Source organism: Hyphomonas chukchiensis (assembly GCF_000682695.1).
Taxonomy (GTDB): domain Bacteria; phylum Pseudomonadota; class Alphaproteobacteria; order Caulobacterales; family Hyphomonadaceae; genus Hyphomonas; species Hyphomonas chukchiensis.
Window position 1 is genome coordinate 1 of the sequence record NZ_AWFG01000001.1, and the last position, 56,180, is coordinate 56,180.

Sequence of the window (56,180 nt, forward strand, 5' to 3'; positions counted from 1 at the left end):
CCCCAAGCGCCCTCACAGGCGTCATACGTGCAGCCCCTTATTCAAATTCCCGCCGCGATCTGCCATAAGCGGCAACCATGACCTTCAAAGTTGCCGCCTTCTACAAATTCTTCGCGCTGCCGGACTTCGAGTCCCGCCGCGCGCCGCTGGCCGAAACGCTGGAAATGGCGGGCGTCAAAGGCACGGTCCTTCTCGCAACCGAAGGCGTCAACGGCACCATCGCCGGCACGCCGGAAGCCATAGACACAGCCCTTGCGGCCCTGCGCGCCTTGCCCGGTTGCGAGACGCTGCAGGCCAAGTTTGCCGAGGCCGACGAGATGCCCTTCCTGCGCCTCAAGGTCCGCCTGAAGCGCGAAATCGTGTCCATGGGCGTGCCCGGCACAGACCCCAATTCCATCGTCGGCACCTATGTCGCGCCCGAGGCCTGGAACGCGCTGATCTCCGATCCGGACACCGTCCTCATCGACACGCGCAATGACTACGAAGTTTCCATCGGCACATTCGAAGGTGCCATCGACCCGAACACCAAGACCTTCCGCGAATTCCCGGACTGGTTCCGCGAATTCCGCGCCAAGCTCGAATCCGAGGGCCGCAAACCCAGGGTCGCCATGTTCTGCACCGGCGGCATCCGCTGCGAAAAGGCCACCAGCTTCGTCAAGGCCGAGGGCATCGACGATGTCTTCCACCTCGAAGGCGGCATCCTCAAATATCTCGAAACCGTGCCCGAGCAGGACAGCAAATGGCAGGGCGAATGTTTCGTCTTCGACGAGCGCGTCTCCGTCCGCCACGATCTCACGCCCGGCTCCTATGACATGTGCCATGCCTGCAAGCGCCCGATCACCGAGGCCGACAAGCAGCATGCTGCCTTTGAAGCCGGGGTCTCCTGCCCGCACTGCATCAGCGAAATGAGCGACGACCAGCGCGCCCGCTTTGCCGAGCGCCAGAAGCAGATCGACCTCGCAAAGGCACGGGGCGAAAAACACATGGGCCCGGAGGCACGCCGGAGCGAGGACGCATGAGCCTGCCCGTCCTCTATTCCTTCCGCCGCTGCCCCTATGCCATGCGCGCCCGCCTCGCCCTCGCGATCAGCGGCATGGACATCCGCATCCGCGAAGTCGTGCTGCGCGACAAACCCGCCGCCATGCTCGCCGCCAGTCCCAAGGGCACCGTCCCGGTCCTCGTCCTGCCGGATGGTACCGTCATCGACGAAAGCCTCGATGTGATGAAATGGGCGCTCGCCCGGAACGACCCCGAAAACTGGCTAGGCGCCGACAGCGCCGAAACCCAAGCCCTCATCACCCAGAGCGACGGCCCTTTCAAACACGCGCTCGACCGCTACAAATATCCCACCCGCTATGACGGCTTGAACCCGGAGGCCCAGCGCGCAGACGGCTTGGCCATCCTCACCGAATGGAACGCACGCATTGCCGCATCAGGCGGTCAGCTCCTTGGCCCGCAGCGCACCCTCGCCGACATGGCCCTCTTTCCGTTCGTGCGCCAGTTCGCCGCCACGGACCGCGAATGGTTCGCCGCCCAACCGCTGCCTGCACTGCAGGAGTGGCTCGCCGGCCACCTTGCCAGCCCCCTCTTCAAATCCATCATGACCAAGCATGCCCAGTGGCAACCGGGCGCTGAAGAACCCTTGCTCGCAGTGGCCAGCTGACCCCCTTGAAAATTTTTGCGGCGGGCGTAAATACGCCGATCTTCGGTTCGGAGTGTGGCTCAGCCTGGTAGAGCACCGCCTTCGGGAGGCGGGGGTCGGAGGTTCAAATCCTCTCACTCCGACCATTTCATTGCGGTCAGGCTCCGCCAGAATTTTTGATCCGGTGGATCAAAAATAGCAATGAAATGCCCAAGCGTCAGCACCGGGCCATTCAAGCCGAAATACCTAGCCCGCCAGCGCCGCCTTGACGGCGGCGATCGCCTCGTCCGCCTTGCTGGCATCCGGCCCGCCGGCCTGCGCCATGTCCGGTCGGCCACCGCCGCCCTGACCACCGAGGGCAGCCGCGGCGACCTTCACCAGATCAACGGCCGAGAATTTCGACGTCAGATCTGCCGTCACGCCAATCGCGACGCCGGCCTTTCCATCGGCCACGCCGACAAAGGCCACGACGCCCGAGCCGATCTTGGCCTTGGCCTCATCGACCAACGCACGTAAGTCCTTGCCACCAACGCCTTCAGCGACACGCGCGATAAGGTTGACGCCATTGACCACTTCCGGTCCGGTCGGGGCACTGCCACCGCCGCCCATGGCGAGCTTGCGCTTGGCCTCGGCCAGATCCTTCTCCAGTGCGCGGCGTTCGTCGGCCAGCGCGCTGACCTTACGCGGCACATCCTTGAGCGGCACTTTCAGGCTCTCGGCGAGATCCTCGGCGATGCGCGCGCGGCCCTTCAGATAGGCCAGCGCCTCGGCGCCCGTTGCGGCCTCAATGCGGCGTACGCCAGCGGAAACACCGCCTTCTGACGTGATCACGAACACGGCGATATCGCCTGTGCGCTCGACATGGATGCCGCCACAAAGCTCGACCGAATAGGCCTTGCCCTCGCCCTTGCCCATGGAGAGGACGCGAACCTCGTCGCCATATTTCTCGCCGAACAGGGCAAGTGCCCCGGCCTCGATCGCCTTCTCCGGTGTCGTGACCTTGATTTCGGCGGCCGCATTCTGGCGGATTACGGCATTCACCTGGTCCTCGATGGCTTCCAACTGCGCCGCCGTCACCGGCGCGCCGTGCGAGAAGTCGAACCGCAGGCGATCAGCTTCAACAAGCGAGCCCTTCTGCGTCACATGTTCGCCGAGCACATTGCGCAGCGCGGCATGCAGCAGGTGCGTTGCGGAGTGATTGGCCATCACGGCCTTGCGTCGCACGGCGTCAACATGAAGCTTCGCCACGGCGCCAAGCTTGGCCGAGCCGCTGACGAGTTCGCCGACGTGGACATGCACATCGCCGGCACGCTTCTGCACGTCGCGCACGATGAAGCGCGCGCCGCCCTCGAAGGCGATCTCGCCATGGTCGCCGGCCTGGCCACCGCTTTCGGCATAGAAAGGTGTTGCGTCGAACACGAGCTCGGCAGCGCCGGGTTCCAGCGTATCGACTAGCGCGCCACCGGCCGCGATGGCAACAAGCTTGCCCTGGCCTTCGGTCGCGCCATAGCCACCGAATTTTGTGGCGCCGGACTTCTCGCGAACGGCAAACCAGATGTCATCCGTCGCCGCATCGCCCGATGTGAAGCCCGCGCTGCGCGAGCCCTCGCGCTGAACATCCATGGCCGCGTCGAACGCATCGGTATCAACCGACATGCCGCGCGCGCGCAGGATATCCTGCGTCAGGTCGAGCGGGAAGCCGAACGTGTCGTAAAGGCGAAAGGCCGTTTCGCCGGGAAGCGCGTCGCCCGCACCGAGACCGGTTGTGGCCTCTTCAAGCAGCGAGAGGCCGCGGCCCAGCGTGCGCTGGAAACGACCCTCTTCCTGTTCAAGGGCGGACTCAATCGCAGCCTTGGCGCGCCCGAGTTCGGGATAGGCCTTGCCCATCTCGCCGATCAAAGCGGGCGTCAGGCGGTGCATCATCGGCGCGCGCGCACCGAGCAGGTGTCCGTGGCGCATGGCGCGGCGCATGATGCGGCGCAGGACATAGCCGCGTCCCTCGTTCGACGGCAGCACACCGTCAGCGATCAGGAAGGCGGATGTGCGCAAATGGTCTGCAATGACGCGGAACGAGGCGAGATGATCGCCTTCAGCTTTGGCGCCATAGAGGTCTTCCTCGGCCTTGATCAGGTTGGCGAAGAGGTCGATCTCGTAATTGTTGTGGACGCCCTGCAGGACAGCCGCGATGCGCTCAAGCCCCATGCCCGTATCGATGGACGGTTTTGGCAGCGAGATGCGCGAGCCGTCTGCCGACTGGTCAAACTGCATGAAGACCAGGTTCCAGATCTCGATGAAACGGTCACCATCCTCGTCCGGGCTGCCGGGAGGGCCGCCCGGAATCTTGTCGCCGTGATCGTAGAAGATTTCCGAGCACGGGCCGCACGGACCGGTATCGCCCATGGACCAGAAATTGTCGGACGTGGCGATGCGGATGATCCTGTCATCGGGCAGACCGGCAATTTTTTTCCAGAGGGCAGCAGCCTCGTCATCCTCGGCATAGACGGTGACAAGCAGGCGCTTCGGATCAAGGCCGAATTCTTTCGTTACCAGGTTCCAGCCATACTGGATCGCCTGTTCCTTGAAATAGTCGCCAAAAGAGAAATTGCCGAGCATTTCGAAGAATGTGTGGTGGCGCGCGGTATAGCCCACATTGTCGAGGTCATTATGCTTGCCACCGGCCCGGACGCATTTCTGCGATGTCGTCGCCCGGGGCGCAAAGGGCGTCTCGGCCCCGGTGAAAATGTTCTTGAACGGCACCATGCCGGCATTGACGAATAGCAGGGTCGGGTCGTTCTGGGGCACAAGCGGCGCCGAGGCACGGCGTGTGTGGCCCTGCTTCTCGAAGAAGGAGAGGAAGGATTCTCGGATATCGTTCACGCCAGTCATGGGCAGGGTCCTAGCCGTATATATTCATGTGCGGCGAGGGTTGTCCCACACCGGCTCCAACCGGCGATATAAAGGTCCCTTTGCGGCGCGCCAAGCCGGGTGCGCCACAAAGGGACAAGTTCAGGTACAAGACCTGGCTGCAAACAGGGGCTGAAAGGGCCGAATTCCAGCCATTTCAGACAAGAATGCGAAGGCTGATATCAGCCCTCAGCGGCATCCGGTTCGATATCGTCATCCTTGTCGGCTTCCATGCCGGCCGTAAGAAGCTCATCGGCGAGAAGGCCCGCATTGCGGCGAATCGAATCCTCGATTTCATCGGCAATGGCCGGGTTTTCCTTCAGGAAGGTCCGTGTCTTCTCGCGTCCCTGACCCATCCGTTCGCCCTTGTAGGAGTACCAGGACCCGGATTTCTCGACCACTTCGGCCTTGACGCCGAGATCGATCAGCTCGCCCGTCTTGGAGATGCCCTCACCGTAGATAATATCGAATTCCACCTGCCGGAAAGGCGGAGCCACCTTGTTTTTGACGACCTTGACGCGGGTCTGGTTGCCGATGACCTCGTCCCGTTCCTTGATCTGGCCGATGCGACGGATGTCGAGACGGACAGACGCGTAGAATTTCAGGGCGTTGCCGCCGGATGTGGTTTCCGGGCTGCCGAACATGACCCCGATCTTCATGCGGATCTGGTTGATGAAGATGACGGTACATTTCGACTTGGAAATCGAGCCGGTCAGCTTGCGCAGCGCCTGGCTCATCAGGCGGGCCTGCAGGCCGGGAAGGGAATCACCCATCTCGCCTTCAAGCTCAGCGCGCGGTGTCAGGGCAGCCACAGAGTCGATGACGAGGAGTTCCACGGCGCCCGAGCGGACCAGCGTATCGGCAATTTCCAGCGCCTGTTCGCCTGTATCCGGCTGCGAGATCAGCAGGTCGTCGAGATCAACGCCCAGCTTGCCGGCATAGACCGGGTCCAGCGCATGCTCGGCGTCGATAAAGGCACAGACACCGCCATTCTTCTGGGCTTCAGCCACGCAATGCAGGGCCAGCGTCGTCTTGCCCGAGCTTTCAGGACCGTAGACCTCGATGATGCGCCCACGCGGGATGCCGCCAATGCCGAGCGCAATGTCGAGTCCCAGCGAACCGGTCGAGACCGCTTCAATATCCATCACCTTCCGGTCGCCCAGTCGCATGACCGAGCCCTTGCCGAAAGAGCGCTCAATATTGCTTAGAGCCGTTTCAAGAGCCTTCTGCTTATCCACACCGGATTCCTTGTCCACAAGTTGTAGCGCTGGTTTGGCCATGAGTCGTCTCCTTAGGTCCACTATGGGGGTCAGTTTGGCAAGGCCCCCTATTGCCTTCCATGTTTTGGATGTACCATATTTGTTCTCTGGAACAAAGCGGAAACTTTCTGTTCTCCGCACCTTTTCTTTTCCGCCCGGATCAGGCATGGTTGCAGAATGCTGACACGATCCAACCGCCAAGCGGGCGAAGCACGGCTTCGCTATCTCGATGCCGATATCCAGGTGCTCGCACCCGGTGATTTTGTTGTATGTGCCGTGACCGGCCGCAAGATTCCGCTGCAGGCGCTGCGCTATTGGAGCGTTGACCGGCAGGAGCCCTATTGGGACGCTGCGGCCGCTGGCACGCGCATGATTCCTGCCAAGGGATGATGCTGCGGGAGATCCTGCTCACCCTTGTCATCTGCACAGGCGCGTGCGCGCAGGTGCCTGGTGAAGCCCCCGTTGCCACATACCAGCCCGCCATCACCCCCGTCTGCGATGGCGCCCTGACACAGGGCGGCCTCGTGATCTGCCATGGTGCGCCCGGCGAAACATTCACGGTCGGCGGCGTCAAGCAGGTGGCCGATGCGGCCGGCTCTGCCCAGTTCGGCATCAGTTCCAAAGCGCCGGCGGTTATCGGCTGGACGGCATCTGACGGTTCCTATGGCGATCTCGCCATTGTCGAGCGCCATGACGAGTTCCGCACCATCAAGGGCTTTGACTGCGACAAGGTCGATGCCCGCTCGCCCGAGCAGAAGGCGCATGCCGCCCGCTCGTGGCAGATCAAGCAGGACGCATTCGCGACGTTCAATCCGGGCCCCGGCGCACTGAACGGCTTTATCAAACCGGCCGACGCACCGGCCTCGTCGCCTTTCGGACCGACGCGGAAATATATCGGCGTCTCGGAAGTCACCGGCAAGCCGTGCGAATCGACCTCCGTTCATCAGGGCTATGACATGGCGGCGCCTATCGGCACCCCCGTCGTCGCGCCCGCCGACGGAACCATCATCCTCGCCGATCCGGACCTCTATTATGAAGGCGGCGCCATCTTTCTCGATCATGGCCATGGGCTGACATCGGTTTTCATGCACCTCTCGGAAGTGGACGTAAAAGTGGGCGATGTGGTCAAGCGCGGTGACCTGATCGCGAAGACGGGCAATTCTGGCCGCACGACCGGGCCGCATTTGCACTGGGCCGTTAAATGGCGCAACGCCCAGAGCGAGGCGCGCGCAGACGATTTCTATATCGACCCGGCGCTGCTGCTGGCGCTGCCGGTGAGCAATCCCCAATGACAGCCTATGTGGCGCTCCTGCGGGCCGTGAATGTCGGTGGCACGGGCAAGCTGGCGATGACCGAACTGGCCGCCATGTGCACGGAGGCCGGGTTCGCGGACGTCAAAACCTATATTGCCAGCGGCAATGTCGTGTTCCGGTCAGACCTGCCCGAAGCAAAGGTCAGGGCGGCTTTGGACGCGCGGCTGGAAGCCTATGCCGGCAAGCCGGTCGGCGTCTTCGTGCGCAGCGCCAGGGAAATGGCCGCGGTGCGCGACAATAATCCCTTCCCGGATGAGGCGGGTAATCGGGTGGTTGCGATCTTCCTCGAGGCGGCGCCAAAGGCCGATGCCCTGGCAGGCCTGAAGCACCAGACCACGGAAGTCCTGAAAACCGGCACGCGGGAACTCTATGTCTTCTATCCGGATGGCCAGGGCCAATCGAAACTCCAGATCCCGTCGGCGAAATCCGGCACGGGGCGGAACATGAACACGGTGGCGAAACTCGCGGAGATGGCGGCCGCGCTCAACCCGTAAGCCAGACCACGTCCGTCGCACCGACGAAGCGGGCCATGCGGTCAAGCTCGGCGTTCAGCTTCGCCTGCCGCGCATCCGTCCATTTCACACCCGGCTCCACCCACAGCTGGTGGACGCTGAGCTCGCCCTTGTCGCGGTCTGACTTCACTTCGATACGGCCGACGAAACGGTCGCTTTCCAGCAATGGATAGACGTAATAGCCCCATTGCCGCTTCTCGGCGGGCACGAAAATCTCAATCCGATAGTCAAAGCCGAAGAGGCGCGTCAGCCTGTTGCGATCGCGGATGACGGGGTCGAACGGATTGAGGATGCGCAGGCGCGAGGTTGGCGCGGGAGCGGCGTTGAGGCGCGCCTCGATGTCGGCCGGGGCGAGGGCCGCTGCCCACTGCCCGTCCGCGCCTTCCACCTCCACCGGCACCAGCTGTCCGGCATTCGCAAGGGTCCAGGCCTTCACCTCGGCCATGTCCGCTGCCGCCCAGAAGCGCTGGATGTCTCCCACTGTTCCGAAGGCGAGCCGGGCGAGCGCCGCACGGCAGAGCCAGTCCAGCTGGGCCTCATCTTCATGTTCCATATCGCGCAGGTGCTGCGGGATCACGCGGTGCGTCAGGTCGTAATGCTTGGTGAAGTTCTCGCGGTGCGAGGTGGACAGATCGCCGACATACCACATGTAATCGAGCGCCAGCTTGTGGGGCGGCCGGTGCCACATCTCGCGCGGGCCTTCAATCTTCGTGTCGAAGGCCTTGGTGCTGAGCGGGCCCTCGGCCGCGATGCGCGCCTTGATGTCTTCGCGGCCGGCCGCGTCCGGCATGCTGCGATACCACTGGGAGCGCTCGAGACGCGCTTCCATGCGCCGGAACTGGCGGCGCCACATGGGATAGAAATCCATCGGGATCAGCGAGGCATCATGCGTGAAATGCTCAAACACATGCCGGTCGCGGGCGAGGCATTTTTCCAGCATGGGCTCGCGATAGTTCTGGTTGCGGCTCCACAGGATATGGTCATGCGCGCGGGCAACAACGCGGATCGTGTCGAGCTGAACGAAACCGAGGCGACGGATGATATCGGGAAGATCAAGCGGGCCTGTCGGCGCGGCTGAGAGGCCCTGAGCCTCCAGCCACAGCCGCCGCGCGTCCCGGTTGGCAATCCTCAGCACCATGGGCGACTAGGGATTGAGGATCGTTGCGCCGGTCGTCTTGCCGCTTTCGAGGGCGCGATGGGCATCGCCCACATCTGACAGGGCAAAGCGCTGGCCGATCTCGGCCTTGAGGGTGCCATCCTGCAGCGCAGCAAAGAGCAGCTTTGCGCCGCGCGCCAGGGCTTCGGGCGTGTCGATGAAGCTGAACAAAGTCGGCCGCGTCAGGATCAGCGAGCCGCCTTGGGCCAGACGTCCCGGCGGCACGGGATCAGCCATGCCCGAGGCATTGCCGTAGGAGACCATCCAGCCACGCTTTTTCAGGCTGCTGAGCGAGGCTTCGAAACTCACCTTGCCAACACTGTCGAGCGCCATATCGACGCCCTTGCCGTCGGTCAGCGCCTTCACCTGCTCGGCGACATTGTCATAGCCGATGATGACATCGCTGGCGCCCGAAGCCCGGGCGAGTTCAGCTTTCTTCTCGGATGAGGTTACGGCGATGACGCGCGCGCCAAGGCTGGCCGCCCATGGCACGAGCAGGCTGCCGACGCCCCCAACGGGCGCCCAGACAAGCAGCGTATCACCGGCTTTCACGGGGCGGATTTCGAACAGCAGCATCCAGGCGGTCAGGCCCTTCAGCATGACGGCGGCGGCGTCTTCATCCGCAATGCCGTCGGGCAGTTTGATAAGGCTGGCCGCTGGTGCCGTCAGGTGCGTGGCATAGGTGCCGGACGCGACATAGCCGACCCGGTCGCCGGGTTTCAGATCCGTCACGCCTTCGCCTACGGCTTCCACCACGCCGGCGCCTTCGCTGCCGGGCGTGAAGGGAAACTTCACGGGATAGAGGCCGGTGCGATAATAGGTGTCGATGAAATTGAGGCCGACCGCCGTCTGCCTTACCAGCGCCTGACCGGGGCCGGGCTGCTTCGGTTCGAACGCTTCCTTCTTCAGGACGTCCGGACCACCGTTTTCATGGATGCGGATGGCATAGGGCTCTGACATTCAATGATCTCCGTTTTCCGGTGCGGTCTTGCGCACCTGTATATTCAGCAGTTCGACCGCCAGCGAGAAGGCGATCGCGAAATAGAGGTAGCCTCGAGGTATGTGGAAGCCGAGGCCGTCAGCCACAAGGGCGACGCCGACCAGAAGAATGAAGGAGAGGGCGAGCATCTTGGTCGTCGGATGGTCGGCAATGAATTTCGCCAGCGGCTCGGCTGCGATGGCCATCACGAAGGTCGACAGCACGACCGCGCTGATCATCACGATGAGGTCGTCGGTCATGCCGACGGCGGTAATCACGCTGTCGAGCGAGAAGACGAAGTTGATGACGAAGAGCTGGATGATGACCGCCGTGAAGCCGCTTTTGGCGTCTGTCTCTTCATGCCCCGTGCCCTCGACGGCCGAGTGGATTTCCTGCGTGCCCTTCCATAGCAGGAAGAGACCGCCCGCCAGCAGGATCAGGTCCTTTATCGTCACGTCCTCGACATGATGCATCAGCGCCTCGTCGCCGCCCGAGACCATGACCGCAATGGCGTGCGGCAGCTGGAAGAGCGCATTCTTGTCGAGCCCGATAATGACAAAGATGAGCGCCAGCATGGCGATGCGCAGGAACATGGCGCCCCAGATGCCGACGCGGGTGGCCTGTTGCTTCTGTTTTCCCTCCAGCTTGCCAGTGGCGATGGAGACAAACAGCAGGTTGTCGATGCCGAGCACGACCTCCAGGAAGGTCAGTGTGGCAAGACTGCCCCAGAAGGCGGGAGAGGCCAGGAATTCAGGCATGGGCGGAAGAATCCTCGTGGAGGGTGCAGGAGAGACTGCAATGAATAGGAGCGTGGGGTTTATAGCAAGGCCGACTCGCGCTGGACTCTATCGATGCACACAATGATCCTTCTGACCTGCGGAGTCGACGAAGCTGGCCGGGGCCCCTGGGCCGGGCCGGTGACGGCCGGCGCCGTGGTGCTGGACCCGGCGCGCCCGATTGAAGGGCTGACGGATTCAAAGGCGCTGAAGGAAACGCAGCGCGACGCGCTGGCGCCGCTGATCCGCGAACGCGCGGCGGCCTTTTGTGTGGCGCATGCCAGTGTTGAAGAGATCGACCGGCTGAATATCCGCGAGGCGACCTTCCTGGCCATGTCGCGCGCCATTGCGGGCGTTACGCGGCAGTTGAGGCTGGAGATGATCCTGATCGATGGCAACGCCTTGCCGAAGGACCTGCCCTGCGAGGCGCGCGCAATCATCAAGGGCGATCTCACCGAACCGGCGATTTCGGCCGCCTCGATCCTCGCCAAGACAGAGCGCGACGCGTTGATGAAGGAGATGGACGGGGCCCATCCGGGCTATGGCTTTGCCCGTCACAAGGGCTATGGCACGGCGGCCCATGCCGAGGCGTTGCAACGGCTCGGCCCTTGCCCGCATCATCGCACCAGCTTCCGGCCCATACGCGAGTTGATCGCAAGCCGGGCCGCGCAGGTCACGGGTTAAGCAGCTCCACCGAAACGGCCTGATTGATAAGGTCGCAACTGCCCGATGTGGTGAGGAAGGCAATGTCGGCGGCATCCCGGCCCGTTGCCACCCGCACGAGATTCTCGACCGGCACGAGCCGTGTCGCATCGACGAGCCACCAGACACTGTCCAGATAGACTTCGAACACGGCATGGAAGTCCGGCGGGTCGAGCTGCCAGGCATAGGCGCTGACGGCGCGGGCCGGTACATTCAGGGCACGGCAGATGCTGATGCCGAGATGGGTGAAGTCACGGCAGATGCCGGCGCGATCAACAAAGGTATTCTCGGCGGTGGTGCCGCCATGGCTGGAGCCTGGCACATAGTCGACATGATTGTAGATCCAGTCGAGCACGGCGAGGACCTGCGCGCCGCCGGGGGCGAGATGGCCGAACTCGCGATGGGCAAAGGACATGAACTTGTCGGACGGGCAGTAGCGGCTCGGCAGCAGGTATTCGAGCACAGGCGGCGGCAGCTCAAGCCAGGCCTCGAGCCTCGCATTCGGCGAAAGGAGCCGGGGCTTGGCATTGTCGATTGTGGCTTCGTAGACAATGCTGGTTTCGCCTTCAAAAGCCGCGCGGAAACGGCGCTCGCCGTGATGGTCGGCCATGTCCTGAAGGATGGGACCGTCCGGCGAGATGACGAGGCTTTCAGACAGGATGGCCTGATCAGGCGTTCGGGCGACATGGATCGCGACGATGGCCTGAGTATCCTGCGGAAAAGCGTAGACGAGTTCAGACCTGACGCGGAGTTTCAATCTTGTATCCTGACCTGATGGGTTCAGGAGCGGTACGCGCAGCCTGTGAGGCGGTTCCTGTCACGCTCAGCTGCGCGGCGCCAGTGATCATCATCAGGAAGTGCTGCGAGATGGCGCGCATGACCCGGCTGCGGTCGCGCCAGGAGAGATCGACCGCCGGGCCGGTGTCGGTCTTGTTGACATCGACGACATAGATTTGACCCGACACAGCATCGCGGAGCACGTCGAGCGCAGCCCAATCGAGCGCCATGGCTGCGGCAAAGCGCGTGATGACGTCGATCTCGGCGGGCATGAAAACCTCAGCCAGTTCGCGGTAGACGACCGTGTCATTATGCATGGAGAAACGATTGCGGGCCTGCTTGGTCTTGACCAGCACGAAGCGTGGGACGCGGCCGATAATGGTGGTGCGATAGTCGAACGCGGTGGTCCCGTCGGAGGAGTCGATCAGGCGTTGATAGGTCTTGCCTGGCGCCGGCCTTATGGGACAGTCGACAATACGGCCATCGTGCAGGCCGTTGGCTTCGCTCTTTTCCACGGCTTGCCCTTGATGCGCTTGCGGGTCCAGCCTTAGCGGATGGCCAGACACGTCCGTAAACACATCGGCAACGCGGCTCTTCGAGATATCGCTGCACATGGCATTGAGCTGGACGAGATTGCCGGCAGGCGGCGGATCGCCCTTCACCGTGTCCTCGAAATAGAAGGCGACATCGGCCTTGTCCGGTGTGCGGGCGAAGCGGACGCCCGAAAGGGTCATCGCCGACCAGAGGATATACCAGGGACGTGGCCTGTCCGGCGCGAACCAGACGGCGAGATGACTGGGGCGGGTGATGCGGACGTAAAGCCCCTTCACCAGCACGACCGCGAAATAGAGGCAAAACTTGATGAATTCCATCGGCGTGATTTCAGCGAGGCCGATGCGCCGCCCGGTCTTCCTGACGATAAGGCCGCGCCGCGTGAGTTGCAGATCGGAAAACCAGTTGGCCCGCGCGATGGTGGGCTGCGTTTCGCTATCAGACTGCTTGCGGCGGGGCATCAGTCAATCCTGTACTGGATGGGCTTGTAAGTAAAATTATTGGACTGGCCTGCCGAACAGGCGGTGAGCGCGATGATCAGGTCCAACTGCGCCTCGAAACGTGTCAGGTCGCCCGCCTTGCTGAGCGGCGGCAGGACCCTGATCTCGCCGGTCTCACCATTCGTGTCGACATGCATGAAGACATTGAAGGCAATCGGGATCTGGTCCGGCCCGATGCCATAAGGCGCGAGGGCCATTTCCAGATTGCCCTGGCACCCATGATGGGGAGTCTCGTCGCCGTAGATTATGCGGAACGTATCCTTCGAGCAGGGCGTCAGGGTGAAATCGTGGCGGCCGACCTGGTCCTCGCCAATCACCAGCATCGGATTGCTGCGATTGGAATAGAGAATGTCGCCTGTCGTCAGGAACAGGCGGCTGGCATAGTCGATCGACCGGCCGGACGAGATCACTTCGTTTGTGTCACGCGCATTATAGGCCAGCATGTCGGATACCTGCTGGCCTTCGGGATCGATCACCGTCAGCGTCTGGCCCTTCGCGAGGCGGAACGCGACTCCTGTCCGCGGCGCGATCGTGTGAACTATGCCTGTTTCGGTTCCCTGAATTGAAATGGACATTCCCAGTCGTCTCCCACCTGGCGGCCGCTGTATTGTGCGGCCTGATTGCCTTGCCCATGCGTGCCGATCATGGGGTTGATTGATCCGTTTACGTCAATTTCCTTTTCCCGGATGACCTTCTGCAGCGCCTGATAGCGCCCGTCTGCGCGCAGCTGTTCGAACTGGTCATGCGAGTTGAAAACGAGCGCTGGTCGGCAGAATCGCCGCGCCGCGCGCGAGGCACCCGGATGCAAGCCTATCACGAAATAAGCCACACAGTTCAGGCTGAGCCCGAAATTTGCGGAGGCCGGATCATGCGAAACATTCTCGGCCCATTCGACCCCGTGCTGTCGGTCAATTTCGTGAAGGCGCTGAAGGCGCTCCCAGAGCGCGGTTTCGAATGTGCTCTCGTCCATGACCGGCGCATGATCAAAGCCGCATACAAATGTCTTGAAAGGCATGGCCTGCGGATCAAGCTCTCGGCCGAACTGGCTGAGCTGCTGATGCATAAGCAGGTCACCTTCATCCGACAGGAAATCGCCGGCTTCCACACTGCTGACCTGATCCAGCCCGAGCGCACTTTTGGCCCCGACACAGGGGAAGCGGTCAGACTCGATGAAGGCCGCCAGGTCTGCACTCAGCTCCGCATCACGTGCGGGTTGCGGCGGCGAAAAGGGCATGAGGGGATTCTTGTAAGCCATAGCCGTAAGAACTTCCGGACCGGTCGCGAGTTCCGGCCCAATGACACTGCGCCCCTTTCGCGGGGCGGCAAACCGTTAATCCAGCATTAACCACGGATGTCCCAGGCTGCCGCTTTGGGGACGGAGACGAATCGCATGCTGTTTTTGTTTGGCTGGCACACATGGCTGGGCGAATCCGGCCGTCCGTACCGTTTCAAGATTACGCTGACCCCCAAAGGCCTGCCCGAAGGCGGCGGCATCTATATTTTCGTCCAGCGCCGTTTCGTCTTCTTCCTGTTCCCCCTCTATATCGGCAAGGCAACCAACTTCCGTTCGCGCCTAATGGGGCATGAGCGCTGGTGGGAGGCCTGGTGGAAGCGCGGGGCAACCGAGCGGCATGTTCTGGTCATCAAGAAGGGCGCTGACCGTGCGCGCGTGGAAGAAGACCTGATCCGGCGCTACCAGCCGCGCATGAACGACATTCTCGTTCCGCGCCATGCCAATGACGGGCCGAACAATGCACGGCTGCGGCGCTGGTGGAAATTCAAGCGCATGTTCCGGATTCCGTTTTTCGGCTGATGCGCCTGCGACGCCTGTGAGGGCGCTTGGGGGTGGGTTTGGGTTTTCGGGATGGGATTCGCGGTCAGGTGTCCGGAACAGGTCCAACATATCCGTATTCCCGGCGAAAGCCGGGATCTCTTGCGGGTGGGCTGGAAGCAATTGAGAGAGGCCCCGGCTTTCGCCGGGGACACGGATGTGTCGAGGTTTGAGGTTCTCCACTCAAAGCAGTGCTGAAACTGTGGGACAGCGGTAGTGGGTTCCATGGATGTTTCGGGATCCCGGACATGTCGTCAGAGAGATAGACCAGATCCACGCGGCCATGGTTTGTAACAGCCCAAAGCATCTGCGAGCCGGGGCCGCCATTCGCCTTGAACCAGGCCCGCAGGCGCTGGATGCGCAGAAATATCAGCGGCCAGATCGGTACGAGGTACCAGGGCAGGCCCTGCATGGGGCGGAAGAGGCTGAACTCGGGCATCGGCGTCATTATACGCCGGGGTGGTTTGGGGTTGGATAAGTGGCGCAGCACTGCGTGATTGATTCCCGGGCCGGTCCCGTGGCAAAGCTGGCCGTCATGGCCGATACGATCCCTCCCCTTGCCCCGCCCCTGTTTGCCGATGCGCCCAGCTCGGTGAGCTTCAAGAAGCTGCGCAAGCGGCTGGTGCGCGGCGCGCTGAAGGCCGTGGACGATTTCGGGATGGTGGACCGGCGGGCGGTGGACGCGGGCGAGAAGCCGCGCCCGAAATGGCTGGTCTGCCTGTCGGGCGGCAAGGATTCCTATGGCCTGCTGGCCGTACTGATGGATTTGCAATGGCAGGGCGCGCTACCCGTGGACCTGATCGCGTGCAACCTGGATCAGGGCCAGCCGGGCTTTCCCAAACATGTGCTGCCGGACTGGCTGGACACGACGGGCGTCAAATACCGCATCGAGACCGAGGACACCTATTCCATCGTGACCGAGAAGGTGGAGGCGGGGCGGACCTATTGTTCCATGTGCTCGCGCCTGCGCCGGGGCATTCTCTATCGCATCGCGCGGGAGGAAGGCTGTGAGGCCATCGTGCTCGGCCATCACCGCGACGATGCGCTGGAGACGTTCATGATGAACTTCATCCATGGCGGTCGCATGGCCGCGATGCCGCCGAAACTGCTGAACGACGAAGGCGACTGTTTTGTGCTGCGCCCGCTGATCACGGCGGCCGAGGACGACCTTGCGAAATTCGCAGAGGCCATGAATTTCCCGATCATCCCGTGCAACCTGTGCGGCAGCCAGGACGGGCTGCAGCGCGTGGCAATGAAACAGATGCTGGACGAATGGGAACGCAAGAAGCCCGGCGTGCGGCAGGTCATGGCCCATGCCCTCGCCACCGTGCGGCCAAGCCACCTGCACGACCCGCGCGTCTTCCACTTTGCCGGACTGGAAATCGGCGGCACAGGCGAGACCGATCCGAACGTGCCGTTCTAGGCTCCACTCGCCGATTTGCGCAAAATTTTTGCAACAGAATCCTCCGGCGCTCAAACAAGGCGCTAGGGACTCTTTATAAGGCCCCCAGATCTCTCGCGCCTCGCGCCCGGCCGCAACGTCTGTGACAAGCAGCCAAGAAAAACGCGCCGGACAAACATCCGGCAGTGGGGGAGGATCACCTTTGTTGCGTATAGCCCTTGCGGCCGGACTGGCCTTGTCCGGCGCGGCAGCCGGATTTGCCGATGAACAGGCCCCCCGCGATTTCCAGACCTACAAGCCAACCGTCAAGCCGACCCGGATCGACAAGGCCGAGGCGCCACGGATCGACGGCAAGCTGGACGATGCCGTCTGGTCAAAAGCGGCCGAGATTTCAGAATTCTATGAAGTCGAGCCGACCGTGGGCCCGCCCAGTGTCGAGACGCGTGTCTACATGGCCTATGACGAGGACGCGCTCTATGTGGCCATTCACGCCTATGATGATGAACCGGAGAAGATTTTCGCGACCATTCTCGAACGCGACGGGGATGTGTGGCGCGATGACATGGTGCGCTTCTATATCGACCCGTTCGACACGGGGCTGAGCGGCTTTGGATTCGATGTTAACGCGCTTGGCGTGCGGGCCGAACGCCTGATCCAGGCCAATCGGCGCCCGGTTGATGAATGGGACACGATCTGGGATGCGGCCGGCGAGATCACCGATGATGGCTGGACGGCGGAATTCGTCATCCCCTTCCGTTCGCTGAGCTTTGAGCCCGGTGGCGACGGCTGGGGCCTGATGATCACCCGCGAGCGATCGCATGCCAGCGAAGAGATCCGCTGGGCCGCTATCGACCCGTCCGTGAACAAGTTCGGCTTTTCCCGGGCAGGCAGACTTGTCGGAATTCACGACATCAACCAGGGCCACGGACTGGAAATGCAGCTGCAGGCAAGCCTCAACGCCTCACGCGACTGGGACCGCCCGCGCGACGATGACCTGTCGATCGAGCCGAGCGCGAACATCTCCTACAAGATCACGCCTTCGCTGACGGGCCTGTTGACGCTGAACACGGATTTCTCGGACACGCCGCTCGACGACCGGCAGATCAATACGAGCCGGTTTTCGCTCTTCTTCCCGGAGACGCGGGACTTCTTCTTGCAGGACGCGGCCTTTTTCGAATTTGCCGGGCAGACCTTCGGCACCTCGTCGAACAGCATCTCCGCGAATTCCAACACGCCGAACGGGCAGCCCTTCTTTTCCCGCCGGATCGGAATCGTCAACGGGCAGCGCGTGACGGTGAAAGGCGGCGTCAAGCTGAGCGGTGAAGTGGGCGGCGTGCAGGTGGGCATGCTGTCAGCGCAGACAGGCGAGGCAGCGGGCATCGACTCCCAAAACCTGTCAGTGGCGCGCGCGGCGATGGACGTGTTCGGCGGCTCCCGCATCGGCGTCATCGCCACCCATGGCGACCCGACAGGCGCGTCGGACAATTCGCTCGCGGGAATCGACTATCTCTACCAGACGCCTTCCTTCCTCGGTGGCGGGCGGCTGCAGGCGGACATGTTCTACCAGCGCTCGTTCTCATCCCTGGTGGAGGACGATGATTCCTATGGCGTGCGGGTGGACTATCCAAATGATGCCTTCTCCTGGGTCGTCGAGGCACGCGAGATCGGGCAGGATTTCACACCCGCGCTCGGTTTCGTGAACCGGCCGGGCACACGGGATTATTCGGCCAGCTGGAACCGGCGGCTGCGCCAGTCCGGCGGCTGGATGCGCTGGTGGCAGTTCGGCACGCGGCATGAGTTCATTACCGACCTCGATGGCAATGAGGAGACGCGGACCAACGAGATCGCCCTTGGCCTGCAGACGAAGTGGACGGACGACGTCTCGTTCTTCCTGACGAATAATGAGGAGACGATCACGGCGCCGTTCAACCTGCCGGGCGGACTGGTCGTGCCGGTCGGGCAATACAATAATGACGGAGTGCGGGCAAAGCTGCAGTCCTCGCTGGCGCGGCCCTATGGGACGGTGGCCGAGATACGCCATCGCAACTTCTATGGCGGCACATCGACGAAATATGCGCTGGCGCTGAACATGCGGCCCAATGCGCGCGTGGACGTGCGGGCCTCCTATTCGCGTGAGGACATTTCCGTGCCGGCCGGTGAGGTGAGCGTGCAGATCGGATCAATGGATACGGTGTTCAATTTCTCGCCCAGGCTCTCCATGTCGACGCAGACGCAGTATGACAATATCTCCAACAGCCTGTCCTTCTTCGGACGTCTGCAATGGGAAGTACGTCCGGAAACGGAAGTCTTCCTGGCCCTCGGACATGGCGCCATTATCGAGGGCGATGACTTCCGCGAGAATTTCCGCTCGGTGCAGACAAGCGCGATCCTGCGTTTCGGCAATACTTTCCGGTTTTGAGACGCAAAAAAAGGCGCGCAGGTTGCCCCGCGCGCCTCTTCAATTTTGCGATCCCTGAGGACCTATTTGCGCCAGACGGCAGCCAGGGCTGGATCTTCTTCCTCGCCGGTATACTTGGCGAGTTCGGCGCGGCCGACGACCATGTGGTGCACTTCGTCCGGACCGTCAGCGAGGCGCAGCGTGCGCTGGCTCGTGTACATCTGGGCGAGCGGTGTCCATTGCGAGACGCCAGCGGCGCCGTGCATCTGGATGGCCTGGTCGATGATCTGGCAGACGCGTTCCGGCACCATGGCCTTGACCATGGAAATCCAGACGCGGGCTTCGCGGTTGCCCAGCACGTCCATGGCTTTCGCCGCTTTCAGGACCATCATGCGCATGGCTTCGATCTCGATACGGGCACGCGAAATGATCTCGGTGTTGCCGCCGAGCTTGACCAGCGGCTTGCCGAATGCGGTGCGGGTCATGCCGCGAACGCACATCAGGTCAAGCGCGCGTTCGGCCTGGCCGATGGAGCGCATGCAGTGGTGGATGCGGCCCGGGCCGAGGCGGAGTTGCGAAATCTCGAAACCGCGACCTTCACCGAGCAGCATGTTTTCCTTCGGAACGCGGACGTTCTCGAAGCGCAGGTGCATGTGGCCGTGCGGCGCATCGGGGTCACCGAAGACGTGCATCGGGCCGACAATCGTGACGCCGGGATGCGGCAGCGGGACCAGGATCTGGCTCTGCTGCTTGTTGGGCTCGGCGTTCGGGCTGGTCTTGACCATGGTGATCATGATCTTGCAGCGCGGGTCGCCGGCACCGGAGATGTAGAACTTCTCGCCGTTGAGGACCCATTCGTCGCCTTCAAGCACGGCGGTCATGGAGACGTTCTTGGCATCGGACGATGGCAGGCCCGGCTCGGTCATGGCGAAGGCGGAGCGGATCTTGCCTTCGAGCAGCGGCTTCAGCCACTTTTCCTTCTGGGCGGGCGTGCCGACGCGCTCAAGCACTTCCATGTTGCCGGTGTCTGGCGCCGAGCAGTTCATGGATTCTGATGCCATCGGGTTCTTGCCGAGTTCGGCAGCGATATAGGCATAGTCGAGGTTCGACAGGCCTTCGCCGGTTTCCGCGTCAGGCAGGAAGAAGTTCCAGAGGCCCTGCTTCTTGGCTTCGTCCTTGGCTTTTTCGAGGCATTCCAGCTGGCCGGGCGCGTAAGACCAGATGTCGGTCTTGCCCTCGCCGAGGCGATGGAATTCTTCGCTCATCGGGTTCACGGTTTCCTTGATGAACTTGCGGACGTGGTCGTAAAGCGGACGCGCCGCTTCGGACATCCGAAGGTCGTTCATGTCCGCACTGGCGTCCATTGTATGTTGGGTGTCTGGCATAATGTGTCTCTCTTCCTCTTTTCTAGTCTTTGATCTGTCTTACCATCCGGGGGCGTCTGCCGTCGACCGGATAAGCGTTTGATGTCCTGGGTTTCATATTCGCGCAGGCTTCTGGCCTTGCGCGGAGAACTGGGATAGGCCGCCGGACATGAGCCTGATGACTGCCCTGATCATTCTCGTAACCGTGCTGGTCACGACATTCATCTCGGGCATCTTCGGCATGGCTGGCGGCATCATTTTCATGGGCGTGCTGGCGGCGCTGTTGCCGGTTGCGACCGCCATGATCGTGCATGGCACGATCCAGATCTTTTCCAACGGCTATCGCGCCTTCCTGTGGCGCAAGCATATCAACTGGACCATCTTTGGCCGCTATGCGCTGGGCTCGCTTGTCGCCGTCGGTCTCTTGTTCGCGCTGTCCTGGCGTCCGGGCCATCAGGTTGTCTATCTGATGCTGGGCCTGACGACGACGCTGGTCTGGCTGCCGAAATCCATTGTCGATCTCGATATCCAGAAGCGTTTCCAGGCTGAAGGCGCTGGCTTTGTCGTGCAGGCGCTCAATACCGTGGCCGGCGTTGCCGGGCCGCTGCTGGACCTGTTCTTCGTGCGCACCGACATGACGCGCCACCAGATCGTGGCCACCAAGGCCGTGACGCAGGTTCTGGCGCATTTCGTCAAGGTCGTGTTCTGGAGCGTCCCGGTGATCATGGCGGCAGGCGCAAGTGCCCTGCCCCCGGCATGGCTGATCCTTGCGGCCATTCCACTGTCCATGCTGGGCACGACGCTGGGCGGCAAGGTGCTGGAGCGGATGACCGACGTGAACTTCAAGAAGGGCATGAAATATCTCGTCACCGCCATAGGCGCCGTGATGCTGATGAAGGCCGCAGGCTGGCTCTGAGGCTGCGCGCCTTGAGGCGTCAGTCAGCGTCATCGCGGCGTGCATTGGGTAAACTCCACTCATCTGAGGATGTGTCTGCCGCATTGTGGACTATTCGGCAACTTTATCTTATGAAGCCCAATCATCACCAATAGTGATATTAGGGCCTGCCGCCATGAACCTGCGCACCATCGACCTGAACCTGCTGCCCGTGCTGGAGGCCGTCTATACCGAGCGCAGCCTGACACGCGCGAGCGAGACGCTGCGCATCACGCAGCCCGCCGTCAGCAATGCGCTGGCCCGGCTGCGGGTGCATTTCGAAGATCCGCTGTTCGTGCGCGAAGGGCGCGGCGTGAAACCGACGGCCATGGCCGAGGCGCTGATGCCGGCCGTGCGTGACGCGCTCGACAGGCTGCGCGCGGGCCTTGAATCCCGCTCGGTGTTTGAGCCTGCGCATTCGACCCGCGTGTTCAATATCTCGGCGCGCGATGCAGGCGCCTTCATGATGGCACCTGCACTGGCCAAGCGGATGGAGACCGAGGCACCGGGCGTGCGCATCTCGTGGAGCCAGGTGAACCGGACGGCCATCTCTACCGAGCTGGCCTCTGGCCGTCTGGACCTTGCCATCGAGATTGACGGCCTGCGTGGCGCAGACCTTGAGCGCCAGCCCCTGCTGGCAACGCCCTATGCCTGCGCCATCGCCAATGACCACCCCCTTGCCGATAGGCCCATGACGCAGGCGCTTTTCCTGGAGCTGCGCCATATCGCGGTGTCCAGCCGCCGCGAGGGACGCTCCTATGTCGAGGAAATCGTGCGGGCCGCAGGACACAGGATCACGCCCGTGCTGCGCCTGCCGCATTATATGCCCGCCATCGAGATCGTGCGGCAGACGCATCTCGCCGTTACCGCGCCGCTGCCGCTGGTCGAGCATGCGGGCGTGAAAGTGTTTGCCCTGCCCTTCGACTATCGCCCGCTCGACAGCGTGCTCTACTGGCGCCGGGAGAATGCCGAAGACCCCGCGCTGACCTGGCTGAAGGGCCTGCTGACGGACATTGCCGCAACAGCCGAACAGGCTTGAACACGCCCGCGCCGTGCGCTAGGGAGCAGTGGTCAATTGGGGAGTAGCCAGCCGGTGCGTGCACCGGGCCTCCATGTCAACATACTCGGCTGAGAGGCCGTGGTGTGGAGGGAGCGGGTCACCGTTCGGGCGAGACCAATGACGTCGCATTCCTGTCCGGGCCGGGCATGGGGTGCTGCGTCATTGCGTCATCAAGTGCCCGGCCCGGAGACAATACAATGGAAGCCCTGTTCACCTCTACCGCCGTCGTCGCGCTGGCCGAGATCGGCGACAAGACCCAGCTGCTGGCGATCCTGCTGGCCACGCGCTTCAAGGCGGCATGGTCCATCGTGGCCGGCATCTTCGTCGCGACGATTGCCAACCACTTCCTCGCCGCGCTACTCGGTTCGCAGGCTGCCGCCCTGCTGGACGGGCAATGGTTCCGCTACCTGATCGCCGCCTCGTTCATTGCCATGGCCCTGTGGACGCTGATCCCGGACAAGATCGATGACCTGGATGACAAGCCGGCCCGTTTCGGCGCCTTCATCACCACGGTGATTGCCTTCTTCCTGGTCGAGATGGGCGACAAGACCCAGATCGCGACCATCGCGCTGGGCGCCCGTTTCGAAAACCTCGTGCTGGTCACCATGGGCACGACGCTCGGCATGATGATCGCCAATGTGCCCGCCGTGTTCTTTGGCCACGAACTGATCAAGCGCGTGCCGATGAACGTGGTGCGCATGATTGCGGCGCTCTTGTTCCTCGTGATCGGGCTCTGGCTGCTGGCGCAGACGGCCGGGGTCGTCTAGCGCGCCACGGTCGGTGCGATGACGTCCACGAACGGCTTGCGCAGGATCTTCTTGTTCCCGGCGAGGGCAGCGGCAGGCAGGGCCTTCAGGCGTTCGGCCTCAGCCATGGCTTCAGCCAGCACCTGATCCGGCGCGACGGCCTTGTCGAGATAGCCGACAGTCACGGCCTCTTCGGGCGTGAACAGCGTGCCCATGATGACGGACTCCGTGAGGTAGAGCGGGTTCAGCCGCGCCTTGCAGAGCTCGAGCGCGAACACCGGCAGCACCATGCCGATCTGCGTCTCGTTGGCGCCGATCTTGTAGGGACCGGTTGCACCGATGCGCTTGTCACAGCCGAGCAGGATGAAGCAGCCCATGGCGATACCGTGGCCGGTACACGCAGCCACGACAGGCATGGGCAGGGTAAACAGGCGCAGGGCCAGCGCGCCGCCGCCATTGACGAGGCTGCGCACTTCCTCGGGCGAAGAGCCCATGATGGTCTTCAGGTCAAACCCGGCGGAGAACCTGTCCGGACGCCCTGTGATCACGACGGCCTTCGCCTCTTTCTCGGCCTGGTCGAGCGCGCTGTTCAGCGATTCCAGCATGGCCGGGCTGATGGCATTGGCCTTGCCGTCATCCATGGTGATGATGGCGATGTCATTCTCGATTTTGATCGTGGCGGTCATGAAGGTCTCCCAGTTTGGACAAGCTTAGGCCCGCCCTGCCCTTGCGGGAAGCAAGCCTGACGCAAGGGTGCCTTTCAGAATCGGGGCATTAGGCGCGGCGCGCGCGGAAGAAAGCCTTCAGCAATGCGCTCGCCGTCTCGCCCGCCGCTTCGTCCTGCTCGACTTCCGGCCGCCAATGGCAGGTCGGCTGTTCGAAGAAGCGGGCGCCATGGATCACCGCGCCGCCCTTCGGATCGCAGGCCGCGAAGACCAGCTTGCCGATGCGGGCAAGGCTGATCGCCCCGGCGCACATGGCGCAGGGTTCGAGCGTCACGTACATGTGGAGGTCGGTCAGGCGGTAATTGCCGAGCTTCGCGGCGGCCGCGCGCAGGGCGACAATTTCCGCATGCGCTGTCGGGTCATGGCCTGCGATAGGGGCATTGGCGCCCTCGGCGACAATCTCGCCGGTCGCAGGGTCCACAATCACCGCGCCCACCGGCACTTCGCCAGCTTCGGCTGCCAGCTTGGCCAGCTCAAGCGCGCGCGCCATTGGGGATAGGGTAATTGTCATTCGCCTTGGATCGCCCTACACGCCGGGAAAGTAAAGAGCAGGTGCGTCCCCCATGCGGATCATTGCAGGCGAACATAAAGGCCGCGCCATCGCGGCGCCTAAGGGCCAATCGACCCGTCCTACGGGCGACCGGGCGCGCGAAGCCGTGTTCAATCTCATCGCCCATGCGGCCTGGGCGCCGCCGATTGATGGCGCGCGGGTGATCGACCTCTTTGCAGGCTCTGGTGCGCTCGGGCTGGAAGCCATGTCACGCGGTGCGGCCTTCTGCGTGTTCGTCGAAACCGATGCCGGCGCGCGCGGCACGATTCGCACCAATTGTGAAACGCTGGGCCTGTTCGGCACGACCAGTATCCAGCGCCGCTCGGCGACCGACCTTGGCCCCATCCCGGCAGGCGTCGGCGAACCTTTCACAATCGCCTTCCTCGACCCGCCCTATAACAAGGGCCTCGCCGAACCGGCGCTGGAACAACTCGCCAAGGGTGGCTGGCTCACCGAGGACGCCATCGCGATTGTCGAGACAGCCGCAGACGAAATGCTGGCTTTCAATGGCTGGGAGATACTGGATGCGCGCACCTATGGCGCTGCCAAGGTCAGCTTCCTGCGCCGCGCCTAGATATCCAGGAACTCTTTCCTGAGGTCGATATTCGACGTCTTTGTGCCGACATAATGGGAATCATCTTTGAGCCACGCCTCAGCGGCCGCGCGGCCGAGATCACGCAATTTCGTCAGGAAATCCCAGCTCGTGTCATACTTGCTGCTGAGATCGAAGGCGAGCAGGTCCTTGCCACCGCGAATGGCATGGATGTTCAGACGGCGGTATTTCTTGATGACCGCTTCCTTCAGCATGCCATCGTCGATCAGGTGCTGTACGAAGGCGATGGCGCGCAGCTCTCCTATCAAAGAGGCATTGAAGCTGATCTCGTTGATCCGTTCGGAAATCTCCCCTGCCCGCCTGGGTACGCCCGGCCGGGCCAGCGGATTGAGCATGACGAGCAGGACATCGCGCGGCGCGCCGGAATAGATCAGCGGGAAAAGGCTGGGATTGCCCATATAGCCACCATCCCAATAGTGGCCTCCGTCCACCTCTACCGCCTGGAAGACCTGGGGCAGGCAGGCTGAGGCAAGCACCGTATCGGCAGTGATCATCGTGCGATCGAACACTTTCACCCGGCCGCTTTCCACATTGGTGGCGGACAGGAAGAGCTTGATGCCGGACGCGTGGATGGCCTCGAAATCGATCTCGGCCTCGATAATCTGGCGCAACGGGTTCAGGTTAAACGGATTGAGGTCATAGGGGCTCGCGAGGCTCTGCAGCGCGCTGGCATAGGCAAAGGCCATCGCGCCCCATGTGCCGAACGGCGCCATGCCGGACCCGGAGCGCGACACGCTGCGCCATACCGATTCAAGGCTCGCCTTCGCGCCATCCGCCCCGTCCTTCGCAAAACCCGAGGCCCAGGCCACGGCATTGACCGCCCCCGCCGATGTCGCCGAGATGCCGGCGAGATCGATATCAGGCTCTTCCGTCAGCCGGTCGAGCACACCCCACGTATAGGCCCCGTGCGAGCCACCGCCCTGAAGGGCAAGACTTAGGGACCGGCGCTTTGGTGGCTTTGCCATATCGGAATCCTTGTTATGAGGTCGGCCTACCGACCAAAGGTATAAGAACAATGACCTCTGATGCTCCAAAGGCCGTCATGCGCCCCGTCCCTGCTGTGGGAACAGCCTGTTTTCGCGGGGATGACGTGCTTTTGATCAGGCGCGGCAGCAAGCCTCTGGCCGGCGACTGGTCCATTCCCGGCGGAAAGCTGGAGTTCGGCGAAAGCCTGGCCGATGGCGCCCTGCGCGAATTGCAGGAGGAAACGGGCGTCACCGCACGCATTGTCGGCCTGGTGGATGTCGTCGATGCCATTTTCACGTCCCGCCGCAGCGACGAGACCGCCCGGCATTATGTCCTGTTTGACTATGCCGCCGTGTGGGAGGCTGGCGAGCCCCTGGCGGGCGACGATGCTGCCCATGCCGAATGGATCTCGCCGGACCGGCTGGAAACGCTTGGCCTCTGGGATGAGACAAGGCGCATCATCGAAGCTGCAAGGGCGCTCGTGGGGAATAGCTCAATTATCGCTTGACCCTCCGCAGGGTCAGCTATGTGTTGTCGCCAAAACAATCCCTGAGGAGACACCAATGACCTATGCGCCTTTCGACCTGACCGGAAAAACATGCCTTGTAACGGGCGGAAACCGGGGCATCGGGCTTGGCATGGCCGAAGCGCTCGCCGCCTCGAACGCCGATGTCGCCATCTGGGGCCGCAAGGCCGATGCCAACAAGGCCGCTGTCGCCAAGCTTGAAAAGCTCGGCACTGGCCGTATCGCATCATGGGAAGTGGATGTCGGCGAAGAGGCCGAAGTCGTGAAGGCCATGGCCGATACCGAAGCCCATTTCGGCCGCATCGACACCTGTATCGCCAATGCCGGTGTCGGACGCGGCGCCAGCAGTTTCGAGGAAATGACGCTGGAGACCTGGCGCTTCAATCACCGAATCAACATGGAAGGCGCCTTCTTCACCCTGCGCGAAGCCGCGAAATCCATGGTCAAGCGCGCCAAGGCGGGTGATCCGGGCGGTTCGCTGGTCGGCACAGCCTCGCTGGCCGGCATCGAAGGCGCTGGCCGTAACCAGGCCTATGCGTCGACCAAGGGCGGCCTGATCTCGATGATGAAAGCCATCGCCGTGGAATACGGCCGCTACAATATCCGCAGCAACTCGATTCTGCCGGGCTGGATCGCCACCGACATGACCGAAGCGGCCCAGGACAATGACACGTTCACGACCAAGGTTATCTCGCGCGTACCAATTCGCCGCTGGGGCGAGCCTGAGGATTTCGGCGGCATGGCCGTCTACCTCGCCTCGGATGCATCATCCTACCATTCCGGCACCACGCTGATCATCGATGGCGGCTATTCCGTCTTCTAGGCAAGGCAACATTCGGACATGAAAAAAGGGCCGCTCCGGAAACGGAACGGCCCTTATTCATGTCGGCTGGAGCCGGAGCCTATTCTTGTGGCTCTTCGGTTGCTTCGTCAGCAGCTTCAGCAACGTCGTCAGCAGCATCGTCGAGCGATTCAGCAGCGTCGTCGAGGGCTTCGTCAGCAGCTTCCAGAGAGTCGGAAGCGACTTCGGCCGTTGCGTCAGCAGCGGATTCTGTTGCGTCTGCAGCAGCTTCAACAGCTTCCGAAGCGGATTCGACAGCGGCTTCAGCGGCAGGTGAGGCTTCTTCTTTCGGGCTGCAAGCGGCGAGTGCCAGCGCAGCAGCGCCGATGATCATGATGTTCTTCATTGTGTTACCCCTGTTGTTGGTCAGATGACCGGGGAGGCCCATAGCACTTCTCGGTCATTACTAAAAGTTCATTTTATCATTCAGCCGTGTCGTTCCGACTGTTGATTCCTTATAAAGGAAAAAGCCCTCTCCCGACAGGGAGAGGGCGAATTCCGGTAGAATGGCCGTTATTCGGCATCCGGTGTGGACACTTCAGTGTCAGCTTCGGCTTCCGCTTCAACGGCGGCTTCGGCATCAGCTTCGTCTTCTACGACAACTTCGCCTTCGGCGTCGCCTTGAGCTTCGACAGTCACTTCCGCGTCGTCATCAACCACAACTTCTGCAGTCGTGTCAGCGTCTTCAACGACAGTGACATCAACGTCAGGCGTCACGGTAACTTCTTCTGTTGGGCCCATAGCAAAGGCACCACCAGCGAACAGAGCTGCAACGGCAGCGCTTGCAAAAAGTTTCGTCATAGGAGCTTCCCCTCATTTGACTTATTCACACCGAGTGGACGATTCCCTCGGCTTGATGTGGTATTTGACTGCAGATCGCGGCGGGAATGGGGCAGACTGTAGGCGATTGTGTCCATGCGGAAGCAGGCTTGCCCCTCTTGCGTTGACGCGGGGGCGGCCATTTAGCGTCCGCTATACAAAATCCATTACAGAAAGGACGCCTTCCCGATGGCCCTGAAAACTGCACTGACAGAACTGCTGAAAGTTGAACACCCGATCATGCTGGCAGGCATGGGCGGCGTCTCCTATGCCGAAGTCTGCGCTGCCATGTGCAATGCAGGCGGCTATGGCGTGCTTGGCATGGCCGGCACCGGACCGGACTTCATCGCCGGACAGATGAAACGCGTGCGGGAGCTGACCGACAAGCCCTTCGGCGTCGACCTCCTGGCCGCCAGCCCGGAAAGCCTTGAGGAATCCGTCGACGTCATCATCAAGGGCGGCGCTGATTCCTTCGTGGCGGGGCTGGGCGTACCCATGCCGATCATGAAGCGTCTGAAGGATGCCGGTGTGAAGGTCATGGTTGTCGGCGGCGCCGTGAAACACGCCATCAAGGCCGAGCAGGCCGGCTGTGACGCCGTGATCCTGCAGGGCGGCGAAGGCGGTGGCCATACCGGCCTCGTCGGCACGATGCCCCTGGTGGCACAGGCCGTAGAAGCCGTGAAGATCCCGGTTATTGCCGCTGGCGGCATCTATGACGGCCGTGGTCTCGCCGCCGCCCTCGCGCTCGGTGCCTGCGGTGTCTGGATGGGCACGCGCTTCATCGCGTCCGAAGAGGCCCACGCCGCGAACATGTACAAGCAGGCCGTGGTCGGCGCCGGCGATACCGACACGACCCGCACGCGCTGCTATTCCGGCAAGCCGATGCGCTGCCGCACCAACGAGTACATCAATGACTGGGAATCGCGCCCGGAAGACATCCAGCCCTTCCCGCACCAGGCTATCCATTCCACCCGGACTGGCGTGATTGGCGGCATCGGCGGCATCGTCGACGAAGCAAAACTCAATCAGGACACGTCCTGTTTCGCGATGGGCCAGTCAGCGGGCGGCGTGCACGAAGTGAAGCCGGTCGCAGCGATCGTGGCCGACATCATGCGCGATGCCGAAGCCGCCATCGACCGGATGTCCGGCCTTCGCGTGAAGGCAAATGTCTGATCAGGTTCGCAGCTCTTACACCGGCGGGATCACGGAGATCATCATCGACCGCCCGCCGGTCAACGCGCTCGACTTCGGCACTATTGAAGGGCTTGCGTCTGCCTTTGAAGGCGCTGACAGGAAAAACCCTATTCTAGTGACCGGCGGCGGATCCGTGTTCAGTGCGGGCGTCGACACGAAGGCATTCGCGGCTTACACGCCTGCCGAAAAGGCAGGCATGATCAGGGCCATCACGCGCATGACAGCAAGCTTGGTTTGCCATCCGGCGCCGGTAATTGCCGCCGTCAATGGCCACGCCTTGGGTGGGGGATTCGTCCTGATGCTGTGCGCCGATGTCCGTCTTATAACAGACGCGGCTTCAGCCCGCTTCGGTCTGACAGAATCGCAAGCCGGTGTGCCCTTTCCGGCAGGACCACTGGAAATCATTCGTGAGGAAATCGAACCGAGCTTGCTCCGCCGGCTCACGCTGACAAGCCAGGTGATCGGATCAGACGCGATGATGGAATGCGGGATCGCCGACCAAAGCGTCCCTCAATCCACCCTCATCGAAACGGCGAGGGCACGGGCGCTCACGGTTGCCGCGCAAACTGCCTTTACCAGGGTAAAACAGCAGGTGCGCGGCAGACTCATGGCTGCGCTAAGGACGCTCGCCGACTCCGGCATTGATCCCCTCGCCCAGTCGTTCGACCTCTAGTTAGCCGCGGGCGTCAGTCTCAACAGGCGACCACCTTCGCCATCTTCCAGCACGTAGATCGCGCCGTCTGGCCCCTGCTCAGGCTCGCGTATACGCTTGTCCCATTCGTAACGCGCCGCTTCGGACGCTTCGGGAGCCGCGCCGCCATCGCCTGAAGCAGGCGCAAAGGAAACGCGCACCAGCGCCTTGGACGAGAGGCCACCGATAAAGGCATCGCCCTTCCAGTCGGCGAATGTGTCACCATCATAAAACATCAGGCCCGCAGGGCTGATCGCCGGCACCCAGGCAACCGACGGCGCCTCGAAGATCGGCATGCTTGCATGGCTCGGGATTTTCGTGCCGTCATAATGCTCACCCTCGGAGACGAACGGATAGCCATAATTCTTTGAGCGGATGATCAAGTTCAGCTCGTCGCCCCCCTTCGGCCCCATCTCCTGTTCCCAGAGGCGCCCATCGCTGTCGAATGCAATGCCTAGCGGGTTGCGATGGCCAAGCGTCCAGACCTGGTCTGCCGCCGCGCCATTGCCATAGAACGGATTGTCCTCCGGTACGCTGCCATCCTGATTGATACGGATGATCTTGCCGAGATTCATCGCCATGTTCTGCGCCGGATTGAATTTCTGGCGCTCGCCGGAGCTGATGAACAGATGTCCGTCCGGCGAGACGGCAAGCCTGTGGCCATAATGGCCATTACCTTCGACCTTCGGCGCCTGACGCCAGATCACTTCGCGGTTCGATAGCGCACCGCCCGTCTCCGACAGCGTCAGCGTGGCGCGCTCCACGGCCGCGCCGCTCAGACTGTCATCGCCTGCGTCGCGTTCGACATAGGACAGGAACACCGTGCCATTTTCTGCGAAATCGGGATGCAGGATGAAATCCCCCATGCCGCCCTGCCCGCGCGCGTCGACAGTCGGCGAATTGGACACCTTGCCAAGCTTTTTGCCTTGAGGGGAAAGCAACCAGATGTCGCCAACCTTCTCGGTAACGATAGCGCGGCCATCCGGCACGAACGTCATCGCCCACGCGCTGGCGAATGTTTCGAGCGGTGTCGCCGCCAACTTCATTCCATCCGTACCCGTTATGATTTCCGGTGCTGTATTCTGCGTCAGGGCACTGGTGGCGCTCCCTTGCGCTGATGCGCAATGACAGAGGACGAGCGTGGAGGCGATAGCGCCGACCGCGCGGGTGAAGTTATGAGACATGGTTTCTCCTTTTGACCTGGTTATGCGCCTCTTTCCCGGGCGCCTCGCAGGAGGGGGTCCTGCGCGTGCAGCTTAAATGATCTTCGTCGAAAGCGGGCTGCCTGCCGGAACAAGTCCTGCGCCTGCTGGTTGTTCCGACATAGTCCAATCACAGGAGACATCCATGCCCAGCCAAAAAGAAATTGAAAAGAAACTCTGGTCCGAACTCAAGTCAGACCGCACCATCATGCTTGGTCTTGAAAGCGGCGCCGCCGGCGGCACCCAGCCCATGACGGCCGTACTGGAAGACGACGACCGCGGACCGATCTGGATCTTTTCCTCAAGCGACGTGGATCTCGTCCAGGCTCTCGGCGTCGGCCCATCGGCGGCCGTTGGGCAATTCGTCTCAAAGGGCCACGGCCTCTTTGCCTCGCTCCATGGCCAGCTGCAGATTCAGAACGATCCCGCCACCGTCGAACGCCTCTGGAACCCCTTCATCGCCGCCTGGTATGACGGCAAGGACGACCCGAAACTCCGCCTCATGCGGTTAGACCTTGATCATGCCCATGTCTGGCTGAACGAGAACAGCGTGTTTGCCGGCATCAAGATGCTGTTCGGCACCGATCCGAAGAAAGACTACAAGGACAAGACGGCCGATATCGCCCTCTAGCCCTCAGGCAAATTCAGACTTGTCGATCAGATGCTTCAGCGGTTCGCCGTTGAAGTATCTGTGCAGGTTTTCAATGAATGTATCGTCGGCGCCGATGACCGTCCCATGTGTTTGCGGGCTGTCATGCGGCGTCAGCGTTATTTTGGGATGCGTCCAGAGGGGATTGTCCTGCGGCAGCGGCTCTTCGGACGCTACATCCAGGGCCGCATGTCCGGGCTGGCCCGCATCCAGCGCGGCCATCAGATCAGGTTCGTTCACCAGAGCCCCGCGCCCGAGGTTCATGAATAGCGCATCGGACTTCATCGCTGCGAAGAAATCCGCATCGGCCATGCCTTCCGTTTCCGGCGTGTGCGGCACGCAGATGAGCACGACATCGGCATTTGGCAGTTCGTCCATCATCGCGTCGGGATGCACGATCCGGTCAGCGCCCTCGACGAGGCCCTGCGACCGCTTCACCCCAGTCACCTGGCCGCCCAGCGCCATCACGCGCCGCCCGGTCGACGATCCGATCGAACCAAAGCCTACAATCAGCCATTTCGACCCGCGAATTTCGCGCGAATCCAGCCGGTCCCACACGCCTGCGGCCTGTTGCGCCCGGTGCTTCGGCCCGTGCCGGAAATAATCCAGTGCCTGCCAGAGGGCCCATTCAGACATGGCCTCCGATTGCGTGTGATTGGTCGTGTATTTGCTGGCTGCCTTGCCGATCATTACCAGTGCCGGATTTTCGATACCTGCTGCGGCGGACTGGAACCAATCGAGGCGCCCGCCGCCCACGACAGCCATCATGAACGTGCGCACATGCGGCCCCCAGAAGGCGTCAGCCGTGCCAAAGACAATCTCTGGTTTCGGCTCTGTCACCGTCTCCCCAGTGGATGCCTTGGAGAAGACACCATTATCGTCCATGACGATCATATTGAGTTTGTCTTCAAGGCCCTTGAGCCTTGGAGCGATGCGCGCGAAGGTCTTCGCATGAACAAGACAGTCTTTCATGGCGCCCTGCTTAGCGCGCTCCTGCTAGCGGGCGCAAGCAATGCCTCGGCCCAGTCGGGCATTCCCTTGCGTGGGCCTGACTATTTTCGCGATGCATCAGAGCTCGCAGCAACGCTCGGCTCGGCCCACGCCATCCGCGTGCGCTGCAATGGCCGCGAGGACCAGTACTGGCGCCGCTACATGGCGGACCTGCTGCGCTATGAAGCGCCGGAGAAGGGCAATTTGCGCTCATCCCTCGTGCAGGGCTTTAACAACGCCTACACCCGGACAAGCGCCCAGTATCTCTCCTGCGACAACCGCGCGATCGAGGCCGAGGCCCGCTTTGCCCGTGATGGCCAGGACATTTCCGGGCGCATGGCGACCCACTATTTTCCCAAGGACACCCGCAAGCGAGGACCGAACTGATGATGAAATGGCTGATGGCAGGCGCAGCAGCGCTGCTGGCAAGTTCATGCACCGCGCTAACCCCCGCCCCGCTTGAGGATGATGCGGCCCCCTTCGATGCCGCCGCCAAGCCCGGCCCCGGCGACCGCATGTCTTCCGGGCGCACGCTGGGCGTCCGTTCGGCTGTGGTTGCCCCGCATGCCGCCGCCGCGACGGCCCACCCGCTCGCCACCCAGACAGCACTGGATGTGATGAAGGCCGGCGGCAATGCCATGGACGCCGCCATCGCCGCGAACGCGATGCTTGGCCTCGTTGAGCCTACAGCCAACGGCATTGGCGGCGACCTCTTCGCCATCGTCTGGGATCCGCAAACCAAGCAGCTCTACGGCTATAACGGCTCCGGCCGCTCGGCCATGGGTGCAACCCTCGCCGACATGCAGGCCAAGGCCGACAAGTATATGGACGGCAAGGAAATCCCGCCTTTCGGCACAGCACCTGTCACGGTGCCCGGCACGGTGGACGCTTGGTATGCCCTGCACGAAAAATTCGGCAGCCGCCCGATGCTGGCAAACCTTGAGCCTGCCATCCGCTATGCCCGCGACGGCGCACCGATCCCGGAAGTCATCTCCTATTACTGGAGCTTCGGCCCAAAACGCTTCGAGCCCGCGCATGAAAGCGGCATGCTCGAAGAGTATGACAATGCCAGGAAAACCTATTTCTCGCCCCAACCCCGCGAAGGCAGCCTGTTCACCAATCCGGACCTCGCCGACACGCTGGAACGGATCGGCCAGAAGGGCCGCGACGAGTTCTACAAGGGTGAAACCGCCCGGACGATGGATGCCTATTTCAAACGCATCGGCGGCCCTCTCCGCTATGAAGACTTCGCCACGCACACGGGCGAATTCGTTGAACCGGTCTGCGTTACTTATCGCGCCGACTACAAGGTCTGCGAACTGCCACCAGCCACGCAGGGCATCACCGCGCTGCAAATGCTGAAAATGCTCGAGAAGTTCGATCTAAAGGCCATGGGCTATGGCTCGGCCGATTCGCTGATGGCGCAGATCGAGGCCAAGCGCATCGCCTTTGCCGACCGCGCCCATTATTTCGCCGATCCCAAATTCTCCCGCATCCAGGAAGGCGCCTTCCTGAAGGCCAACCGGCTCGACCGTCAGGCGGCCGCCATCAAGCTCGACAAGGCGATGGACCGCGTGCCGAACTTCCCGTTCGGCGATGTCGAAGCCTCGATCACGCCGGAAGCGGCCGCAGCAGCCGATGCCAAGCTGAAACAGGGCGACACGACCTATCTTACCGTCACAGATAGCGACGGCATGATGGTCTCCCTCATCCAGTCCAATTATCGCGGCATGGGCTCGGGCCTCGTTGCTGACGGGCTCGGCTTCATGTTCCAGGATCGCGGCCAGCTCTTCAGCCTCGACCCGAACCACCCGAACGTGTTCGAGCCCGGCAAGCGCCCCTTCCACACGATTATCCCGGCCTTTGCCTTCAAGAAGAACAAGCCCTCCTGCCAGACACGCGCGCTGCCTATCGATCAGGCCTGCCCGTTCGAGCCATGGCTCAGCTTCGGCCTGATGGGCGGCGGCATGCAGCCTCAGGGTCACGTCCAGATCATCCTCAACCTGGTCGATTTCGACATGGGCCTGCAGGAAGCCGGCGACGCGGCCCGCTGGGAACATGTCGGCGGCTGTGAACCGACCAATGCGTTCAGCGGCGACCCGTGCGAAGCCGACAAGGGCGTCGTCGAGCTCGAAAGCGGCATCCCGCCCGCCGCCCGCGCCGAACTCGAACGCCGAGGCCAGACCGTCAAATGCTGCGCGGCCAATGCCGGCGGCTACCAGGCCATCATGCGTGACTTCGACAGTGGCGCCTGGATCGCCGCCACCGAAATGCGCAAGGACGGCGTTGCTGATGGCTACTAAGACGGCCCTGCCGCCACCCGAAGCCCCCCGGAACTGCCCCATCTGCCCACGTCTGGTAACCTATCGGGAGGCCGTCGCCGCGCGTGAACCCACATGGTTCAACGGCGCCGTGCCCAGTTTCGGAGACGAAACGGCGCGTCTCCTCGTGGTCGGCCTTGCCCCCGGCGTGACGGGCGCCAACCGCACAGGCCGCCCCTTCACCGGCGACTGGGCGGGCGATCTTCTTTATGCGACTTTGGAAAAATTCGGTTTCTCGTCAGGGACTTACGCGGCAGACCCCGAAGATGGGCTCAAGCTGAAAAAGGCCATGATCACCAATGCGGTACGCTGCGTACCGCCTGAGAACAAGCCGGTCGGCGCCGAAATCAACGCCTGCCGCCCCTTCCTCCAGTCCCGTATCAAGGCCCTGCCCCATCTCAAGGTCCTGCTCTGCCTCGGCAAGATCAGCCACGACTCAACAGTCCGCACGCTAGGCCTGAAACTCGCCGCCCACCCCTTCGGCCACAACACGCGCTATGAGGTGGAATTCGAGGGCCGCCCCCTCACCCTTCTCTCGAGCTACCATTGCAGCCGCTACAACACGAATACCGGACGCCTGACGGCCGAAATGTTCGAAGATGTCTTTGCCGCCGCGCGTGACGTCATCGGCTGAGCCCGCGCGACAGCTGCTTGCACGATAGGCAACAACCTATAAGGTAGCTTACACTATCTTATAGGGGTCGCCATGGATATCCAATCGCTAACCGCCATCGAGTCGCTGGGCTTCACGGGAGGGCGCGACAGCTTCAAGGCGTTCTGTGCGACCGCTTTTGCCGGTGACACGCCCCGCTTCCTGCGTAACGCGGCAAATGAGCTGGTGATCTACCGGCATGAGGAGCTGCGCGCCTTCGGGGCCATGGCCGAAGTCGGGGCGCTGCCAGCCGGCCTCATGTTCCCGGGCCTTCATGACCTCCCCGCCGATGCGCCCGTCCCTCCCGGCGGCGGTATTGGCGGCGTGATCTCGAACCAGGTCTTTACAGCCAATCCGCCCATCCACGGCCCGGTCCGCATGACACTGTGGCGCCAGCTCAACCCGAAAAAGGCTGCCGAAATGGAAGACACGGCGCGCCTGGTTGTGCGGGGCATCCTCCGCGATATCCGCGCCCGCAGCGAGATCGACTTCATCGAGGATGTCGCCGAACAGATGACGGCGCGCTTCTGGGGGCAGATGATCGGCATGACACGGGAAGAGATCGCCGCAACGGCCCTCGCCGTTCGCGACATGACATCAATGTTCTACATCCAGATGACGATGGACGACCTTCAGGTGGCCGACACAGCCACCGCCGCCTATGGCCGGCTGGTCGAGGCCGCAGCGGTTCGCAGCCTGGCCGCCGGAACCCATCCGATGATCAATGAGCTGGCCGGCGACCTTGCCGCAATAGACCTCGCCAATGACCCTGCCGAAGCTGGCATCGTTGCCGAAAATGTCGGCAAGCTGCTGGCGGGCAATCTCGTCGACGGTTTCCATACAGCCGCCATCGCCGCAGCGAACACCATATTCGCCCTGCTGCAAAACCCCGGCGCAATGGAGGAGCTGCGCGCTCATCCTGACAAGGTCGGCGCCGCAGTCATGGAAGCGCTACGCTGCGAGCCGCCGGTTATTGCGCTCAAACGCTACGTCCTGCGCGACATGACCTATTCCGGAATGACCATTCTGAAGGGCACGACGGTCATGATGCTCTGGGCCGCCGGCAATCAGGATCCCGCCGTGTTCGACCAACCCTCACAGCTCCAGCTCGACCGTGACCTGCGGGGCGCAACGACGTTCGGAGGCGGCGCCCATATCTGCGTTGGCCGCATGGTCGCCACCATGCTGGTCCGCGTATTGCTGGAGGAGCTGGGCGCGCAGGATATCCGCCTTACGCTGGCTGGTGACGATTATCCCTGGATCGGCAACCACCTGATGTCCCAGATGCGCCACATGCCGCTCAAGGTGAACGCCGCTCCCTGAGGGCGCAGCCCCTCACCCCTCCTTCAGGATGCGGGCTTTCTGGCGCTGCCAGTCGCGCTTGGCCTCGACCTCGCGCTTGTCATGCGACTTGCGGCCTGTCGCTGTGCCGATCAGCAGTTTCGCGATGCCCCGGTCGTTGAAATAGAGTTTCAGCGGCACGATCGTGCGCCCCGCCCGCTCCACTTCCTGAGACAGCTTCGCCAGCTCCCGCTTGGAGACCAGCAGCTTCCGCTTGCGCTTCGGTTCATGGTTGAAACGGTTGGCGGCATTGTAGATCGGGATGTCGCAATTGATCAGGTAAAGCCCGCCATCCTCGACGCTGGCATAGCTCTCGGCAATGTTCGCCTTGCCCTGCCGCAGCGATTTGACCTCGGAGCCGACCAGCATGATGCCGGCCTCCAGCGTATCTTCCACAGCGTATTCACGCCGGGAACGCCGGTTCTCTGCAACGAGGCCATCGCCCCTGCCCTTGGTCTGCGGTGTCTTTGACATGGCGTCTATTTAGGCATGGATGCCCGCGAGTGCCATAGCGGCGTCAATCGTCTCGCGCGCTGCGGCATCCGGCTGCGTGATCGGCAGGCGCACATCCGGCTCGCACAGGCCAAGACGCGACAGGGCATATTTGGCTGGTCCCGGCGACGGCGCACAGAACAGCGCCTTGTGCAGCGCGATCAGTTTGCGCTCGATGGCCTGCGCCCCGGCGAGGTCTCCGGCCTGGAAAGCCGCATGCATGGCGGCGCACATGTCCGGCGCCACATTCGCCGTGACCGAGATGCAGCCCTTGCCGCCCATCGCGAGATAGCCGAGCGCATTTGGATCCTCACCCGACAATTGCACGAACTGGGCAGACCCGATCAGCGCCGCGTGCTGGCTGACGCGCGCCACGTCGCCCGAGGCATCCTTGATGCCGACAATGTTCGGCAGCTGGGCAAGGCGCGCCACGGTTTCCGGCAAAAGATCAACAACAGTCCGGCTTGGCACATTGTAAAGCAAGACAGGCAGGGCAACGGCATCATTGATTGCCCTGAAATGGGCCTCAAGCCCGTCCTGGTTCGGCTTGTTGTAATAAGGACAGACCACAAGGGCTGCGTCCGCGCCAACCGCCTTGGCATGCTCGACAAGATCAATCGCCTCGTCGGTCGCATTCGAGCCTGCCCCCGCAATCACCGGCACGCGTCCTGCAGCAACTTCTACACAAAGCGTCACGACATCCTTGTGCTCTTCGGTCGTCAGCGTCGAGGTTTCACCGGTCGTGCCGACCGGCACAAGTGCACTGGACCCGCCGGCGATCTGGCGCTCGACGAGTGCGGCAAAGGCCTTGCGGTCGACGGCCCCGTTCCTGAAGGGTGTGACCAGTGCTGGGATTGAACCATGAAACATCGTATTGTTGCCGCGATTAGGGAGTTGGTGGGAATTGTAGCGTAATATTTAACAATGCCTTCTCATGCTTTGGCGTAGAAATAAACTCCATGACAGCTCCATTACACCGCCCTTTCGCCGTTTCGATTTTATTGGGCCTCGCTGCCCTCAGCGCTTCCGCGTCGGCCCTGCCCGATGCGCCGAGCCTGAAACCGCAGCGCGTCTATAGCTCGCAGACGACGGACGCGAAAAATGCCGAAATCCTGCACAAGGCGCTCGACGCCGCAGGCCGGTATGACTGGAACGAAGTCGCAGACCTTCAGGCACGCGCCAGCGACCCGGCTGTGCGCAACCTGATCCTGTGGATGCGTGCCAGCGAAGGCGTGCCGGGCATGAGCTTCGATGAAGTCAAGAATGCCATGGATACGCTGCCGACATGGCCGAAGACCGGCGCCATGCGCAAACGCGCCGAGGAAATCATCGACCTCTCTTCGCTCAGCCATGGCGACCGTATTCTCTGGCTCACGCAATCAGGCCCGCGAACGGGTGCCGGCAAGATCGCCCTCGCCCGCAGCTACAAGGCCGTCGGCCAGCCTGCCAAGGCCGAGGCGCTGGTGCGCGATGCCTGGCACAATAATTCCATGGACCGCGATCTCGAACGCATCGTCCTGGCCACCTATGGCGGCCTGCTGACCGAGGCAGACCACCGCGCCCGTATCGAATTCCTGCTCTGGACCAACCAGCGCACCGCCGCCTCCAACCTGAAGCCGCTTGTCAGTTCCGACTATCGCAAGCTCGTCGATGCGCGCATCGGGCTTGCCGGGCGTGGCCGCAATGTCGACAAGCTGGTCGAGGCCGTGCCAGCCTCTCTTCAGGACAATCCGGGCCTGCTCTATGACCGAGCCCGCTGGCGCCGCACGCGCGGCAACCAGGAAGGCGCAACGCCCCTGCTTGTCAGCATCAATGCCAATGACGTGCCGGAAGCCGGTCGTTCCAAGCTCTGGGACGAGCGCAATGTCGCCATGCGCGACGATCTCAAGAACCGCAAATGGTCACGCGCCTACCAGCTCGTCGCGCCACACGGCATGACCGAGGGATCCGACTATGCCGACGCCGAATGGGCGGCCGGCTGGATCGCGCTGCGCCTCAACAACAATCCCGAACGCAGCCTGAAACACTTCCAGGACATGACCGCCAGCGTCGGCACGCCGATCAGCCTTGCCCGCGGTGAGTACTGGGCAGGCCGCGCCGAGGATGCGCTCGGCCAGACCGATGCAGCCGTGGAATCCTATGCCGCCGCAGCCAAGTATAATTTTGTCTATTATGGACAGCTTGCCGCCGAGCGGCTCGGCCAGAAGAAGCTGACCTTTGCCACCTCCGCCGAACCGACGCCGGAACAGGTCGACGCTTTCAATGCCCGCCCCATGGTCAAGGCCCTGCGCCTTCTTGGGGAAGCCGGTGAAGAGCGCATGTTCCGCGAGTTCGCCTACCATATTGACGACCAGCTCGAGAACGAGGCCGATTTCATCCTGCTCGCGCAGCTCGCCAATCAATACCATGTGCCCGATATCGGCGTGCGCGGCGCCAAGGCCGGTCTCGCCAAGGGCATTGTCGCCACCGATGCCGCCTATCCTGTTGTGAACTATCCGATGCTGCGCGAACCACAGGTCGAGCGTCCGCTGATGCTCGCCCTCTCGCGTCAGGAAAGCGAAATGAACCCGAATGCCGTCAGCCATGCCGGCGCCCGCGGCCTGATGCAGTTCATGCCCGCCACCGCCCAGCGCGAAGCGCGCATGCAGGGCCTGCCGTTCCGCACGTCCTGGCTGACAGACGATCCGGGCTACAACATGACCCTTGGCGGCCAGCACCTCGACACGCTGCTCTCCCAGTTCAAAGGCAGCTACATCATGACCGCCGCCGCCTATAATGCGGGCCCCAGCCGGCCAAAGCAGTGGATCGAGGATTATGGCGATCCGCGCACCGGCCAGGTCGACCCGATCGACTGGGTGGAGTTCATCCCGTTCGGTGAGACGCGCAACTATGTCCAGCGCGTCCTCGAGAACACGCAGGTCTATCGCCAGCGCCTCGCCGGAACGCCTGTGGATATCGAGCTTTCGGAAGACCTCGAACGCGGCAAGAACTAGGCCGCTGTGACCCGCCCGCCACTTGGCAGGGCGTCAAACTCCGTTAGGGTCCGCCTGAACCGTTTCAGGAGTACCCCGCCATGTTCCGTCCCGCCGCCTTGACCGCCCTCGCCCTCGTTCTGGTTGCCTGCGGAGGCCCCGGCAAGGACAAGGGCGCCGAAGCGACAGCCGACGGCAAGGGACCGACCGTTCTTACGACCCCGAACGGTCAAGGAACGGACTCCGTTTCCCCCGCAAGCGCCCCGGCAACGCCCCTTCCAAGTGCCGATCCGTCCCTTGTTGAGCTCTACAAGCGCCTCCACGCGGCCCCGGAACTCTCCTTCGAGGAAGCCAATACATCCGCCATCCTGGCGACGGAACTGCAGGGCCTCGGCTTTGAAGTCACCACCGGTCTTGGCCAGGACTGGGTGGTCGACAAGTCCATGAAAGACAATGGCCGCGTCGTCGACGGCGTCGGTGGCTATGGCGTGGTCGGCGTGTTCCGCAATGGCAATGGCCCAACGGTGCTTATCCGCACCGACATGGACGCGCTGCCCGTGCCCGAACAGACCGGATTTCCCTTTGCTTCCAAGGTCGAAGCGACCACATGGACCGGCGTGGAAAGCAATGTCATGCACGCCTGCGGCCATGATGTGCACATGACAACATGGGTCGGCACCGCGCGCGACCTGATCGCCAACAAGAAGAAGTGGAAGGGCACGCTGGTCATGATCGCCCAGCCCGCCGAAGAGATCGGCCTTGGCGCTGAAGCGATGCTGGCCGACGGCCTGTTCACGCGCTTCCCCAAGCCTGACTACAATATCGCCCTGCACGTCTCCGCCGGGGCGCCTGCCGGAACGGTCGAATACTCCACCGGCTTCGCCCTCGCCAATGTCGACAGCGTCGACGTAGTCGTCAAAGGCGTCGGCGGCCATGGCGCCTACCCGCACACGACCAAAGACCCGATCCTCGTCGCCTCGAACATCGTCGTCGCGCTGCAGAGCCTCGTCTCCCGCAATACCGACCCGCAGGACAGCGCCGTCGTCACGGTCGGTTCGTTCAAGGCCGGCGCCAAGCACAACATCATTCCCGATGAAGCCACGCTGCTGATCACCGTACGCTCCTATGATGACAAGACACGGCAGATGCTGCTCGACGGCATCAAGCGCATCGCCAAGGGCGAGGCCGAAGCCTTCGGCGCGCCGGAGCCCGAAGTCACGATCGAGAGCGACTATACGCCCGCCACCTATAACGACCCCGACACCACGGCCCGCACGATGAAAGCCGTCGGTAAGGCCATCGGCGCAACAAACGTCAAAGAGGTCAAACCCGTCATGGGCGGCGAGGATTTCAGCCAGTATGGCCGCACTGCGGAGAAAATTCCGAGCGTGATCTTCTGGCTCGGCGCCGTGGAGCCTGCCAAATATGCCGACTCCAAGAATGGCGGCCCGTCCCTGCCCTCGCTCCACTCCTCGGGCTTCGCCCCTGACTATGACCCGACCATTGCGACAGGCGTGGAGGCCATGTCTGCGGCGGCCATTGAGCTCTTCAAGGACTAGGCTCGCCGCAAAGGCCAAACTTTCAACTTCCCAATGAAGTTAACAAATGGTTAAGTTTCCCCACGTGTGGAGTGGGGACGCCAATGCTGGCTGTATTGAACGTGGAATGGCGGCCCGGCTGGCCGCGATGGAGCGGACTGGGCAAGGAAGACCTCTGGTTGGGCGTCTTTGTCCTTTGTATTGCCTCGCTGGGGGCACTGGCCGTCGCCGTGACGGATCTTGAGAATACCGAGGCCGTCTCAGGCTGGCTCGCCTGGAGCCTTATCATCGCGCTGCCGCTGGCCGCCTATGTCGCGCTCAGTCTGTTTGTCATCGGCAAGCGCTGGGAGGCCACCCACAAGGACGACGCACCCGGCACCGAAGAACAGCCCGCGTTCCACGCCGCCTTCGTCTTCCTGTTTCTGCTTCTCTCGGTCCTGGCCTGGATCGCCTTCGGCCCGAACGTGCCCTTCGGCGCGTGGCCATGGCCGGTTGACCTGACGCACCCCGTACAGCGCAGCATCTATCTCGGCGCCATTGGCGCAGGATTCCTGCCGCTCCTCTATGGCTTCCACCTCGTTGCCACAGAAGCGGGCGGCAAGGGCCACCGCAATTACTTCAAACACCCGGAAGGCCCGGTCAGCATGGCCACGCTGCTGGGCGGCGTCGCCCTGATCGGCGCCATTGGCACGGGTGCATGGGCGGCCGGCGAACAGGTCTTCTCGATGGAGCAGAATTTCGGCCTCGTCATCATGGCGCTGGTCGTGATGGGCTTTCTCGCCTTCATCTTCCTGCCCCACCTCTCCAGCCTGATCGGGGAACGCGACGATACGGAGAAGCCCAAGGTCGCCCCCGCCGGCTTTGCCCTGCATCCGGGGTATCTCGTCAGCGGTCTCGACGCGGCGATGGTGCGTCTGCTCGCCCCTCTATCCGGCGCAACGCAGGGCGGGTTGATGGTGCCGCAGCTGATCCTCCTGCTCATCATGCTGCCGCTCTCGGCGATGGGCTATGCCCTGCCCCATCCCTGGGGCCTCGCGCCGATTGCGATTGCCAGCCTTATCATCTTCGGCCTCGGTCGCCGCTGGGCCTGGGTCGAGGATGACCGCGAAAAGGCGCTGCGCATCCAGACCACACGGTCAGACCAGTTCCGCATCGGCTTCGCCAATGACCTGCGCGACGAGGCGCTGATGGGCTATGCGTGGCTCTTCGTTCTCGTGCCGCTGGCCCTGCGCCAGATCCAGATGCATTTCGACCTGTTCGAGCCGGTCGATCCCGTGATCCTGACCGGCGCGGCCCAGTCTACGGGCCTCGTGGAATGGCTCAAATTCTTCGGCACAGAGCTCGCCAAGGGTGTGCCCATTGTCGACTGGGTCGACATCTATGACGTCACGCAGGAAGAGCCTTTCATTCCGAAAGGCGCCGCCGCCCGCCATATCGTGTTCATCTCGCGCCTGCTTGTGGACGTCGTCCTGATCGCCGCCCTGCTGCAGGCCTTCGGCATCATGCAACGCAACAAGGCCCAGAAACGCCTCTTCGAGGCCGGGCAGATCGACTTTTTCGATCCGTTTCTAGAAAGCCACTTCTTCAGACAGGCCCACCGAGGCACTGATCCAGTGTATTCAAATCGAGCAAAGGTATCCGATAAATTTTCAAACTTGATCGCCTCTCACGTCGAGAAAAGCATAGCCCAATTTCGCGGGGGAGTTCCTTATAGTCTGCAAAGATTGAACGAACTGATTTCCAGCAAGTCGGAGCACGAGCGCCAAGTCGCAAACTGGGTAGTGTGGAAGTATGATCTGCTTGTGGGATCAGTAGAAGATCGCATGGGGCGTCTCGAGCAGCGCTGGAGTGACATTTTGGAGCTTCCTGAGGCCCTAGAGCAGTGGGACGAAAATCCCCAATGGCGAAATCGACAAAGAATGGATTTCGAACGCATTTTGAATGACGCACGTTTTGAGCGGACCGACTATTGGCGTGAACCGAGATCAAAATCCCTGTCTGCGCTACTAAAGCATGTACACGGCAAACCTGATTTCATCGAAGCCCGAAAAGCCGCTTACGCCATTTTGAGCACATCACCGTCGCTTCATGCGGTTCGCGCTCTAGCCGCGCGAGTCATATCGCCAGAGGTGGCCGAAACATTGCCGCAGATGTCAAAGGAATCGGCCCTTGCTTGGTCTTTTGAGGCAGAGCCCAAGGATGCCGAGCGCGCGCTAGCTTTAGATTCACTCGGTGACATCGTCGAATTGATGAACACAACCACGTTGACCAGCAAGAAAACAACGCGGGCTTTTGTCGAAGCTGTTTGCGAACATGTTCTCACAACACCGGGGAAGATGAGTCAGGCTGCTGCAAGGCGGGTGCTTGATAAACTAAAAGGCTTCAAGCGCGAAATTTAGCCGCTACTTGCCAGCCGGTCTTCGCGCCTATAGAAACCCTTTTGCTCATAGTGCGTATAACTATCTCAGAAGCTTTGCACTTGAGCCCTGATCCCGGCCGTTTGAAGGATGCCCTTGAAACGGAAGCTTTCAGGCCCATATTATACTCACATCGAGCATAAGTGCCCGATGCAAGGAGGAACCCATGGCCCGTCTGATCGATTCAGCTCCCGGATGCCCAACCCCGACGCCCCTTCGCGGCGCCTCTGCCGCCGAAGCGCGCGGCCTGTCCTATGACGCCGCCGTCAAGGCCGAAACCGACCATCTCTACCCGCTGGTCGCCGATTTCGTGACCCCAATGGAATGGCCTGCGGTCGCTCCCCTCGTGGCGGCCATCAACCGCCTCAAGAAACAGAAGAACGCGGTCATCCTGGCGCACAATTACATGACGCCGGACATTTTCAGCCTTGTCGGCGATTTCCGCGGTGACAGCCTCCAGCTCGCCCGCGAAGCTTCCGCAACCGCCGCCGACGTGATCGTCCAGGCCGGCGTGCACTTCATGGCTGAAACCTCGAAAATCCTCGCACCGGACAAGACTGTTCTGATCCCGGACCTGCGCGCCGGCTGCTCGCTCGCGGCCTCCATCACGGGCGCCGATGTGCGCCTGATCAAGCAGAAATACCCGGACTATCCGATCGTCACCTATGTGAACTGCACCGCCGAAGTGAAGGCCGAGTGCCACATTACCTGCACCAGTTCCAACGCCGCGCAGGTTGTCGAAGCGATTGCGAAGGAGTGGAAGTCCGACACGGTCATCATGGTGCCGGACCAGTATCTGGCCAAGAACGTGGCGGCCCAGACCGATATCCGTATCCTGACATGGCCCGGCGCCTGCGAAGTGCACGAGCTTTTCTCGGCCGATGATGTGAGCCAGCTGCGCGAGGCCCATCCGGGCGTCGTGATCCTGGCCCACCCGGAATGTCCGCCGGACGTGCTGGAAGCGGCTGATTTCGCCGGCTCCACGTCGGCACTGGCCAATTACGTGTCTGAAAACAGCCCGAGCAAGGTCGTGCTGCTGACGGAATGTTCGATGAGCGACAATGTTGCAGCCGTGAACCCGAACGTGAACTTCATCCGGCCGTGCAATCTTTGCCCCCATATGAAGCGTATCACGCTCGAAAACATCTATGACTGCCTGGTGACGGGCAAGTATGAGGTAAAAATTCCCGAGGACGTTCGCGTGCGGGCTAAACAGGCCCTCGATGCCATGATGGCCCTGCCGAAGATGGAACGTCCCCTGGCCTTCGAAACCGGCCTGAAGCCGCTGGAAGTCGAAATGGTCATGTAAGACAGCGGCGCAGTTGTGCGCTGCCGCGGGGTGGGATTATGGTTGCAACGGGCGTTTTGGCAAAGGCACAGAGGAGTTCCGCATGTTTCCGGTCAGGTTCCGTCTCGCGGCGGCAGCTGCGCTATCCCTGCTTGCGTGCCTCCCGGCTTCGGCCGGTAACGACAAGGCCACTGACAAGACGGACGTCCTTGGCACCTGGAGCTTCCAGACGCGCCCCTATCGCAATGGTGAATGCGTCATGACCGGCACGATGAACCTCTCCCCTCATCCGGATGAGGGGAAATATACGTGCGAGCTGACGGCGGTGGAGATGTGCACCTTCTGGGGCCGTTCGGTCGTGCGCCAGTCCTGCCAGGCCAGCCGCTTTGGCAACCAGGTCTCCATCCGTTCCCAGATCGAGGAAATGCTGGAGTCCAAGGTCGAAGGCCTGATCTACATGCCCGACAATTTCACGCTGACAATCGAATCCGCTGACCGCATGTTCGGCGCGCTCGTCTCTGCGGTCACGGCGCCGGCCGAATTCCGCCGAGCCAATGACGGGATATCCTGATCCAGTGACCGGGGGGAACATACAAACCATTACCGCGCCAGCAGCGGCCGCGAGCGACGTGCTCATCGTGGGCGCAGGCCTGGCCGGCCTCTTCCTTGCGCTTGAGCTTGCCCCGCGCCGCTGCCTCGTCATCTCGCCTGCACCGCTAGGCCAGGCCGCTTCGTCAGCCTGGGCGCAGGGCGGTCTCGCTGCAGCGCTTGATCCGCTGGATAGCCCGGAACAGCACGCCCGCGACACGATCAATGCCGGGGCAGGTCTCGTCGACCCGATCATCGCCCGCCTCATCGCCGAGGAAGGCCCGGCGCGTGTGCGCGACCTTATTTCCCTTGGCGTCCCGTTTGATCGCACGCCTGACGGCGCCCTCGCTTTGTCGCTCGAAGCCGCCCACAGCCGCCCGCGTGTGGCGCGTGTGGCGGGCGACCTTGCCGGCAAGGCCATCATGGATGCTCTCGTAGCGGCCGTGGCAGCCTCAACCCACATCACCGTTATCGAAGGCGTGCGCGCTGTCGGTCTGCTGCAGGACGACAATAACCGTGTCGCCGGCGTCGTCCTGCGCGACGCCGCCGGCAACCTCACCACTCAGACCGCCCGCCAGACCGTGCTCTGCACAGGTGGCACAGGCGGCCTTTTCCAGGTCACGACCAATCCGCGCGAAGCACGCGGCGACGCCATTGCCATGGCCTATGAGGCAGGCGCACTCATCGCCGACGTCGAGTTCGTCCAGTTCCACCCCACCGCCATCGATATCGGCCGCGATCCCGCGCCACTCGCCACTGAAGCCCTGCGCGGCGAAGGCGCCACGCTGCGCAACCGCGACGGCACGCGCTTCATGGCCAATTATCACACGCTGGAAGAGCTCGCCCCGCGCGATGAAGTCGCCCGCGCGATCCATTCCGAACGCGCCGCCGGCCGGGGGGCCTTCCTCGACTGCCGCACAGCCGTCGGCACGCATTTCCCGGAACATTTCCCTACCGTGTTTGGCGCGTGCAAAAGCGCCGGCATTGACCCACGGTTCGACATGATCCCGATTGCGCCTGCCGCGCACTATCACATGGGCGGCATCGTGGCGGATTTTTGGGGCCGCTCCACGCTGAACGGATTATCCGTCTGCGGTGAATGCACCTCCACCGGCGCACATGGCGCCAACCGCCTCGCCTCCAATTCCCTTCTGGAAGCCGTGGTCTTCTCCCATCGCATTGCCGCGCACCTGCGCAATGCAGACCTTGATGAGCCCGGCGCCTCGACGGCCGCTATTCCGGCCTCCTTGCCGCATGACGCCCTCCAGACGCTCCGTGGCGAAATGTCTGCCAAGTGCGGCGTGGTGCGTGACGCGACAGGCCTGACGGACCTTATCGATACGATCGACACGCTTCGCGACAAGCATGGCACGGCCCGGCCCCTCATCACCGCTGGCCTGATGGCCCATGCCGCCCTTTCCCGGCACGAGAGCCGCGGCGGACATTACCGCAGTGACTTCCCGGACACCGGCGAGCCTGAACGCCAGTTCCTGCTTCGCGATTTCAAAGACACAGCTGAAGAGATTGCCTGATACATGAGCCCAGTGCCCCCGCCCCTGCCCGCCATCATCCTCGATCCCATCGTGCGCCTCGCGCTCACCGAGGACCTTGGCCGCGCAGGCGACCTGACCACCGACGGGACGATCTCGCCTGAAACAAAAATGAGCGTTGTCATTGCGGCGCGCCAGCCAGGCGTGATCGCCGGCCTTGATGCTGCCGCCTACGCGCTGCACCTGATCGACCCCGCGATGCGGCTCTCGATCGAAAAGCCGGACGGCAGCGCCATTGTGCCCGGCGACGTCATCGGCCGCCTCGACGGCACAGCCCGCTCGATCCTGACGGCCGAACGCACGATGCTGAACTTCATTGGCCGGCTCTCCGGCGTCGCCACGCTGACACGCAAATTTGTCGAAACAGTCGCGCACACCGATGCGCACATCGTCTGTACACGCAAGACAACACCGGGCCATCGGGCCCTTGAGAAGCGCGCCGTGCGCTGCGGCGGCGGAACGGCCCATCGCTACGGTCTCGATGACGCCATCCTGATCAAGGATAATCACATTGCGGCCTGCGGATCGATTGCCGAAGCCATGACGCGCGCCAAGGCCTATGCCGGTCACCTGCGCATGATCGAGATCGAGGTCGATACGCTCGACCAGCTGGAAGAAGCGCTGAAGTTCACGCCCCATGCCGTGTTGCTCGACAATATGGATACGGACATGTTGCGCCGGGCCGTCGCGATGATCGGCGGCCGCGTCACGGCAGAAGCCTCAGGCGGGGTAAACATCTCCACCGTTGCCGCCATTGCCGAAACCGGCGTTGATTTCATCTCCGTCGGCGCGCTCACCCATTCCGCACCAAACCTTGACGTGGGGCTGGATGTCGTCTGACACTCAAAGTTGACGGCACAACTTCTCGCATGAAGGACAGGGCATGACCCGATCGGGCGGACGCAAGAGTATATTCATCACCGGCGCAGCCTCCGGCATCGGCGCCGAAACGGCGCGCTACTTCTCCAAACGCGGCTGGTATTGCGGCCTCTATGATGTGAACTCCGCCAGCCTTGCCCAGGTCGCGGACGAGATCGGCATCCAGAACTGTCATGTCGCCACGCTGGACGTGCGCAAGCGGCCCGACTGGACGGCAGCCGTAAAGGGCTTCGGCGAGGCCACCGAAGGCGCCATGAATGTGCTCTTCAACAATGCGGGCATCGGCCGGCATGGCTGGTTCGAGGATGTCGCCCCGGAAGACAATGACTCCGTCATCGACGTGAACCTCAAGGGCGTCATCAACGGTGTCCATGCCTGCCTCCCCCTGCTGAAGGCGACACCAGCCTCGCGCATCGTCAACACGGCCTCCACGGCCGGTATCGTGGGCTCTCCCCAACTCGCCGTCTATTCGGCCACCAAGTTTGCCGTGCGCGGCCTGACAGAGGCCCTCGACGCCGAATTCCGCGATCTCGACATTCGCGTGACCAGCCTGATGCCCTGGTTTGTCGACACGCCCATCCTCGACATGGGCGCCAGTGAGGGCGCCAATGTGAAAATGTCGGATCAGCTGCGTGAGAACGGCATGACCGTCTATCCGGTCTCCATGGCCGCCGAACGCGCCTGGGACGCGGCCCATGGCAAGGAAACGCATTACATGGTCGGCAAGGACGCCGAACGCGCCCGCTTCATGACACGCTGGCTGCCCGGTGCCATCCGCAAGCGTGTGAGAGCCAGCGTTCCACCGCGCAGCTAGGCGCGCTTGCGGGCAATCGCCAGTCCGTCATGACCTTTGCGGCCAACCTGCTGCAGCACGATCGACTCAAATTGCGGATGCGATGACAGGCGCCGATTGAACTCAGCTGCTCCCCGCGCCATCACATCGTCCACTGGCGGCTCGATCACCGCGCCCTTGCGGATGACATTATCGGCCAACAAAAGGCCACCGGGCGCCAGCAGCCGGGCCGCCTCTTCCAGATAATCGGGATATTGATCCTTGTTGGCATCGAGGAATGCGAGGTCGAAGGGGCCTTGCAGTGCCTGAAGGCTCTCCAGTGCCGCCCCCTCGATCACACGACAAACATCGTCCAGACCGGCCAGCCTGAATGTCTCACGCGCAAATGCGGCATGCGCCCTGTCCAGTTCGAGCGTGGTCATCTGGCCGCCAGCCGGCAATGCGCGCGCCATCCAGACGGTCGAGTAGCCACCCAGTGTGCCGACCTCCAGCATGCGGGTCGCGCCGGTCAGCTTGGCCATAAGGTAAAGGAACTTGCCCTGCCCGGCTGAAACTTCGATCTCGGGCAAGCCTGCGTCCCGCGCCCGATCCCGAATAGTCTCAAGAATCATATCCTCGGATGCAAAAAGACCGTCGATATAGGCATCGACGGTCTCAAAGATCTTGTCCTGCATCAGGCTCGCCTACTGAAGCGCCGAGCCATTCACATCATTGCTGGCCACCGTAATGCCGGTCTGCTTGGCCATGTAGGCGGCAACCTTGTCGGCATTGCTTGGCGTGTTCAGTTCAGGCTCGACATAGTCAACCGACTTGATCGTGGTCAGGCGCGGGGCGCCATTCGTGATCGTGCGGTCGGAGGTCGTGACAGTCGCCGGCGCAATCGTCGGCGCTTCAACCGTCTGGATATAGGATGTGGCCGCGCCATCAACCGGCGTGATCACCTCATCCGCGCTGAGCGAAGCCATACGCACTTCCGCCCGCTTGGCTTCATAACCCTTGCGTACGCTGGCCCATTCGGAACCGCGCGGGAAGCGATAGAAAACATGCATTCCGATCTTGTCGGTCTTCACGAGGCCTGCACTCCAGATCGGATCGACATAGGTGGCGTGATAGTGGGTTGCGCCGCCCGTATTGTCGACGCTGAGGTTCATCATGACGTGCGCCGCGATCGTCTTGGCGCGTTCCCAGTTGCGGCCCATCGGCGGCGTGTCGAGCGCACCGTCACAGGTGAACGTGAACTGGCAGCCCGTCGTGCGGGTCGCACCCTGGAACACGACGCCACAGGCGGTGTCAGGATAGCGATGGTCGCGCATGCGGTTGGCGATGACTTCGGCAACGGCCAGCTGGCCATCGATCGGCTCGTGCGCCGATTCATAATACACGGCCTGCGCCATGCACTTCTGTTCCGCGCTGATCGCCTCGGCGCGCTTGATATGTTCGGGGCGGAAGCTGACCAGCGAGCTCAGTGCGGCGCCATCGCGGTCGCGCATGGCAAAGCGGCTCATCGAGGAACCCGTGTCGCGCTCCAGCGTATATTCAACGGTACGCATCCACGGCGTATCGAGCAGGGCTGGCGTATAGGCGGCAGAACGCACGCTCACACCGCCGTCTTCCATGCTGGCAAGGCGTACAGCCTGCTCGCGGAAATCGGCATCCGCCCGCTTTTCGGCCTGAATCTGGCCGACCATAGGCAAAGTGACGGTCGCAGCTACGGCGCAGACAGCGATTGTAGCGCCGCGGACAAAAATATCTCGCTGTTCGTCGTCTGTCATCGTCATCCACCAACGCTTGAGCTTCTCTCGGAGCCCACTCATTGGCGTCAGAGTCGCCCGTCGTGGTTTAAGAACCCTTAACAACATCACCGCTCCCCAATCCCCGGCAGACGATATGACTTCGTCATTTTGACCCGAGCGTATTTGGTTTGACTAAAATTCAGAGACCGTTTCGGCCCCGCTTCTAGGCGGGAAGTAGGCGGCCAGCCCCCTTCCTAGCAAGAACTCAGCCAGTTCCGTCAGTGACATTTCCGAAAGGTGAATCCGGCATGTGTAGGTGAAATTCGCGTAATGTACGAAAACACCCACGCACTCTGTTGAATTTCATAAGAATTTATGACCCGCCCCGGTGGGGCAGGTCATTGGCACTCAAAGCACGTGTGGCAAAACTACAACACCGTTTTGCCATCGAAACGAGCGGCTTGCCGTCTATTTAAGCGATTCTTTGAGGGCAGCGTGTGCCGCAGCGAGACGCGCAATCGGCACCCGGTAGGGTGAGCAGGAGACATAATCGAGGCCGGTGCGATGGCAGAACGCCACCGAAGCCGGGTCACCACCATGCTCGCCACATATCCCAAGTTTAATGTTCGGACGGGTCTTTCGGCCGCGTTCAGCAGCGATTTTCACCAGTTCGCCCACACCAACCTGATCCAGCGTCACGAAGGGGTCTTTTTCGTAAATGCCCTTGTCCTCATAGATCTTGAGGAACCGGCCAGCATCATCCCGCGAAATGCCCAGCGTCGTCTGCGTCAGGTCATTGGTGCCGAACGAGAAGAACTCGGCCGAACTGGCAATATCAGCGGCCTGCAGCGCAGCGCGCGGCAGCTCGATCATCGTGCCAACCATGTATTCCAGCGTCGTGCCGGTCTCGGCGAACACGGCCTGAGCGGCCTCGTCGACCACCTTCTTCAGGATCTGAAGCTCCTTGTGGGTAGCCACAAGCGGGATCATCACTTCCGGAATGGGCTGGCGGCCCGTCTCTTTCGACACGTTCACTGCAGCTTCAAAGATCGCCCGCGCCTGCATCTCGTAGATTTCTGGATACGTAATGCCGAGGCGGCAACCGCGGTGTCCCAGCATGGGATTGCTCTCATGCAGGTCAGCGGCGCGGCGCTTCAGCTCTTCGACCGACACACCGGAGGCTTTCGCCACTTCGTCCATGTCGGCATCGGAATGCGGCAGGAACTCGTGCAGTGGCGGGTCGAGCAGACGGATCGTCACCGGCATTTCGCCGAGAATACGGAACAATTCCTCGAAATCGCTGCGCTGCATCGGCAGGAGCTTCGCAAGCGACTCGCGGCGGCCCTTCTCGTCATTCGAGAGGATCATCGCGCGCACTTCCGGAATGCGCTCGGCGTCGAAGAACATGTGCTCCGTGCGGCAAAGGCCAATGCCTTCCGCGCCGAAATCAACGGCCGTGCGGGCATCGAGCGCCGTTTCAGCGTTCGCGCGCACTTTCAGGCGGCGGGCCTTGTCGGCCCATTCCATCAGCGTGCCGAAATCGCCCGACAGGTCAGGTTGCATCATCTCGACAGCGCCCAGCATCACCTGGCCGGCAGCGCCGTCCACGGTGATCACGTCGCCCTTATTCACTTCACGGCCCATGACGCGGAACACGCCCTTGGCCGTATCGATCTGCAGGCCACCGGCGCCACAGACGCAAGGACGACCCATGCCGCGCGCCACAACGGCTGCGTGGCTGGTCATGCCGCCGCGCGCCGTCACGATGGCGCGGGCTGCGTGCATGCCCTTGATGTCCTCCGGGCTGGTCTCGATGCGAACGAGGATCACGTCCTCGCCCTTCTCGGCCAGTGCAAAGGCTTCCTCGCTGTCGAACACGACCTTGCCGACAGCTGCGCCGGGGCTTGCCGGCAGGCCGGTCACGATCACGTCGCGCTTGGCATTGTCGGCAATGGTCGGGTGCAGCAGCTGGTCGAGCTGTGATGGCTCAAGGCGCAGCACGGCTTCGTTCTCGGTGATGAGGCCTTCGCGGGCCATGTCGACTGCGATTTTCAGCGCGGCCGCGGCGGTGCGTTTCCCGTTACGGGTCTGCAGCATGTAGAGCCGGTCATTCTCGACCGTGAACTCCAGGTCCTGCATGTCTTTATAATGGCGCTCCAGCGTATTCGCGACGTCGCGCAGCTGGGCATAGACTTCCGGCATGGCTTCTTCGAGCGGCGCATCGCTCGAACCGAGCGTATCGGCCCGTTCGCGCGAGATTGGCGCCGGTGTGCGGATGCCCGCCACAACGTCTTCGCCCTGCGCATTGATCAGGTATTCGCCATAGAAGATCGGCTCGCCATTTGACGGGTCGCGCGTGAACGCGACGCCCGTAGCCGACGTTTCACCGAGGTTGCCGAACACCATGGACTGCACGGTAACGGCTGTGCCCCATTCGGCGGGAATATCGTTCAGCTTGCGATAGGTGATCGCGCGGTCGTTCATCCACGAGCCGAACACGGCCGAGATGGCGCCCCAGAGCTGTTCCTTCGGATCATCGGGGAATGGCTTGCCGAGCGCCTTTTCAACGGCTTCCTTGTAGGAAACGATCACGGCTTTCCAGTCTTCAGCCTGCATCTCGGTGTCGAGTTCAAAGCCCTGGCGCTCTTTATAATCGTCGAGGATATGCTCGAACGTGTCATGGCGCAGGCCAAGCACCACGTTGGAATACATCTGGATGAAGCGGCGATAGCTGTCATAGGCAAACCGGTCGCCGGCCAGCGTCGCAAGGCCCTTCACGGAGGCTTCGTTGAGGCCAAGGTTCAGCACGGTGTCCATCATGCCGGGCATCGAGGCGCGCGCGCCCGAGCGCACGGAAACGAGCAGCGGGTTTTCCGGATCGCCAAAGCCCTTGCCGGATTCCTTCTCCAGCGCGATCAGCGCAGCGTCCACCTGCGGCGCGAGCGTGGAAGGATAATCGCGGCCCAACTCGTAATAAGCGGTGCAAACAGCGGTCGAGATGGTGAAGCCGGGCGGCACAGGCAGGCCAAGCTTGGCCATTTCAGCAAGGTTAGCGCCCTTGCCACCGAGCAGGTTCTTCATCGACGCATCGCCGTCGGCCGTCCCGCCGCCGAACCCGTAAACCCAGGTCTGTTCTGCGTGTTTCAAAGCCGGTTCACCCATGTACTTCACCTTTTTATCGACCGTGTGGATCAGATTCCTGCCACAAAACCTGCAATTCCTATGCTGCATTGCAACCGGTATTGCCAGACCCTGACGTGCGTGAAATCGCCCATCGCGCTAGTTTTCTGTACGACCCCACCCGGAGTCAAACATGCGTGGCCCATATGCCACGCATTGGTAAACGCCTTGCATCCGCAATCGTTCAGAATTGGGGCAGTCAGCCCTCAATCAGCGAAAAATCGGCAACCTTGTGAAGGTTAGCGCGAACATCGCTGAGAAGGGCCAGGCGGTTGGCCCGCACGGCCGGGTCATCATCATTCACCATGACGCCCTCGAAGAAGGCATCGACCGGCCCGCGCAGCTTGGCCAGTTCGCCCATCGCCCCGGCAAAATCTTCTGCTTCAAGCGGCGCAACAATCGCCTCGCCGACACTGGACAGCGCCGCATAAAGCGCCTGCTCTTCCTTGGGGCCCTTTTTGATGAGGGCGGCATCGACGGAAAGGTTCTCCGGCAGCGCGCCCTTCTTCTCTTCGGCCTTCAGGATATTGGCCGCCCGCTTGTAACCCGCCAGCAGCGTCGCGCCGTCCTCCGTATCAAGGAAGGCGCCAATAGCCTCAACCCGCCGCGTGATCAGCACGAGGTCATCCAGCTTTTCGTCACCCCGAACTCCGTCGACATCGATGCCTTGTCCCTTGAGAACCGTTGCTGCCGAAACGAGGTCGTGCCGAGACCCGTTGTCTCGCAAAAATACTTCGAGTCTTGTAACTAAGAAGTCGCGAAGGTCGCCGCTGATTGTGATTGTAGGTAGCAGTTGCGCGTTGATCCCAGACTTGAACAAACTCGTTTCCGAGTATCGATTTTCAAATGAGCGAAGTAGCGCACGACGTGCCACTTCCGATTCAGCTGGTGCTATGGCACGCAGCATTTCTTCAAGCTGCTTTCGTGCTTCAATAATTGGGTGCTTGATGAAGTGCTGGAGGAGAAGTCGTCCAATAATTAGGACCAACTCCAAACGAACGCCATTCTCCAACACAATCCGCACAACCCCCAGCGCCGCACGCCGCAGCGCAAACGGGTCTTTCGATCCGGTTGGCTTCTCATCAATCGCCCAGAAGCCCACCAGCGTATCCAGCTTGTCGGCCAGCGCCACGGCGATGCTGACCGGATCGGTCGGCACAGCATCTGACGGGCCCTGCGGCTTGTAATGGTCACGGATCGCATCGGCGACTGACGCAGGCTCGCCCGCCTCCAGCGCATAATAGCGCCCCATCACGCCCTGCAGCTCCGGGAACTCGCCAACCATTTCGGAGACGAGGTCGGCCTTGCACAGCCGCGCCGCGCGCTCGGCCAGATCGGCATCTGCGCCCACAGCCGGCGCCAGTTCCCGCGCCAGAGCCGCCACGCGCTCCACCTTGTCGCCAAGGCTGCCCAGCTCTTCCTTGAACGCAATCGTCGACAGCTTCTTCGCCATCTCGTCCAGCGGCGTCGCCTTGTCCTTCTCCCAGAAGAAGCGCGCATCGGAGAGACGCGCCGACAGAACCCGCGCATTGCCCGCCGCGATCTGTTTACCACCATCAGACGCGTCGATATTGGCGACGACAATGAAATGCGGCGCCAGCTTGCCGGTCCTGGCATCGTTTACGGCAAAGTATTTCTGGTGCGTGCGCATCGACAGCGTGATGACTTCCGGCGGCAGGTCCAGGAAGTCCGGGTCCATGTCGCCCAGCACCACGACCGGCCATTCGGCGAGCCCCGTCACTTCTTCCAGCAGCCCTGAATCTTCCACCCAGGTCAGCCCCGCCTTGGCGCACACGTCCGTAATGCCCTTGGCGATCACATCGCGCCGCGCATCGCGCGTCAGCCGCACATGGCCTTCGCCTT

At 62.2% G+C, this 56,180-nt stretch carries 53 protein-coding genes and 1 tRNA gene (1 of these 54 running past the window's edge); 31 read left to right on the forward strand and 23 right to left on the reverse strand.

Annotated features, from left to right (window positions below; genetic code table 11):
• Positions 1-77: 77 nt before the first annotated feature.
• From trhO to HY30_RS00015, 3 genes are all read left to right on the forward strand, one after another.
• A complete protein-coding gene (gene trhO / locus HY30_RS00005; RefSeq protein WP_034735711.1) occupies positions 78-1,019 on the forward strand; it encodes an oxygen-dependent tRNA uridine(34) hydroxylase TrhO in 942 nt (313 codons plus the stop codon).
• Complete coding sequence (locus HY30_RS00010) at positions 1,016-1,663, forward strand: glutathione S-transferase (RefSeq protein WP_034735714.1); 648 nt, start codon at positions 1,016-1,018, stop codon at positions 1,661-1,663. The genes trhO and HY30_RS00010 overlap by 4 nt, the downstream gene beginning before the upstream one ends.
• A 48-nt stretch (positions 1,664-1,711) precedes the next feature.
• Positions 1,712-1,788: transfer RNA gene (locus tag HY30_RS00015), tRNA-Pro, on the forward strand.
• Between the two features lie 100 nt (positions 1,789-1,888).
• On the opposite strand, the gene alaS is transcribed toward HY30_RS00015, so the two are convergent.
• Positions 1,889-4,528 carry an alanine--tRNA ligase gene (gene alaS, locus HY30_RS00020; protein WP_034735717.1) on the reverse strand — a complete coding sequence of 880 codons (2,640 nt, stop codon included), beginning with the start codon at positions 4,526-4,528 and terminating at the stop codon, positions 1,889-1,891.
• Positions 4,529-4,728: 200 nt separating this feature from the next.
• Entirely contained in the window at positions 4,729-5,826 is a 1,098-nt protein-coding gene (gene recA / locus HY30_RS00025; RefSeq protein WP_034735719.1) for a recombinase RecA, read from the reverse strand.
• A 156-nt stretch (positions 5,827-5,982) separates the two neighbouring features.
• On the opposite strand from recA, the gene HY30_RS00030 reads away from it, so the two are divergent.
• Genes HY30_RS00030 through HY30_RS00040 form a run of 3 tightly spaced genes read left to right on the forward strand, consistent with a single transcriptional unit; the run spans position 5,983 to position 7,612 of the window.
• Positions 5,983-6,195: a DUF2093 domain-containing protein gene (locus HY30_RS00030; protein ID WP_034735721.1), complete on the forward strand. Its 213-nt coding sequence runs from the start codon at positions 5,983-5,985 to the stop codon at positions 6,193-6,195.
• Positions 6,192-7,097 carry a M23 family metallopeptidase gene (locus HY30_RS00035; RefSeq protein ID WP_051614518.1) on the forward strand — a complete coding sequence of 302 codons (906 nt, stop codon included), beginning with the start codon at positions 6,192-6,194 and terminating at the stop codon, positions 7,095-7,097. The genes HY30_RS00030 and HY30_RS00035 overlap by 4 nt, the downstream gene beginning before the upstream one ends.
• Complete coding sequence (locus HY30_RS00040) at positions 7,094-7,612, forward strand: DUF1697 domain-containing protein (RefSeq protein WP_034735723.1); 519 nt, start codon at positions 7,094-7,096, stop codon at positions 7,610-7,612. The genes HY30_RS00035 and HY30_RS00040 overlap by 4 nt, the downstream gene beginning before the upstream one ends.
• Here the strand turns inward: HY30_RS00040 and HY30_RS00045 are convergent.
• From HY30_RS00045 to HY30_RS00055, 3 genes are read right to left on the reverse strand one after another with little or no spacing between them, the layout of a single operon-like run.
• Positions 7,602-8,768 carry a winged helix-turn-helix domain-containing protein gene (locus tag HY30_RS00045; protein ID WP_034735725.1) on the reverse strand — a complete coding sequence of 389 codons (1,167 nt, stop codon included), beginning with the start codon at positions 8,766-8,768 and terminating at the stop codon, positions 7,602-7,604. The genes HY30_RS00040 and HY30_RS00045 overlap by 11 nt on opposite strands.
• A 6-nt stretch (positions 8,769-8,774) precedes the next feature.
• Positions 8,775-9,746: a quinone oxidoreductase family protein gene (locus HY30_RS00050; RefSeq protein ID WP_034735727.1), complete on the reverse strand. Its 972-nt coding sequence runs from the start codon at positions 9,744-9,746 to the stop codon at positions 8,775-8,777.
• Positions 9,747-10,523, reverse strand: a complete 777-nt coding sequence (locus HY30_RS00055; protein ID WP_034735729.1) for a TerC family protein — start codon at positions 10,521-10,523, stop codon at positions 9,747-9,749.
• Between the two features lie 93 nt (positions 10,524-10,616).
• On the opposite strand from HY30_RS00055, the gene HY30_RS00060 reads away from it, so the two are divergent.
• Positions 10,617-11,225: a ribonuclease HII gene (locus tag HY30_RS00060; RefSeq protein ID WP_206741385.1), complete on the forward strand. Its 609-nt coding sequence runs from the start codon at positions 10,617-10,619 to the stop codon at positions 11,223-11,225.
• Here the strand turns inward: HY30_RS00060 and HY30_RS00065 are convergent.
• Genes HY30_RS00065 through gntA form a run of 4 tightly spaced genes read right to left on the reverse strand, consistent with a single transcriptional unit; the run spans position 11,215 to position 14,327 of the window.
• Entirely contained in the window at positions 11,215-12,000 is a 786-nt protein-coding gene (locus HY30_RS00065; protein ID WP_034735730.1) for a transglutaminase-like domain-containing protein, read from the reverse strand. The two genes, HY30_RS00060 and HY30_RS00065, sit on opposite strands and share 11 nt — an antisense overlap.
• Positions 11,978-13,033 carry a hypothetical protein gene (locus HY30_RS00070; RefSeq protein ID WP_051614520.1) on the reverse strand — a complete coding sequence of 352 codons (1,056 nt, stop codon included), beginning with the start codon at positions 13,031-13,033 and terminating at the stop codon, positions 11,978-11,980. The genes HY30_RS00065 and HY30_RS00070 overlap by 23 nt, the downstream gene beginning before the upstream one ends.
• Complete coding sequence (locus HY30_RS00075; RefSeq protein WP_034735732.1) at positions 13,033-13,647, reverse strand: DUF1989 domain-containing protein; 615 nt, start codon at positions 13,645-13,647, stop codon at positions 13,033-13,035. The genes HY30_RS00070 and HY30_RS00075 overlap by 1 nt, the downstream gene beginning before the upstream one ends.
• Positions 13,611-14,327 carry a guanitoxin biosynthesis heme-dependent pre-guanitoxin N-hydroxylase GntA gene (gene gntA / locus HY30_RS00080; RefSeq protein WP_051614522.1) on the reverse strand — a complete coding sequence of 239 codons (717 nt, stop codon included), beginning with the start codon at positions 14,325-14,327 and terminating at the stop codon, positions 13,611-13,613. The genes HY30_RS00075 and gntA overlap by 37 nt, the downstream gene beginning before the upstream one ends.
• Before the next feature lie 135 nt (positions 14,328-14,462).
• Here gntA and HY30_RS00085 point away from each other — a divergent pair, with 135 nt between their 5' ends.
• The 3 genes from HY30_RS00085 to HY30_RS00100 all read left to right on the forward strand — a co-directional run bounded on the left by HY30_RS00085 (position 14,463) and on the right by HY30_RS00100 (position 18,724).
• The gene (locus HY30_RS00085) at positions 14,463-14,885 is read left to right on the forward strand and encodes a GIY-YIG nuclease family protein (RefSeq protein WP_051614524.1); all 423 of its coding nucleotides are present in this window, start codon (positions 14,463-14,465) and stop codon (positions 14,883-14,885) included.
• 553 nt (positions 14,886-15,438) lie between these two features.
• On the forward strand, positions 15,439-16,326 hold the full coding sequence (gene ttcA / locus HY30_RS00095; protein ID WP_034736632.1) for a tRNA 2-thiocytidine(32) synthetase TtcA: 888 nt from the start codon (positions 15,439-15,441) through the stop codon (positions 16,324-16,326).
• 184 nt (positions 16,327-16,510) lie between these two features.
• Positions 16,511-18,724 carry a carbohydrate binding family 9 domain-containing protein gene (locus tag HY30_RS00100; protein ID WP_162176870.1) on the forward strand — a complete coding sequence of 738 codons (2,214 nt, stop codon included), beginning with the start codon at positions 16,511-16,513 and terminating at the stop codon, positions 18,722-18,724.
• Between the two features lie 62 nt (positions 18,725-18,786).
• On the opposite strand, the gene HY30_RS00105 is transcribed toward HY30_RS00100, so the two are convergent.
• Positions 18,787-20,088 (reverse strand): acyl-CoA dehydrogenase family protein, encoded by a 1,302-nt coding sequence (locus tag HY30_RS00105; protein WP_034735738.1) that lies wholly within the window; start codon positions 20,086-20,088, stop codon positions 18,787-18,789.
• Positions 20,089-20,236: 148 nt separating this feature from the next.
• Between HY30_RS00105 and HY30_RS00110 the strand changes: the two genes are divergently transcribed.
• The 3 genes from HY30_RS00110 to HY30_RS00120 all read left to right on the forward strand — a co-directional run bounded on the left by HY30_RS00110 (position 20,237) and on the right by HY30_RS00120 (position 22,828).
• Complete coding sequence (locus HY30_RS00110) at positions 20,237-20,983, forward strand: TSUP family transporter (protein WP_034735740.1); 747 nt, start codon at positions 20,237-20,239, stop codon at positions 20,981-20,983.
• Positions 20,984-21,137: 154 nt separating this feature from the next.
• Positions 21,138-22,040 (forward strand): LysR family transcriptional regulator, encoded by a 903-nt coding sequence (locus HY30_RS00115; RefSeq protein ID WP_034735742.1) that lies wholly within the window; start codon positions 21,138-21,140, stop codon positions 22,038-22,040.
• Positions 22,041-22,258: 218 nt separating this feature from the next.
• Positions 22,259-22,828 (forward strand): TMEM165/GDT1 family protein, encoded by a 570-nt coding sequence (locus HY30_RS00120; protein ID WP_034735744.1) that lies wholly within the window; start codon positions 22,259-22,261, stop codon positions 22,826-22,828.
• Here the strand turns inward: HY30_RS00120 and HY30_RS00125 are convergent.
• Positions 22,825-23,493: a crotonase/enoyl-CoA hydratase family protein gene (locus tag HY30_RS00125; protein WP_034735746.1), complete on the reverse strand. Its 669-nt coding sequence runs from the start codon at positions 23,491-23,493 to the stop codon at positions 22,825-22,827. The genes HY30_RS00120 and HY30_RS00125 overlap by 4 nt on opposite strands.
• Positions 23,494-23,581: 88 nt before the next feature.
• Positions 23,582-24,022 (reverse strand): nucleoside deaminase, encoded by a 441-nt coding sequence (locus HY30_RS00130; protein WP_034735748.1) that lies wholly within the window; start codon positions 24,020-24,022, stop codon positions 23,582-23,584.
• Positions 24,023-24,095: 73 nt separating this feature from the next.
• Here HY30_RS00130 and rsmD point away from each other — a divergent pair, with 73 nt between their 5' ends.
• The gene (gene rsmD / locus HY30_RS00135) at positions 24,096-24,656 is read left to right on the forward strand and encodes a 16S rRNA (guanine(966)-N(2))-methyltransferase RsmD (protein WP_034735750.1); all 561 of its coding nucleotides are present in this window, start codon (positions 24,096-24,098) and stop codon (positions 24,654-24,656) included.
• Here the strand turns inward: rsmD and HY30_RS00140 are convergent.
• Positions 24,653-25,660, reverse strand: a complete 1,008-nt coding sequence (locus HY30_RS00140; RefSeq protein ID WP_034735751.1) for a patatin-like phospholipase family protein — start codon at positions 25,658-25,660, stop codon at positions 24,653-24,655. The two genes, rsmD and HY30_RS00140, sit on opposite strands and share 4 nt — an antisense overlap.
• A 50-nt stretch (positions 25,661-25,710) precedes the next feature.
• Between HY30_RS00140 and HY30_RS00145 the strand changes: the two genes are divergently transcribed.
• Together HY30_RS00145 and HY30_RS00150 are read left to right on the forward strand one after the other, a co-directional pair.
• Positions 25,711-26,169 carry an NUDIX hydrolase gene (locus HY30_RS00145; protein ID WP_081811978.1) on the forward strand — a complete coding sequence of 153 codons (459 nt, stop codon included), beginning with the start codon at positions 25,711-25,713 and terminating at the stop codon, positions 26,167-26,169.
• Between the two features lie 55 nt (positions 26,170-26,224).
• Positions 26,225-27,010 carry an SDR family NAD(P)-dependent oxidoreductase gene (locus tag HY30_RS00150; protein WP_034735754.1) on the forward strand — a complete coding sequence of 262 codons (786 nt, stop codon included), beginning with the start codon at positions 26,225-26,227 and terminating at the stop codon, positions 27,008-27,010.
• A gap of 79 nt (positions 27,011-27,089) precedes the next feature.
• On the opposite strand, the gene HY30_RS00155 is transcribed toward HY30_RS00150, so the two are convergent.
• Complete coding sequence (locus HY30_RS00155; protein WP_034736637.1) at positions 27,090-27,374, reverse strand: hypothetical protein; 285 nt, start codon at positions 27,372-27,374, stop codon at positions 27,090-27,092.
• 167 nt (positions 27,375-27,541) lie between these two features.
• Entirely contained in the window at positions 27,542-27,829 is a 288-nt protein-coding gene (locus HY30_RS00160) for a hypothetical protein (RefSeq protein ID WP_034735756.1), read from the reverse strand.
• A 207-nt stretch (positions 27,830-28,036) separates the two neighbouring features.
• Between HY30_RS00160 and HY30_RS00165 the strand changes: the two genes are divergently transcribed.
• Both HY30_RS00165 and HY30_RS00170 read left to right on the forward strand, forming a co-directional pair.
• Positions 28,037-29,020, forward strand: a complete 984-nt coding sequence (locus HY30_RS00165) for an NAD(P)H-dependent flavin oxidoreductase (RefSeq protein WP_034735758.1) — start codon at positions 28,037-28,039, stop codon at positions 29,018-29,020.
• Positions 29,013-29,714 (forward strand): enoyl-CoA hydratase/isomerase family protein, encoded by a 702-nt coding sequence (locus HY30_RS00170; protein ID WP_051614526.1) that lies wholly within the window; start codon positions 29,013-29,015, stop codon positions 29,712-29,714. Before HY30_RS00165 ends, HY30_RS00170 begins: the two co-directional genes overlap by 8 nt.
• Here the strand turns inward: HY30_RS00170 and HY30_RS00175 are convergent.
• A complete protein-coding gene (locus HY30_RS00175) occupies positions 29,711-30,916 on the reverse strand; it encodes a PQQ-dependent sugar dehydrogenase (protein ID WP_034735760.1) in 1,206 nt (401 codons plus the stop codon). The genes HY30_RS00170 and HY30_RS00175 overlap by 4 nt on opposite strands.
• 163 nt (positions 30,917-31,079) lie before the next feature.
• On the opposite strand from HY30_RS00175, the gene HY30_RS00180 reads away from it, so the two are divergent.
• On the forward strand, positions 31,080-31,565 hold the full coding sequence (locus HY30_RS00180; RefSeq protein WP_034735762.1) for a pyridoxamine 5'-phosphate oxidase family protein: 486 nt from the start codon (positions 31,080-31,082) through the stop codon (positions 31,563-31,565).
• A gap of 3 nt (positions 31,566-31,568) precedes the next feature.
• Here the strand turns inward: HY30_RS00180 and HY30_RS18890 are convergent, their stop codons facing one another.
• Positions 31,569-32,555, reverse strand: a complete 987-nt coding sequence (locus HY30_RS18890) for a D-2-hydroxyacid dehydrogenase (protein WP_051614528.1) — start codon at positions 32,553-32,555, stop codon at positions 31,569-31,571.
• On the opposite strand from HY30_RS18890, the gene HY30_RS18895 reads away from it, so the two are divergent.
• The 4 genes from HY30_RS18895 (at position 32,535) to HY30_RS00205 (ending at position 36,869) form a co-directional block, all read left to right on the forward strand.
• Positions 32,535-32,960, forward strand: a complete 426-nt coding sequence (locus tag HY30_RS18895) for a TIGR02301 family protein (protein WP_051614532.1) — start codon at positions 32,535-32,537, stop codon at positions 32,958-32,960. The two genes, HY30_RS18890 and HY30_RS18895, sit on opposite strands and share 21 nt — an antisense overlap.
• Positions 32,960-34,876: a gamma-glutamyltransferase family protein gene (locus HY30_RS00195; RefSeq protein ID WP_241765598.1), complete on the forward strand. Its 1,917-nt coding sequence runs from the start codon at positions 32,960-32,962 to the stop codon at positions 34,874-34,876. The genes HY30_RS18895 and HY30_RS00195 overlap by 1 nt, the downstream gene beginning before the upstream one ends.
• The gene (locus tag HY30_RS00200; protein WP_034735763.1) at positions 34,866-35,528 is read left to right on the forward strand and encodes a uracil-DNA glycosylase; all 663 of its coding nucleotides are present in this window, start codon (positions 34,866-34,868) and stop codon (positions 35,526-35,528) included. The genes HY30_RS00195 and HY30_RS00200 overlap by 11 nt, the downstream gene beginning before the upstream one ends.
• Positions 35,529-35,600: 72 nt before the next feature.
• Positions 35,601-36,869, forward strand: coding sequence for a cytochrome P450 (locus tag HY30_RS00205; RefSeq protein ID WP_051614534.1), 1,269 nt, complete (start codon positions 35,601-35,603; stop codon positions 36,867-36,869).
• Between the two features lie 12 nt (positions 36,870-36,881).
• Here HY30_RS00205 and smpB read toward each other — a convergent pair whose 3' ends face one another.
• Both smpB and dapA read right to left on the reverse strand, forming a co-directional pair.
• On the reverse strand, positions 36,882-37,361 hold the full coding sequence (smpB, locus tag HY30_RS00210; RefSeq protein ID WP_034735765.1) for an SsrA-binding protein SmpB: 480 nt from the start codon (positions 37,359-37,361) through the stop codon (positions 36,882-36,884).
• Positions 37,362-37,370: 9 nt separating this feature from the next.
• A complete protein-coding gene (gene dapA, locus HY30_RS00215; RefSeq protein WP_034735767.1) occupies positions 37,371-38,249 on the reverse strand; it encodes a 4-hydroxy-tetrahydrodipicolinate synthase in 879 nt (292 codons plus the stop codon).
• 89 nt (positions 38,250-38,338) lie between these two features.
• Here dapA and HY30_RS00220 point away from each other — a divergent pair, with 89 nt between their 5' ends.
• The 8 genes from HY30_RS00220 to HY30_RS00255 all read left to right on the forward strand — a co-directional run bounded on the left by HY30_RS00220 (position 38,339) and on the right by HY30_RS00255 (position 49,425).
• Positions 38,339-40,372 (forward strand): lytic transglycosylase domain-containing protein, encoded by a 2,034-nt coding sequence (locus HY30_RS00220; protein ID WP_034735769.1) that lies wholly within the window; start codon positions 38,339-38,341, stop codon positions 40,370-40,372.
• A gap of 80 nt (positions 40,373-40,452) precedes the next feature.
• Positions 40,453-41,910 carry an amidohydrolase gene (locus HY30_RS00225; protein ID WP_081811979.1) on the forward strand — a complete coding sequence of 486 codons (1,458 nt, stop codon included), beginning with the start codon at positions 40,453-40,455 and terminating at the stop codon, positions 41,908-41,910.
• Between the two features lie 83 nt (positions 41,911-41,993).
• Positions 41,994-44,288, forward strand: coding sequence for a hypothetical protein (locus tag HY30_RS00230; RefSeq protein ID WP_034735771.1), 2,295 nt, complete (start codon positions 41,994-41,996; stop codon positions 44,286-44,288).
• 184 nt (positions 44,289-44,472) lie between these two features.
• Positions 44,473-45,615 carry a quinolinate synthase NadA gene (gene nadA, locus HY30_RS00235; RefSeq protein WP_034735773.1) on the forward strand — a complete coding sequence of 381 codons (1,143 nt, stop codon included), beginning with the start codon at positions 44,473-44,475 and terminating at the stop codon, positions 45,613-45,615.
• Between the two features lie 82 nt (positions 45,616-45,697).
• Positions 45,698-46,165: a hypothetical protein gene (locus HY30_RS00240; protein WP_034735775.1), complete on the forward strand. Its 468-nt coding sequence runs from the start codon at positions 45,698-45,700 to the stop codon at positions 46,163-46,165.
• Positions 46,149-47,714 (forward strand): L-aspartate oxidase, encoded by a 1,566-nt coding sequence (locus HY30_RS00245; protein ID WP_034735777.1) that lies wholly within the window; start codon positions 46,149-46,151, stop codon positions 47,712-47,714. The genes HY30_RS00240 and HY30_RS00245 overlap by 17 nt, the downstream gene beginning before the upstream one ends.
• Before the next feature lie 3 nt (positions 47,715-47,717).
• On the forward strand, positions 47,718-48,572 hold the full coding sequence (gene nadC / locus HY30_RS00250; protein ID WP_034735779.1) for a carboxylating nicotinate-nucleotide diphosphorylase: 855 nt from the start codon (positions 47,718-47,720) through the stop codon (positions 48,570-48,572).
• 43 nt (positions 48,573-48,615) lie between these two features.
• Entirely contained in the window at positions 48,616-49,425 is an 810-nt protein-coding gene (locus tag HY30_RS00255; RefSeq protein WP_034735781.1) for an SDR family oxidoreductase, read from the forward strand.
• On the opposite strand, the gene HY30_RS00260 is transcribed toward HY30_RS00255, so the two are convergent.
• The 4 genes from HY30_RS00260 to glyS form a co-directional block, all read right to left on the reverse strand.
• Complete coding sequence (locus HY30_RS00260) at positions 49,422-50,078, reverse strand: O-methyltransferase (protein WP_034735783.1); 657 nt, start codon at positions 50,076-50,078, stop codon at positions 49,422-49,424. The two genes, HY30_RS00255 and HY30_RS00260, sit on opposite strands and share 4 nt — an antisense overlap.
• A gap of 9 nt (positions 50,079-50,087) precedes the next feature.
• The gene (locus tag HY30_RS00265) at positions 50,088-51,218 is read right to left on the reverse strand and encodes a cell wall hydrolase (protein ID WP_241765600.1); all 1,131 of its coding nucleotides are present in this window, start codon (positions 51,216-51,218) and stop codon (positions 50,088-50,090) included.
• A gap of 387 nt (positions 51,219-51,605) precedes the next feature.
• Entirely contained in the window at positions 51,606-54,299 is a 2,694-nt protein-coding gene (gene ppdK / locus HY30_RS00270) for a pyruvate, phosphate dikinase (RefSeq protein WP_051614539.1), read from the reverse strand.
• A gap of 217 nt (positions 54,300-54,516) precedes the next feature.
• Positions 54,517-56,180: the 3' portion of a glycine--tRNA ligase subunit beta gene (glyS, locus tag HY30_RS00275; protein ID WP_034735785.1), read on the reverse strand. It continues 607 nt past the right edge of the window; only the last 1,664 of its 2,271 coding nucleotides appear in the window; the start codon falls outside the window, past its right edge — the gene reads right to left on this strand; its stop codon occupies positions 54,517-54,519.

Coding starts and splice junctions, on each gene's coding strand:
- HY30_RS00070 (WP_051614520.1), bottom strand. CDS start 13,033: ATGCCCCGCCGCAAGCAGTCTGATAGCGAAACGCAGCCCACCATCGCG.
- HY30_RS00040 (WP_034735723.1), top strand. CDS start 7,094: ATGACAGCCTATGTGGCGCTCCTGCGGGCCGTGAATGTCGGTGGCACG.
- HY30_RS00240 (WP_034735775.1), top strand. CDS start 45,698: ATGTTTCCGGTCAGGTTCCGTCTCGCGGCGGCAGCTGCGCTATCCCTG.
- HY30_RS00265 (WP_241765600.1), bottom strand. CDS start 51,218: ATGAGTGGGCTCCGAGAGAAGCTCAAGCGTTGGTGGATGACGATGACA.
- HY30_RS00225 (WP_081811979.1), top strand. CDS start 40,453: ATGTTCCGTCCCGCCGCCTTGACCGCCCTCGCCCTCGTTCTGGTTGCC.
- HY30_RS00050 (WP_034735727.1), bottom strand. CDS start 9,746: ATGTCAGAGCCCTATGCCATCCGCATCCATGAAAACGGTGGTCCGGAC.
- nadC (WP_034735779.1), top strand. CDS start 47,718: ATGAGCCCAGTGCCCCCGCCCCTGCCCGCCATCATCCTCGATCCCATC.
- gntA (WP_051614522.1), bottom strand. CDS start 14,327: ATGGCTTACAAGAATCCCCTCATGCCCTTTTCGCCGCCGCAACCCGCA.
- HY30_RS00145 (WP_081811978.1), top strand. CDS start 25,711: ATGACCTCTGATGCTCCAAAGGCCGTCATGCGCCCCGTCCCTGCTGTG.
- HY30_RS00180 (WP_034735762.1), top strand. CDS start 31,080: ATGCCCAGCCAAAAAGAAATTGAAAAGAAACTCTGGTCCGAACTCAAG.
- HY30_RS00175 (WP_034735760.1), bottom strand. CDS start 30,916: ATGTCTCATAACTTCACCCGCGCGGTCGGCGCTATCGCCTCCACGCTC.
- HY30_RS00060 (WP_206741385.1), top strand. CDS start 10,617: ATGCACACAATGATCCTTCTGACCTGCGGAGTCGACGAAGCTGGCCGG.
- ppdK (WP_051614539.1), bottom strand. CDS start 54,299: ATGGGTGAACCGGCTTTGAAACACGCAGAACAGACCTGGGTTTACGGG.
- HY30_RS00120 (WP_034735744.1), top strand. CDS start 22,259: ATGGAAGCCCTGTTCACCTCTACCGCCGTCGTCGCGCTGGCCGAGATC.
- alaS (WP_034735717.1), bottom strand. CDS start 4,528: ATGACTGGCGTGAACGATATCCGAGAATCCTTCCTCTCCTTCTTCGAG.
- HY30_RS00220 (WP_034735769.1), top strand. CDS start 38,339: ATGACAGCTCCATTACACCGCCCTTTCGCCGTTTCGATTTTATTGGGC.
- HY30_RS00075 (WP_034735732.1), bottom strand. CDS start 13,647: ATGTCCATTTCAATTCAGGGAACCGAAACAGGCATAGTTCACACGATC.
- HY30_RS00115 (WP_034735742.1), top strand. CDS start 21,138: ATGAACCTGCGCACCATCGACCTGAACCTGCTGCCCGTGCTGGAGGCC.
- HY30_RS00010 (WP_034735714.1), top strand. CDS start 1,016: ATGAGCCTGCCCGTCCTCTATTCCTTCCGCCGCTGCCCCTATGCCATG.
- HY30_RS00205 (WP_051614534.1), top strand. CDS start 35,601: ATGGATATCCAATCGCTAACCGCCATCGAGTCGCTGGGCTTCACGGGA.
- dapA (WP_034735767.1), bottom strand. CDS start 38,249: ATGTTTCATGGTTCAATCCCAGCACTGGTCACACCCTTCAGGAACGGG.
- HY30_RS00130 (WP_034735748.1), bottom strand. CDS start 24,022: ATGGCGCGCGCGCTTGAGCTGGCCAAGCTGGCAGCCGAAGCTGGCGAA.
- HY30_RS00195 (WP_241765598.1), top strand. CDS start 32,960: ATGATGAAATGGCTGATGGCAGGCGCAGCAGCGCTGCTGGCAAGTTCA.
- HY30_RS00245 (WP_034735777.1), top strand. CDS start 46,149: ATGACGGGATATCCTGATCCAGTGACCGGGGGGAACATACAAACCATT.
- recA (WP_034735719.1), bottom strand. CDS start 5,826: ATGGCCAAACCAGCGCTACAACTTGTGGACAAGGAATCCGGTGTGGAT.
- HY30_RS00150 (WP_034735754.1), top strand. CDS start 26,225: ATGACCTATGCGCCTTTCGACCTGACCGGAAAAACATGCCTTGTAACG.
- rsmD (WP_034735750.1), top strand. CDS start 24,096: ATGCGGATCATTGCAGGCGAACATAAAGGCCGCGCCATCGCGGCGCCT.
- HY30_RS00035 (WP_051614518.1), top strand. CDS start 6,192: ATGATGCTGCGGGAGATCCTGCTCACCCTTGTCATCTGCACAGGCGCG.
- HY30_RS00125 (WP_034735746.1), bottom strand. CDS start 23,493: ATGACCGCCACGATCAAAATCGAGAATGACATCGCCATCATCACCATG.
- ttcA (WP_034736632.1), top strand. CDS start 15,439: ATGGCCGATACGATCCCTCCCCTTGCCCCGCCCCTGTTTGCCGATGCG.
- nadA (WP_034735773.1), top strand. CDS start 44,473: ATGGCCCGTCTGATCGATTCAGCTCCCGGATGCCCAACCCCGACGCCC.
- HY30_RS00200 (WP_034735763.1), top strand. CDS start 34,866: ATGGCTACTAAGACGGCCCTGCCGCCACCCGAAGCCCCCCGGAACTGC.
- HY30_RS00110 (WP_034735740.1), top strand. CDS start 20,237: ATGAGCCTGATGACTGCCCTGATCATTCTCGTAACCGTGCTGGTCACG.
- HY30_RS00230 (WP_034735771.1), top strand. CDS start 41,994: ATGCTGGCTGTATTGAACGTGGAATGGCGGCCCGGCTGGCCGCGATGG.
- HY30_RS00260 (WP_034735783.1), bottom strand. CDS start 50,078: ATGCAGGACAAGATCTTTGAGACCGTCGATGCCTATATCGACGGTCTT.
- HY30_RS00105 (WP_034735738.1), bottom strand. CDS start 20,088: ATGCCAGACACCCAACATACAATGGACGCCAGTGCGGACATGAACGAC.
- HY30_RS00165 (WP_034735758.1), top strand. CDS start 28,037: ATGGCCCTGAAAACTGCACTGACAGAACTGCTGAAAGTTGAACACCCG.
- HY30_RS00030 (WP_034735721.1), top strand. CDS start 5,983: ATGCTGACACGATCCAACCGCCAAGCGGGCGAAGCACGGCTTCGCTAT.
- HY30_RS00085 (WP_051614524.1), top strand. CDS start 14,463: ATGCTGTTTTTGTTTGGCTGGCACACATGGCTGGGCGAATCCGGCCGT.
- trhO (WP_034735711.1), top strand. CDS start 78: ATGACCTTCAAAGTTGCCGCCTTCTACAAATTCTTCGCGCTGCCGGAC.
- HY30_RS00140 (WP_034735751.1), bottom strand. CDS start 25,660: ATGGCAAAGCCACCAAAGCGCCGGTCCCTAAGTCTTGCCCTTCAGGGC.
- HY30_RS00055 (WP_034735729.1), bottom strand. CDS start 10,523: ATGCCTGAATTCCTGGCCTCTCCCGCCTTCTGGGGCAGTCTTGCCACA.
- HY30_RS00155 (WP_034736637.1), bottom strand. CDS start 27,374: ATGAAGAACATCATGATCATCGGCGCTGCTGCGCTGGCACTCGCCGCT.
- HY30_RS18895 (WP_051614532.1), top strand. CDS start 32,535: ATGAACAAGACAGTCTTTCATGGCGCCCTGCTTAGCGCGCTCCTGCTA.
- HY30_RS00255 (WP_034735781.1), top strand. CDS start 48,616: ATGACCCGATCGGGCGGACGCAAGAGTATATTCATCACCGGCGCAGCC.
- HY30_RS18890 (WP_051614528.1), bottom strand. CDS start 32,555: ATGAAAGACTGTCTTGTTCATGCGAAGACCTTCGCGCGCATCGCTCCA.
- HY30_RS00160 (WP_034735756.1), bottom strand. CDS start 27,829: ATGACGAAACTTTTTGCAAGCGCTGCCGTTGCAGCTCTGTTCGCTGGT.
- smpB (WP_034735765.1), bottom strand. CDS start 37,361: ATGTCAAAGACACCGCAGACCAAGGGCAGGGGCGATGGCCTCGTTGCA.
- HY30_RS00045 (WP_034735725.1), bottom strand. CDS start 8,768: ATGGTGCTGAGGATTGCCAACCGGGACGCGCGGCGGCTGTGGCTGGAG.
- HY30_RS00170 (WP_051614526.1), top strand. CDS start 29,013: ATGTCTGATCAGGTTCGCAGCTCTTACACCGGCGGGATCACGGAGATC.